Origin of the sequence: Rhodococcus sp. GXMU-t2271, from assembly GCF_041414735.1 — a bacterium.
In the GTDB taxonomy this organism is placed as follows: domain Bacteria; phylum Actinomycetota; class Actinomycetes; order Mycobacteriales; family Mycobacteriaceae; genus Rhodococcus; species Rhodococcus indonesiensis.
In genome coordinates this window covers 112,592-154,266 of sequence record NZ_JAUIZP010000043.1, presented here as the reverse complement: position 1 = coordinate 154,266, position 41,675 = coordinate 112,592, and the positions used below count along the sequence as shown (strand labels likewise).

Sequence of the window (41,675 nt, the reverse complement as noted above, 5' to 3'; positions counted from 1 at the left end):
CCCCACCCGCGACCGCCCCGGCGCGCCCCCACCCCGCTCGAAGGTGCACTACGCCTACGTGGCGCTCGAAGTCGTCAAGGTCGCCCTGCTGATCGCGCTGGCGATTGTTCTGGCGCGCACGTTCGTCTGACCGGACCCGGCGCACCGGGCTCGACCGTCTGCCCGATCAGCGCGTGTCCTCGGCGCGGTGCACCTCCGCCCTGTCGTCCGGTGCGGGACGGACATCCCCGTGCTCCGTCCGCCCTTCGTAGGGCGGGACGACCGCGTCCGCTTCCCCGACCGTCGTGGTGTGCCCGGGTCGGTGCGACTCCGCGTCGCCAGGTTCGGCAGAGATCATCTCGTCGTCCTCGAACGCGCCAGCGGAACCGGACGAACCGGCCCGACGGCCGAAAGCCTGTTCAGTTGTTCAGGTGGGCAGCTAGAATCGCGTGGACGCATCCTCACGTCTCGGAGGTTCTTCCGATGGACGTCGTAGCCATGCACATGAGCGACGGTCTACTCGACGCGCGGACCTCCCTGCTGTTCTTGGTCGTCGCCGCGCTCGGCCTCGCGGTGGCGCTCCGCAAGGCCCGGTCCGAGCTCGACGAGCGCACCGCTCCCCTGGCCGGCCTCGTCGCGGCGTTCGTCTTCGCCCTGCAGATGATCAACTTCCCGGTCCTGCCGGGAGTGAGCGGGCACGTACTCGGCGGCGCGCTCGCCGCCGTCCTGGTCGGTCCCGCGACCGCCGCCCTGTGCCTGACGGTCGTCCTGGTCGTGCAGTCACTGCTCTTCGCCGACGGCGGTCTCACCGCCCTCGGCGCCAACGTCACCAACATGGCCCTGCTCGGCGTCGTCGCCGGGTACGGCACGGCCGTGGCGCTGCGTCCACTGCTGCGCCGGTACCCGTCCGGACCGGCCCTCGGCGTGATCTCTTTCGGCGCAGCGCTGGTCGCGACTGTCGCAGCGGCAACCGGATTCCTGGTCGAGTACGCGGTCGGCGGCACCGCCGGGTCTGCCGGCACCGTCGCTGCGTTCCTGCTCGGCACCCACGTACTCATCGGCGCCGGTGAAGGACTCGTCACCGCCGTCACCGTCGTCGCGGTGGCCCGGGCGCGGCCCGACCTCGTCTATCTGTTCCGCCCGCTGCGACAGCCGACCCGGGCACCGGCATGACGCGCCGGCGTGTGTTGATCCTGTTCGCGGTGGCGGCGTTCCTGTGCGCGGGGGTGCTGTCGTACCTTGCCGATTCGAGCCCCGACGGACTCGAGGCCGCAACCGCGCGGGGATGTGCCGTGGCCGAGGTCGACGGTAGCACCGTCATGACCGGGGAGTGCCCGGCGAGTGAGGCCGCGGATCATCCGTGGGACACGGGACCGCTGGCCGGCTACACGGTAGCCGGTCACACCGGAGCCACCGGCGTAGCCGGGGTTCTCGGCGTCGCCGCGACGACGGTGGTTGCCACAATACTGTTCCGTCTCCTCGTCCGCCGACGGGGCGCATCCGGGAACCCTCCGGGACCGCAGCCGTGACCACCGCGCTGCCGATCGGGCCTGCACGCGCGACGACTGCTGTGCACCGTCTGCCCACCGAGGTGAAGATCGTCGCCGCAACGACATTCGTCTTCGCCGTTGTCGCCACTCCGCGCGAGGCGATGTGGGCATTCGCCCTCCATTTCGCGGTCGTCGCGGTGATCTGTGTACTCGCCGGGATCCGCTGCGCCTGGCTGGCGCCGCGCATGTCGATCGAGGCACCGTTCGTCGTGCTCGCCGTCCTGCTCCCGTTCGCCGAGGCGGGCGAGCGGGTCGGCGTCCTGGGGGTCTCGCTGTCGGTTCCAGGCCTGTATGCGGCGTGGGGCATTCTGGTCAAGGGCACCCTCGGGGTGCTCGTCTCCCTCGTCCTCGCGGCCACCACCCCGGCCCAGGACCTGCCCGCCGGTTTGGCCCGCCTCCGGGTACCACCACTGATCACGACGGTAGCGGTGCTCATGCTGCGTTACCTCGAACTGCTTGCCGCCGAGGCAAACCGAATGCACCGTGCCCGGATCTCCCGTGGTGACGACCCACGCACCCTCCACCGCATCGGAGCGACGGCCCGGGGAATCGGGGGGCTGTTCGTCCGCGCCTACGAGCGCGGTGAGCGGGTGCATCTGGCCATGATCTCCCGCGGATTCACCGGCGCCGTCCCGATCTTCGGCCCTCCCGCCGCCGCAGTGGACTGGGCCGTGGGTCTGCTGCCGGCCGTCGTCGCCGGTGCCGTGTGCGCCGCTGCCTGGGTGACGGCATGACCCCGGAGCCGGCCGTGCAGCTGACGGGGGTGCGGCACGTCCACCCCGACGGGCACTGCGCCCTCGACGGCATCGACCTCGCCGTCACCGCCGGTGAGCGGGTCGCGGTCCTCGGCCCGAACGGCGCCGGAAAGACCACCCTGATGCTGCACCTGAACGGCGTACTGACCCCGTCGTCGGGGACCGTCCGGATCGGCGGGCTCCCGGTCGGGCGTGCCACCCTGCGTGAGATCCGGCGTCGAGTCGGACTGGTGTTCCAAGATCCCGACGATCAGTTGTTCATGCCGACCGTCGCACAGGACGTTGCGTTCGGGCCCGCCAACTTCGGCGTTCCCGCGAAAGAACTCGACACCCGGGTTCGCGAGGCCCTCGAGGCGGTCGGCATGACAGAGCACGCCGACCGCAACACCGCGCACCTGTCCGCGGGGCAGCGTCGACGGGTCGCCCTCGCCACCGTGCTGGCGTGCCGGCCCGACGTTCTGGTCCTGGACGAGCCGTCCACAGACCTCGATCCCGTCGCCCGGCGGGAACTGGCCGAGGTCCTCCTCGGCATCGACGCCACCCTGCTGCTGGTCACCCACGACCTTCCGTACGCCGCGCAGGTGTGCAGCCGGGCAGTGATCGTGAGCGACGGACGACTCGTCGCGGACGGTCCGATCGCCACCCTGCTCGCCGACACGGACCTGCTCACCGCGAACCGGTTGGAACTACCGTGGGGTTTCACCCTGCCGCAGACCGACCCGCGCTGAGTGCCGTCACCCCGCGGCGAGCCGGCCGTTGGTGCGGTCGAGCTGCCGCACCGTCGCGGCCTCCAGCCGTCCCACCTCCTCCTCCCGGAGCCGGTCGCACAAGAAATCCCAGTGCAGCGCAACATGTTCTCCGAGCCGCAGTCCCGGCACGAACACCCCCGCACGGGTGCGGCGCCGGACCGTCTCGGCGCGTTCCGCGCCGAGACGCAGGCGGGCACCGTCGAACTCGAGCCGGCGGCTGCGCACCGTCGCCGTGTCGGGGCCGACGTCGACGACGGTGCCCCAGCGGATCCGGCAGGAATCGAGAACCTGCACCGGCTGGGGCATCCCGGTCGTCAGCAGTCGCGACCACGGGTACACCCCCAGCACGTGGAACGCGTGCGTCGGCGCAGCCTCGGCAATCAGTTCGGGTGTCAGGTGAGTCCAGTAGTGCCCCGCCTGCGTGCCCAACCGCTCGAGCAGCCGGGTCCCGAACTCCACCGGGTCGATCCGGTCCGTCAGGGCGTTGCCCGTCCAGTAGGCGCGCACCACCTCTGCGTCGAGGGGGTCGCTCCGGCCGGCCAGGGCCGCGATCAGCTCCTGATAGGGCCACGCTCCGGTGAACCGCCGGGCGGCGGCCACGACCGCCGCGCCGTCGCCGTGCCCACATGCGGCCGCCTCGAGGGCCGCCGTCCCTGCCGGGCCGCAATAACCGAGCGCGTTCGGCGCATGGGCGTAGCGGGCGAAGAGCACCTGCCCCTCCGTCACCACTGCCACCGCCACCGATCAGGCCGTTCCGCGTTGCCCCACCAGTGCCGCGGTGTCCCGGTGCAGCCGGCCGAAGTTGTAGTAGGCCGCACATGCCCCTTCCGGCGACACCATGCAGGTGCCGATGGGTGTCTCCGGCGTGCACGCCGTGCCGAAGACCTTGCATTCCCACGGTTTGATGACGCCCTTGAGCACTTCGCCGCACTGACACGCCTTCGGGTCGGCGACGCGCAGGCCGGGCATCGAGAACCGCTGCTCGGCGTCGAAGTTCGCATAGTCGGGATGGATGCCGAGCGCACTCTGCGAGATGAATCCGAGTCCCCGCCACTCGAAGTGCGGCCGCAGCGCGAACGTCTGCGCCAGCAGCCGCAGTGCCTGCACGTTGCCCTCGGGCCGCACCACCCGGCTGTACTGGTTCTCCACCTCGCATCGGCCGTCCCGGATCTGCCGCAGCAGCATGTGCACGGAGGCGAGTATGTCGAGCGGCTCGAATCCGGCCACCACGATCGGTTTTCCGTACACGGCGGGGACGAAGCGATAGGGACGCAGCCCCACCACGGTCGACACGTGACCCGGTCCGAGAAATCCCGAGAGCCGTAGATCCGGCGACTCGAGGATCGCCTTGATGGGCGGCACGATTGTCACGTGATTGCAGAACACCGTGAAGTTGCTCAGGCCGAGTTGTCTCGCCCGCACGAGCGTCACCGCCGTGGACGGAGCGGTGGTCTCGAATCCGACGGCGAAGAACACCACATGCCGGTCCGGGTGGTCCACCGCGATCTTCAGGGCGTCCAGTGGGGAATACACGAATCGGACGTCGGCGCCGCGGGCCTTGGCCTCGAGCAGGTTTCCGCGCGAGCCGGGCACCCGCATCATGTCCCCGAACGTCGTGAACACCACGTTCGGTTGCTCGGCCAACCACATGGCGTCGTCGATGCGGCCCATGGGGATCACGCACACAGGACAGCCGGGGCCGTGCACCAACTCCACCGACGCGGGCAGCAGGTGTTCGATGCCGTGCCGGTAGATGGTATGGGTGTGGCCGCCGCACACCTCCATGAACTTGAACTCGTCCCCGGCGGCGAGGTCGGTGATCGAGGCCACCAGGGCGCGTGCCGCGGCGGGGTCGCGGAACTCGTCGACGAATTTCATTATCCTGCTCCGCCTTTCATCCGGTGCTCAGGCGATCTCGGACGCACTGAAGGCTTCGATCTCGTTGACGTAGTCGGCGCCCATCTTGCGCACCTGCTCGAGGGTCAGCTTCGCCTCGTCCTCGTCGATCCGGGCCATCGCGAAGCCGACGTGCACCAGCACCCAGTCCCCGACCTGCAGGCCGGTGCCGGCGAGCAGCCGGACGCTGATTGCGCGCTGCACGCCGTTGACGTCCACCTTCGCCAGATCCTGGGCGGGGTCGACCATGTCGACCACCCGGCCGGGAATTCCCAGGCACATTACGTCTCTCCTCACCTCAGCAGATCCGGGGCAGCGGGTCGCCCACGAGCATGTCCACGATCCGGCTGCCCCCGAACGCGGTACGCAACGCGACGACGCCCTCCGGTTCGGCCAGGATCTCCCCGATCTCCGCGGCGTCGCCGCCGCCGGGGCACGCCCGCAGTGCGGCGAGGGCGGCGTCCGCCTCGTCCGGGGCGACGACCGCGACGAACTTGCCCTCGTTGGCGACGTACAGCGGGTCGATACCGAGCATGTCGCACGCCCCGGTGACCGTCGGCCGGATCGGCAGCGCGGCCTCGTCGAGCACCACCGCCAGCCCGGTGGCCTGCGCAAGCTCGTTGCAGACGGTGCCGACGCCACCGCGGGTGGGGTCGCGCATCCACCGGGTCGACGGCGCGGCCGCGAGCAGGGCCGCCACCAGCTCGTGCACCGGCGCCGTGTCGGAGGCGATATCCGCTTCGATCGCCAGGTCGCCGCGAGCCAGCAGCACCGCCATGCCGTGATCGCCGAGCGTTCCGGAGATCAGCACCCGGTCGCCGGGGCGCACCAGGTCGGGCCCGAGGCGGCGCCCGGCGGGTACCAGGCCGACCCCGGCGGTGCTGATGTAGAGCCCGTCGGCGGCGCCCCGACCCACCACCTTGGTGTCGCCGGTGACGATCTCGACCCCGGACCGGGTGGCGGCCGCAGCCATGTCGGCGACGATCTCGCGCAGCCGCGCGATCTCGAAGCCCTCCTCGATGACGAACGCCGCGGACAGCCACCGCGGCCGCGCGCCCGACACGGCGAGGTCGTTGACCGTGCCGTGCACGGCCAGGTGCCCGATCGAACCGCCCGGAAACGACAGCGGCTTGACGACGAACGAGTCGGTGGAGAACGACAGTCTCTCCGCTGCGTCGAGGCGCACGGTGGCGGCGTCGCCGAGCTGCTCGAGTTCGGTGTTGCGGAAGGCATCGACGAACACCGAATCCACCAGTGCTGCGGAGGCCTTGCCTCCAGCGCCGTGCGAGAGCGAGATCACCGTGTCGCGTAGGCGCGGCCGGCGCCGCCGGAACGCCTCGATCCGTTCGAGGACCCGGTCCTCGCGTTCGGCCGATGTGCTCACCGTCCGCCTCCTGTCGCCGATTCCGCGCGCGCCAGGTGTTCCTGCGCGGCCGACCACAGCCGATACCCGATCAGGGCATGGCTCTCCTGGATCCGGTGGATGCTCTGCGAGCGGATCGTGAAGCAGAAGTCCAGATCGTCGGTGGCGGCCATCCGGCCGCCGTCGTGCCCGGCGAATCCGATGGTGAGCAGTCCCCGCCGCCGCGCCTCCGCCAGCGCCGTCATCAGGTCGTCGGAGTTGCCGGAGGTGGACAGGGCGATCGCGACGTCGTCGCCGTGCGCGTGCGCGATGATCTGCCGCGAGAAGATCAGCTCGAACCCGACGTCGTTGCCGAGCGCCGTCACCACTGCCTGATCCGCGGCGAGCGACCAGGCCGGCACCGGCCGTCCCCGGGCCGGCCGGCTGAACAGCGTCGCCAGGGTCGCCGCGTCGGTGGAGCTGCCGCCGTTGCCGAAGGTGTAGAGCCGGCCGCCGCGGGCGAAGCGCTCGGCCATGCGCCGGCCCGCCGCGACGAGGTCCTCGCCCCATTCTTCGAGCGACGCCCGTTGCAGACGCGCGCTGTCGGCCGCCTTGCCGCGGGCCGACGCCGCAAGATCGCGCAACAGGGTGGTGGCGTCGTGCTCCTGCGCGTCGATGAACGGGTACAGGAAGTCGGTGTCGTCCGGTTCGGTGCTCACAGCCGTCCCCCCTCGTCGAGCTCCCCAGCATCGAGTTCCCGCGCGTCGAGTCTGGTGATGGCGACGCCGCCGTGCACCAGCACCAGATCACCGGGCTCGACGTCGCCGAGGAGGGAGACGTCGACCCGCTCCCGGCCGGCCGCGGTCCGCACCGGCGCGGCGCCGGTGTCGTCGGCCGGCCACACCACCTCACCGAGCCGGCCCTCGTCGCTGCAGGTCACGCACACCTCGTCGGTGCAGCCCGGATCGGTGAGCAGACCGGGATGCTCGAAGCACACGTGCGTCAGCTCCCACAGCAGGTGGTACAGCAGCACGAATCGCCCGGTGGCGGGCACCATCGGATCGTCCGAGTCCACCCACAGCACATGAGTGGCCGCACCGGGCGCGGGCCGCGGACCGGCCCCGATCCAGATGGTGTCGGTGCCCCACGCGGGTGCGCGCCGGGCGATCTCGCGCACGGCCGGCTGATCTGCGGAGGCGACCGCCAGGATCACGTCGCCGGGGCGGGCGGCGACCCGGCACTGGGCGACCGGGTCCGGCTCCACGAGCGACACCGACGGCAATGCCCGTTTCCCCATGATCACGGGGTGCACGAACTCGACCGCCACGTGATGGGCGTGTGGCTCCCACTGCGGGGACACCACCCACAGGGTCGCCCCGGCATGGAACCGGCGGGCCAGGCCCAGCGCCGTCGCGGCGAGGTCGGCAGCGAGTTCCGCGCCGATCGGCTCGGTGTCGTGTGTCGATGTCATCGCGCTCGTCCCGTCCCGGCAGGGTCCATGGCCCGGCTGTGTGCGAACGCGGCGGCGAGCGCCGCCTGCCCCAGCGACAGGCCACCGTCGTTCGGTGGCACCCGCCTGTGTGTCAGCACTTCGAACCCTCTGTCCTGCAGCATAGTTCGCATCATGTCCAGCAGGAGCCGATTCTGGAACACGCCGCCCGTCAAGCCGATGGTGCGTACCTCCGCCGCGTCAGCGATCCGGGCCGCCAGCCGCACTGTTGCCGATGCCAGCGCACGGTGGAAGCCTGCCGCGAGGTCCGCGGCCGGGATCCCGAGCCGGACGCCGGCGACGAGGCAGGCCAGCGTGCCGGCCCAATCCAGCTCGTTCCCGCTCAGCGACGAATGCATCGGCGCGGCATCCGTGGCGGTACGCGCCAGCACCTCGAGTTCGATCGCAGCCTGCGCCTCGTAGCTGATCCGGTGCCGCACCCCCAGCACGGAGGCCACCGCGTCGAACAGCCGGCCGGCGCTGGTGGTGCGCACGCAGCCGACGCCCGACGCCAGCTGCGAGTCCACCACGGCGCGTTCGGCGGCACCGAGCGCCCTCACGCACGGCAGGTCCTCGATCTCCTCGATGCCGGCCTCCCGCAGCACGGCCAGCGCGACCCGGGCCGGAGTGCGCACGGCGACGTCGCCGCCGGGCAGCGGGAACGAACGCAGGTGCCCGGCGCGCCGGGCGTCGCGGGGATCCGCTCCCACCAGCAGCAGTTCCCCGCCCCAGACGGTGCGGTCGCAGCCGTACCCGGTGCCGTCGAACGCGATCCCCAGCACGGGGGTACCGAGCCGGTGATGCTCGGCGAGCAGAGACGCGACGTGCGCGTGGTGGTGTTGCACTGTGCGCAGCTCGACGTCGTGATCCTCGCAGTAGCGTTCGGCCCACTCCCGGGTCGCGTAGCCGGGATGGGCGTCGGCCACCACCACCTCGGGGGTGACGCGGTGCAGCGCGATCAGCTGCGCGACCGACGCCTCGAAGGCGCGACGGCTCTCCACCGTGCCCATGTCCCCGAGATGCGCCGAACAGAAGGCATAGTCCTGCCGGGTCAGGCAGAAGGTGTTCTTCACCTCGCCGCCGACAGCGAGGACCACCGGCGCCGCACCACCGAGCAGCACCGGCATCGGCGCAAATCCCCGGGAGCGCCGCAGCGGCAGTTCGACGCCGTCGGCGACCGCGACCACCGAGTCCTCGCACGGCACCGCGATGTCCCGGTCGTGCATCAGGAACAGATCGGCCATGCCGCCGAGCCGGGCCACGGCATCGTCGTTGCGGAAGCAGAGGGGCTCGCCGGACAGGTTTCCCGACGTCGCCACCAGCAGCCGCGGCACGGGGTTCTCGTGCCCGGGTACCGGCGCGAACAGCAGATGGTGCAGCGGGGTGTACGGCAGCATCACCCCGAGCTCGTCGAGCCCGGGTGCCACCGCGTCGGCGACGGCCGCGCCGGGACGGGACCGCAGCAACACGATCGGCCGGGCCGGCGCGGTGAGCGCGGCCCGCTCGGCCGCGGACGTCCGGCACACCGCCGCGACGGCCGCCACGTCCGGAGCCATTACGGCGAACGGCTTGTCCGGACGGTGTTTCCGCTCCCGCAGTCGGTTCACCGCGGCGGGGTTCGTGGCATCGCACACGAGATGGAAGCCGCCGAGTCCCTTGACCGCCACGATGTCCCCGGCGGCGAGCGCCGCCTGCACCGTGGCCAGCACCTCCGCGTCTCCGTCGACTCGGCGGTCGCCGCGGACGGCGAAGATCCGCGGGCCGCAGTCCGGGCAGCAGATCGGCTGGGCATGATAGCGGCGGTCCGTCGGATCGGTGTATTCGTGGGCGCAGCTCGGGCACATGGGGAACCGGGCCATGGTCGTCGCCGGCCGGTCGTACGGCAGGTCGGTGATCACCGTGTAGCGGGGCCCGCAGTGGGTGCAGTTGACGAAGGGATGCCGGTAGCGCCGGTCGGCGGGATCGTTCAACTCACGCAGGCAGTCGGCGCAGGTCGCCACGTCCGGCGGAATCAGGGTGCGCGCCCCGTCGGCGTGGTGACTCTCGACGATCCGGAAGTCGTCCTCGCCGAGAGGCATTCGCGGCACGGCGGTCACATCGACGAGCACGGCGAGCGGCGGTGCGTCGCCGCGCAGGCGGCGGGTGAACTCGTCCAGATCCGCGGCGGCACCCTCGACCTCGAGGAACACCCCGGAGTCGTCGTTGCCGCAGTACCCGCCCAGGCGCAACTCGCGGGCCAACCCGGCGACGAACGGCCGGAATCCGACGCCCTGCACCACACCCCGCACCACCAGCCGCCGGCGCTCGGCCACGGGGTTCACGGCGCCGCTCCCGGTTCGTCCCGGGGCCGTCCCATCAGTTCGAGCCCCTGCATCGCGCGCCGCGCGCCGGCCTCGTCGACCCGCTCCATCGCGAAGCCCATGTGGATGACGATCCAGTCGCCGGGCGCGAGGTCGGGGTCGTCGAGCATGCCGACGTTCACCTTGCGCTCCTCGCCGGCCACGTCGACGAGGGCGAGCTGCCCGGCGTAACCGTCGAGCCGCCGGATCACCCGTCCCGGGATGCCGAGGCACACCGCTCAGCCCTCGTCCCCGGCGACCGCGGCTCCCGCCGGCTGCGCCTCCGCATGCAGGCGGCGCACGGTGCGGAGGACGGCATCGACGGCCGGGCCGACGGCGGCAGCCACCGCCGGGGACAGCCCGATGCCCTCCTCGACCGCCGCCACCTGGCAGCCCACCACCACGGTAAGGGGCGCCTGCCCGCCGAGCGCCGCGAGGCTCGCGAACACCGCGGCCGGGTCCATGCCGTGCGCGTCGAGGCCCACCGGTCCCCGCACGGCGGTGTCGGCTTCGAAGACCCGCACGGCACCCGGCTCGCCGGCGCCGGGCACGGCGTCGACGAGCACGAGCGCGTCCCACCCGTCGAGCAGGTCGTAGGCCAGGTGCATGCCGCGGATCCCGTAGTCCACCACCCTGGTTCCGGGTGTGTCGGCCGGGACCCGCCGCACCACCTCGGGGCCGAAGCCGTCGTCGCCGAGGAAGATGTTGCCGATGCCCGCCACCAGGATCCGCACCACGTCACATCCTGCGCATCCGCAGGTACCGCTGGATGTCCGGCAGCGACTGCACCGTCACGACCACACCGCCGATCACCGCGGCGGCCAGTGCCGCAGTGGTCAGCATTCCGATGAATCTCATAGCTCCTCTTTCCTCCCGAGCGGTTCGAGTTCGTCGGGCGCGAAGTACAGGTAGCGCCCGTACCAGTCGTGCAGGTCCGCGGCCGGATCGTCGACGAGGACGACCCCGACATGGGTCTCGCCGTCGACGTCGGCGTGCACGGTGGCCACGCGCGCCACCCGGTCCCGGAAGAACAGGTCCTGTGCGTCGGCCCGGCGCGACGGGTGCAGCCGCACCAGGCTGCCCTGCGCGACCCGGACCCCGCCGACCAGCACCCCGTCCGTTTCGGGCCGGACGCTGGTGTCCGCCTCGGGGGTCCACCAGTCGACGCCGTCGGGCAGTTCGGGAATCAGCCCGCCCTCGCGGTGCGGGTCGCGCAGGATCCCGTGCAGGGCCTGCATCTCGGCGGGGGTCATCGTCTCGCAGCGTTCGACGATCTGCGCGGCCCGAGGGTCGGTGGCCCGCGCCTCGGCCTTCTCCTCGTCGGTCAGGGTCAGGACCCGCAAGGTGAGGATCTCGTCGATCTCGGTGGCGTCGAACAGGTCCCCGCCGCTCTGCTCGGCGACCTGCGGATGGTCGTACAGGATGATCGGGGACACCAGCAGCGCGGCTGCCTCGCCGGGCACGGCGGGGTCGGCGTCGCCGACGAGGACCGGGAAACAGCGGGTGTGTGCGCACTCGTCAACGAGGCCGGCGACGTCGGCGGGCGGCTCGAGCAGCGAGACGAACCGCCCGCCGCGCGCGGCGAGGATCAGATGCGCGCCGATCAGCGACCGTCGCAGCGCGTCGGCGGGGTCCACGGGCGGGTCGCCGGTGTTCTCGACGGCGAGGTCCAGGCGCATCGGCGCATCGACTCCGGTGGACGCAGTTGCCTCCACGCGGACGACGGCGTGCACCGGCCGTCGCGTGCGTACCACCCGGCCGGTGACCGCGCCGTCCGCGGCGGTGAGCAGTTCGACGTCCGTGCCGCCGGGGACGGCGACCGGAACCGTGTGTGGGGCGGTGAGTTCGCGGACCGGCATCGGCCCGAGGGGAATCTCGCATTCTACGGCCTCGTCCCACCCGATCCACGAGCGGCCCGCGACGGTCAGTTCGGGCACGGTGACGTAGTCGTGGCCGTCGCGGCGCTGCACCGTCCGGGTCTGCAGTTGCAGGAACCGCACGACCACGTCGATCGTGGCGTCGGCGCGCAGCGGGCGCAGCACACACTGCGTGGCCAGCGCCGGCTCCTCACCGATCCCGGCGGCGGCGGCACCGGGCGGGCCGAGCACACCGAACTGCCAGCGGGAGTGGTTCTTACGGGAACTCGCCCGATACGGATACAGCAGGTAGCCCTCGTACAGCACAGCGTCGGCCACGGCCCGCACCCGATCGGCCTGCCCCTGCACGGTCACGACGCCGCCTCCCCCGCCCCGGTCGCCGCGGCCGGCCTCGCCTCGGCCGCGACGAGCAGTTCGGTGACCGCCGCGTCGAGATCGGTGTGCCCGTGCGCCACCTTGTACCGGGTCAGCGCGGCCAGCGTGTCGTGTCCCATGCGGGCGAACCCGGTGCCGGGGAAGTGGCTGCGGATCATCTCGTGCCACACCGTGACCGGCAGGTCGTAGCGGGCCTCGCGGTCCCACGGCACCGGCTCGACGGCCACCCCACCGTCGCCGCGGCCGAACACCGTTCCGCTGAACAGCAGCAGCAGCGGCACCGCGCCGTCGCCGAGGGCGTGCAGATACCGGGCGGCCGCGACCTCGAAGTCGTACGTGCAGGGTAGCGGTAGTGCCGTCTCGCACTCGCCGACGAAGCCCGGCACCATCGTGGAGGTCTGCAACCACGCGAACGAGGAGAGGGTGCTGCCCCACCGGTCGCGCGTGCCGAACAGGTCTCCCAACGCGGCCTCGGCGTCCGGACCGTAGCGTCGGCGTGCCGGTTCCAGGCGCACCTGGCAGCGCAGCGCCACGCTGTGCACCGGCGCACCCGTGGTTTCCCGGATCCGGAGGCGCGCGGTGAGGCTCGGGGTGGCGGCATACGGTTCGGGAGCGATGTCGACGACCGTGAAGTCCAGGGCGGTCACGCCTGCCCCCTCCCCGGGACGGGCCGGCTCCGCCGGGCGACCTCCGCGAAGAAGGCGTCGAGCTCGGCACGGGCCTCGGTGCCGCCGTCGAAGCCGCGCCAGACCTGTCGCAGCCGGCCGACCAGCGCGTAGCAGGCGTCGATGGGTACCAGATGACAGACGGCGGCGCCCCGTCGCGGAACCCGCACGATCAGCGCCTCCACGTCCGGCAGCGGGGGCACGAGCGACGGGTTGCCGCCGCACAGCGCCTCCCAGGCGTCGAGCGGCAGTTCCGATTCCGTCGCGCCGGCCGGGCCGGGATAGAACGCGACGGTCCGGTCCAGGGACGAATTCCGGAAGAAGAACGCCAGGTTCACCGGGATCTCGAGGCTTTCCCACGCGCCGGCGGTGAGCGCGAACTCCGGGAAGGACAGGTACCGCTCCGGCACCGCCCGGTAGCGCAGTTCCGCCCCGGGATCGGTGAACAGCAGACAGCAGGCCCGGCATACGCACATCAGCTGGCGTGCCTGCACATCGACGACGTGCCCGTGCCCGTCGTCGATGCCCACGGCGCACATCTCGCAGCGCTCCCCCTTCGGCCGGGGTGCGGCGATACGCTGCAGGACCTCGAAGGGGGACGGCATCACGCCACCCCGGCGGGCACGGCCACCGACAGCACCCCGTCCCGCACCAGCACCGGCACCGGTTCGAGGTGTTCGTCGCCCCCGTCGAGCCGGACCCCGGCAGCGCGCACGTCGAAGTGCGCCGCACAGGTCGGGCACCGCAGCACCGCCGCGTCCGTGCCGGCCCCGGCTCGCCGGTGCAGCGTCGCGCCGGCGAACGCACGGGTGCAGACCGGGCACCGGTCCCGGTAGGCGAGGAGCTCACCGGCGACGCGGCACACCAGGACCGGCAGTCCGGCGACGACGAAGCCGCCGACCTCCCCTTCCGGTATCTCGTCGAGTTCCGGCGCCGCACACCATGTTCCACGAACATCGGAATGCACGCGGGTGAACAGTGCCGCCGCCGGGATGAGTCCTTGCCCCGTGGAGTCGGCGGTCTCGACCTCGAGCTCGGTGATCTCCGGCGCCGCCGCCCGCAACGCCTCCTGCACGGCCAGCTCCAGGGTCACCGCCGACGACGGGCATCCGTGGCAGCTGCCGAGCAGACGCAACCGGACCACGTCGTCGCGGATCGCGACCAGCTCGACGTCCCCGCCGTGGGACCCGAGGTACGGGCGCACCCCGTCCAGTGCCGTGCGCACCCGGGTCTCCACGTCGTGCGGGTGCAGCCCGTGGACCAGCAGCAGGCTGGCGACCAGATCGTCGCGGGCCAGGTCGTCCATTGCGCCGGGATGCCGGGCGAGCGCGTCGCAGATTCCGGCCAGTCCCGCCCCGTAGAGTCCCATCACCTCCCGGACCAGGCCCTCGGCCCGTTCGCGCGCCGCCGGCCCGGCCGCAGAGCTCGCGTCCAGCAGTGCCTCGATCCGTTCACCCGACTCGCGCCATCGCTCCATCCGTCACTCCCCGGTGACCGACTGGGTCGGCGAGTGCAGTTTCTCGAGGGTCTTCCCGTCTCCGAGATACATGTGCACCCCGCAGGGCAGGCACGGGTCGAAACTGCGCACGGTGCGCATGATGTCGATGCCCTTGAAGTGCTCTCGGTCGTTCTCCTCGAAGATCGGCTGCCCCTGCACGGCGTCCTCGTACGGGCCGGGCGTGCCGTAGCTGTCCCGCGGGCTGGCGTTCCACGGCGTCGGCGGATACGGATGGTAGTTGGCTATCTTCCCGTCACGGATCACCAGATGATGCGAAAGGACGCCCCGCACCGCCTCGGTGAATCCGCAGCCGATGCCCTCGTCGGGCACCTCGAACGGTTCCCAGGTCTTGGTGCGGCCGGCCCGGATCTCCACCAGCGCCTTCTCGGCGAAGTGCAGGGCGCACGCCGCGGCGTAGGCCTGGAAGTAGGTGCGGGCCCGGTTGCGTTCGAGAGTGTTGCTGCCGTGCCGCGGGATCTTCCACTCCAGCGTCACCGGCCCCTTCAGCGCGGTCTTGGGGAGGTTGATCTGCACGCTCGACCCGGTGGACTTGACGTAACCGATGTCGACGAGCCCGGCCAGCGCCGTCGACCACAACCGGGCCAGCGGCCCGCCCCCGGTGTCGAGGGCCAGGTAGTCGGTGCCGTCGAACCAGCGGGGTGACATCACCCAGCTGTACTTGTCCTCGAGATCGCGCTTCTGTGGTCTCGGATTGGTGTGCTGGTTCCAGGGATGGCGCCGGTCCACCGGGTTGCCCAGCGGATCGGTCTTCACGAACATCTCCTGATCCGTCCAGTCCTCGTAGTACGAGGAGCCGAGCAGGATGCGCAGGCCCAGGTTGATGTCCACCAGCGAGGTCGTCACCAGCTTGCCGTCGACGACCACCCCCGGGGTGACGAACATCTTCCGGCCCCAGTCCTCCATGTCCCGGTAGGCGAAGTTGCACGTCTCCGGGTCCTGGAACGACCCCCAGCACCCGAGCAGGGTGCGCCGCAGTCCCACCTTCTCGTACCCCGGCAGCGCCTCGTAGAAGAAGTCGAACAGGTCGTCGTGCATGGGCACGACCTTCTTCATGAACTCGACGTAGCGCATGAGCCGGGTCAGGTAGTCGGTCATCAGCTGGATGGTGGCGACCGTGCCGACGCCGCCCGGGTACAGGGTGGACGGGTGTACGTGGCGACCCTCCATGAGACAGAACATCTCCCGGGTCGAGCGGCTCACGTGCAGTGCCTCGCGGTAGAACTCGCCGGTGAACGGATTGAGCGAGCGCATGATGTCCGCGATCGTGCGGTAGCCGTGCTGGTCCTCCCGGGGGGCACGGGTGTTCTCGGCCTTCGCCAGCACCCCCGGGTTGGTCTCGGAGACCATCTTCTCGCAGTAGTCGACCCCTACCAGGTTCTCCTGGAAGATGTTGTGGTCGAACATGTATTCCGCGGCCTCGCCGAGGTTGACGATCCACTCGCCCAGGTGCGGGGGCTTGGCGCCGTACGCCATGTTCTGTGCGTAGCAGGAACAGGTCGCGTGGTTGTCCCCGCAGATGCCGCAGATGCGGCTGGTGATGAAGTGCGCGTCGCGCGGGTCCTTGCCCTTCATGAACAGCGAGTAGCCGCGGAAGATCGACGAGGTGCTGTGACATTCGGCCACTTCACGGTTCGCGAAGTCGATCTTCGTGTAGATACCCAGACTGCCCACGATTCTGGTGATCGGATCCCACGCCATCTCCACCAGATTGCTGCCGGCGGCGGGATCGGGGACGGTGGCTGTCATCGGGCTGCCTCTCTCGGGGCGGGACTACCAGGTACGGGTCGCGCCGGTGGTGAGTTCCGTGCCGGGCGTACGCCAGGACGGCTCCTTGTCCAATGTGCTCTTCGTCAGGCTCCGCAGCTGCCGCACCGCCGAGCCGTACACGCCCACGGCCCTCGTCGAGAGCTTCCCCCCGGGCGGCTCGTCCATGAACGGCATGAACTTGTCCGGGAAGCCGGGCATCGTGCAGCCGATGCAGATCCCCCCGACGTTGGGGCATCCACCGATTCCGTTCATCCAACCCCGTTTGGGGACATTGCATTTGACGACCGGTCCCCAGCAGCCGATCTTCACGATGCACTTCGGGGAGCCGTACTCGGTGGCGAAGTCGCCCTGCTCGTAGTACCCGGCGCGATCGCAGCCCTCGTGCACGGTGATGCCGAACAGCCACTGCGGCCGCAGCGCCTCGTCCAGCGGGATCATCGGCGCTTGATTCGTCGCCTGGTACAGCAGGTAGGTCAGCGTCTCGGACAGGTTGTCCGGCTGGATGGGGCATCCCGGCACGCACACAATCGGGATACCCGCCTTCGACTTCCATTCCCAGCCCAGATAGTCGGGCACACCCATCGCGCCGGTCGGGTTACCGGCCATGGCGTGAATGCCGCCGTACGTGGCGCAGGTGCCCGCCGCGACGATCGCCGTGGCCTTCGGCGCCAACCGGTCCAGCCACTCGCTGGTGGTGATCGGCTGTCCGGTCTCTTCGTTGTTGCCGAAGCCGGACCAGTACCCCTCGTCGTGCAGCTTCTCGTTGGGGATCGAGCCCTCGACCACCAGGACGAACGGCTCGAGCTCGCCGCGGTCCGCCTTGCGGAACCATTCGAGGAAGTCGTCCGCACCACCCTCGGGGCCGCATTCGAAATCGATCAGCGGCCAATGCACCGCGACCTTCGGCAGCCCCGGCAGCGCGCCGAGTGCAATCTCTTCCACACTGGGTTGCGTGGCGGCGGTGAGAGCCACGGAATCGCCGTCACAACTGAGCCCGGCGTTGATCCACAGCACGTGGATCAACGCCTCTTCGGCCGCCTGAGCTTCGGGTGTGGGCATGCCGACCACTTTCCGGAGCGCCCCACGCTCCTGCGCCGCAGGAGTCGACCTTCGGCCCACTTGCGCGGCGCTTTCTCTATTAACGCCCCGTTCCGGAGGGATGTCAACGAATCATGATCGTCCCGACCGGCGGTCGGCGATCCAGCGGTACCACGCCTCCATGCCCTCACCCGTGGAGGCCGACACCGCGAGCACCTCCACGCCGGGATTGACCGATCCGGCGTGGAGGCCACAGGTTTCGAGCTCGAAGTCGACGTACGGCAGCAGGTCGACCTTGTTGACGACGACGAGATCGGCGACCGCGAAGATGTGCGGATACTTGAGCGGTTTGTCCGTTCCCTCCGGCGTCGAGATGATCACCACCTTGGCCTGCTCCCCCAGGTCGAAGAGGGCCGGGCACACCAGATTGCCCACGTTCTCGACGAACACCAGCGTTCCCGGAGCCGGATCCAGGGCGATGAGCGCGTCATGCATCATCTGTGCGTCGAGATGGCATCCGGCGCCGGTATTGACCTGCACCGCGACACATCCCGCCGAGCGGATGCGCTCGGCATCGAGCAGGGTCTCCTGGTCGCCCTCGATCACCGCGATCGGCGCAGAGCCGGACAACTCCCGGATCGTTCGTTCGAGCAGGGTGGTCTTGCCGGCCCCCGGTGAACTCATCACGTTGATCGCCGTCACGCCGCGACCCGCGAGCCACCCCCGCGTACGCTCGGCGAGCAGGTCGTTCTTCGCGAGCACCTGCTGTTCGAGCGTGACGGTCTCGGTCTGCACCGGCGCACCGTCGTGCCCGTGCTCGTGCTCGTGCCCGTCACCGTGGCCGTGGCCGTGGCCGTGGCCGTGGCCGTGGCCGTGGCCGTGGCCGTGGCCGTGGCCGTGAGGAAGGTCGTGCTCGTGCGGCACCGTGATCCGCGGCCCCGCCTCGTCGTCACAGCCACAGGTGGCACACATCGCTTCAGCTCACCTCCATCGACACGATTCGAAGCTCGCGGCCCGACCGCACTTCGACATCGGCACTTCCACAGGAGCACAACAGGATCGGATCCAACAGAGCGAATTCTGCACCGCAGTCGCGGCACTGCCCGACACCGGCGGGCGTCTCGATGTCCAATCGCGCACCTTCCGCGACGGTGCCCACCGTGACCAGCTCGAAGCAGAACAGCATCGAGTCGGGGATCACGGCACACAGCGCTCCCACCGCGACGCGCACACTGTGCACGCGACGGTCGCCGGCGTGCTCGCACACCGCGTCCACGACGCTCTGCGCGATCGACAATTCGTGCATCGCGGCCCCACTCCGCCCACCTCACGGGCTCGTCTCCACGATAGGCCGTGGGCCCGCCTCGGGGACGCGGAATCAGATGCTTCCGCTCTCCGGGCCGGCGTGGTCACGGTCCGGGTGTGTGTGCCCGGCGTGCTGGTGGGTCGCGCCGATCGAATGCAGCAACTCGTGGACCGTCTCGTCCACGAGGCGGTACCGCACCATTCGACCCTCACGTTCCGCCGCCACCCAGCCCTGGTTGCGCAGCAGGCGCAGCGCGTGGGACACCGCGGTGCCGGTCATCTCCAGGGCTGCGGCAAGGTCGGTGACACAGATGCCCGGCGCGTGGTGCAGGCACAGCAGCAAGCGCAGCCGGTTCACGTCCGACAACAGTTCGAAGCGGTGGGCCCACCGGTCGATGTCCGGCGTGTGCAGTGCCGCAACGGCGCGCTGCACGTCGGCGGGGTCGAACATTGCGCCGGACGTCATGGGATGGAGTCTACGAACCCGGGGGCCGTCGTTGTGCCCACACCCGTACCGCGTGTGCGGACCGGATGGCCCCTCGCCCCACGAGCCGGCCCTACAGTAGGAGGGGTAGACCGTGGCCGCGCCGCACGCGCGGCGTCCGCCGCGTCACAGGGGGTGCTCCGACAATGGAGGAAACTTCGGTCCGCGACCTGCCTCGCGCGCTGGGGAACGAAGACCTGACCCGCCGGCTGGCGGCGTGCCGGCCGGCGGTGTTCCTCGACTACGACGGAGTGCTCACTCCGATCGTGTCGCGGCCCGAGGACGCCGTGATCTCGGACGGCATGCGTACCGTCGTCCGCGACCTCGCATCACGGTGTCCGGTGTGCGTCGTGACCGGCCGGGACCGGGCAGTGGTGCAGCAGCTGATGGGCGTCGACGACCTGGTGGTGGCCGGCAGCCACGGCTTCGACATCTGGACTCCGCAGCGCGGCTCCGTCTCCGACGACCGCGTGGCCCGGTTCGCGGACCTCGTCGCCGCGGTGACCGAGCGGCTCCGCACCGAGACCGGGACGATCCCGGGTGCGTTGGTGGAGCCGAAGCGCGCGTCGGTCGCGGTGCACTACCGGCTCGTCGACCCCGCGGACCGAAACCGGATCGAGGCGATCGTGCAGACGCTGCTCACCGACCATCACGGCGAACTGAAGGTCACCCCGGGGAAGATGGTGTACGAACTCGCACCCGCCATCAACTGGGACAAGGGCCGGGCGGTGCTGTACCTCGTCGACGTTCTCGGCCTCGACTCCGCCGACACGGTCCCGGTGTACCTGGGCGACGACATCACCGACGAGGACGCCTTCCGGGCGTTGCGCGGCCGGGGGATCGGCATCCTCGTGGGCCGGCCGGACGATCCGGAGATGGCGGGCCGGAACACGGCCGCCGAGTTCGCACTCGCCTCCGTCGACGAGGTGGAGCGCTTCTTGACCACACTGGCGCGGTGATCGGGGGACCACGCCCAGGGACATCCAGGGGGACGTCGTGCAGGACCCGAAGTTCGGACTCGACTACGACCGGTTCGACAGCGCGTCGGAGGGACTGCGGGAGGCGCTGACCTCCACCGGGAACGGTTACTTCTGCACGCGCGGCACCGCCGAGTGGGAGGACATGAGTCCCATCCACTACCCCGGCACCTACGTGCACGGGATCTACAACCGCGAGACCACCATCATGGGCGGACGCCCGGTGCTGAACGAGGACCTGGTCAACGTCTCGAACTGGCTGGTCCTCAAGCTTCGCATCGAAGGCGGGGACGCCGTCCGGCTCGACGACGTCGACGTGCTGTCCTATCGGCACACCTACGACATCCGGCTCGCCACGGTGAAGCGCGAGCTGCGATTCCGGGACCGGTTCGGGCGGGAGACCACCCTGCGGAGCCGTCGCTTCGTGAGCATGGCGCAGAGCCATCAGGCCGGGATCGAGTGGACGCTCGTCCCGGAGAACTGGTCCGGTGCGGTGGAGGTGGTCTCGGCACTGGACGGCCGCGTCACGAACCAGATCGTCGCCCGCTACCGGCAGCTCGAGGGCCGCCACCTGGATCCGGTGTCCCCGCGCACCTTCGGCAACGAGACCATCGCGCTGCGCGTGCAGACCCGGCAGTCCGACATCTACATCGCCGAGGCCGCACGCACCCGGGTCTTCCGCGGAGAGGGCTACGACGACGGCCCCCTGGAGGTCGACCGCTCGCTGTACCAGATGGAGGACTACATCCAGCAGGTGCTCTCCTTCGACGTCGAGCAGGGCCGGCCGACGCGCGTGGAGAAGATGGTGTCGCTGTTCACCTCCCGGGACAATGCGATCACCGAGGCGCTGGCCGCGTCCGGCCGGCACGTGCTGCGGTACCCGGATTTCGCCCCCGCGTATGCCGAGCACGAAGCGGCGTGGGACGAGCTGTGGGACATCTGCGACGTCCGGCTGCCCAGCGAACCCCGGGCCGACCTCCTGCTGCGGCTGCACGTCGCGCACGTGCTGCAGGTCTGTTCCCGGCACACGGCGCGGCACGACGTCGGCGTGCCGGCGCGCGGCCTCAACGGAGAGGCGTACCGGGGGCACGTGTTCTGGGACGAGATGTACATCCAGCCGTTCCTGAACCTGCGGATGCCGGAGGTGACCCGGAGCCTGCTGCTCTACCGGTACCGCCGGCTGTCCGAGGCCCAGGCCGCGGCCGAGGAAGCCGGGTACCGGGGCGCGATGTTCCCCTGGCAGAGCGGCAGCGACGGCACCGAGGAGACTCAGGCCGTCCATCTCAATCCCCTTTCCGGGCAGTGGGATCCAGACCTCAGCCGGAATCAGCGGCACGTCAACGCGGCGATCTTCTACAACGTGTGGCGCTTCCTGCAGGCGACCGACGACACGGAGTTCCTGGCCGACTACGGCGCCGAGCTGATGCTCGAGATCGCCCGGTTCTGGGCGTCGGCGACCCACTACAACCCCGAGCGCGAACGGTACGAGATCCACGGCGTGATGGGGCCGGACGAGTTCCACGAACGCCACCCCGGCGCGGCCGAGGCGGGCCTGCGCAACAACGCCTACACCAACGTCATGGTGGCCTGGATCATGGCGACGGTCCCGGCGGTGCTCGACTCGCTCTCGGCCAGCCGACGGCGCGCCCTGCTCGCCCAGCTCGCGGTCACCGACGAGGAGCTGCGCACGTGGGACGACATGAGCCGGCGGATGTTCGTGCCCTTCCACGAGGGTGTGGTCAGCCAGTTCGAGGGCTACGACGAGCTCGAGGAACTCGACTGGGAGCACTACCGCGCCGCATACCCCAACATCCAGCGGCTCGATCGCATCCTCCGGGCGGAGGGCGAGGATCCGAACCGGTTCAAGATGGCCAAGCAGGCCGACACGGTCATGTTGTTCTTCCTGCTCGACGACGACGAACTGCATGCGACGTTCGAGCGGCTGGGCTACCCGTACGACCAGGAGCTGGCCCGTCGCACCATCGAGTACTACGACCAGCGGACCTCGCACGGGTCGACGCTCAGCCACGTCACCTTCGCCGGAGTACTTGCCGACATCCATCCGCCCAGCTCGTGGGAGCGCTTCATGCTGGCGCTCGAGAGCGACGTCAGCGACATCCAAGGTGGAACCACCAAGGAAGGCATCCACATGGGCGTCATGTCCGGCACGCTGGACCTGCTGCAGAGCAGCTTCGTCGGCGCCCGGGTCTACAACGGCGTGCTGCTGTTCCGGCCCCGGCTCGTGGACCGGCTCGACGGCGTGTCCTTCTCGATCCGGTTCCGCGGCACCCCGCTACGGGTGCGCATCGTGGGCGGCGAACTGACGGTGCTGGCCCAGTCCGAGGGGTTCCACGGACCTGTCCGGGTGGGTCTCGACGGCCAGATCTGCGAACTCGGCGCCGGCGAAAGTTGTGTGTTCACCCTCCCCTCGCAGGAACCGTCGATGCCCTGAGCACCGCACAACCGTTTCGGCCGAATGTCACATGCAGTCGATCCAACCGACCGCATGTGACATTCGGTCACCGGCGTGGGCGTCCTAGGGCAACGTGCGGCGCATCAGTTCGGCGACGCTCCGGTCGAACGCGACGAGCGTGACGATCTCGACGGCGGTCCGGGCGGAGGTCAGGGCCGTGACCGCCTGCCGGATCGCGTCCTCCTTCGACCAGCCGTAGGCACCGGCGGAGATGAGCGGGAACGCGACGGTGCGGGCGCCGACGGTGTCGGCGACGGCGAGACTGCGTGTGTAGGCCGACCGCAGCAGGTGCGAGCGGTCCTCGTGGGGCGAGTAGACCGGTCCGACGGTGTGGATCACCCAGCGCGCCGGGAGCTTTCCGGCGGTGGTGGCCACCGCCGCACCCACGTCCAGGCCGTTGGGCAGGGTCGTCGCGCGCAGGGCCTTGCAGGCGGCGAGGATCTCCGGACCGCCGGCGTGGTGGATGGCGCCGTCGACGCCGCCGCCTCCGAGGAGTGAGGACTTGGCGGCGTTGACGATCGCGTCGACGTGCTGGGCGGTGATGTCGCCGTGGACGACGTCGATGAGGGTCACGACTGCTCCTGGAACGTAGTGGGACGAGCGGGGACGGCGGCGGGACGACCGTATCCCTTCCGGGCGGCCGCCGTGGCCAGCCGGGTCAGGTCGTGCGCGGTGTGCCCGGGCCAGCCGTGCAGGATGCGCCGCCAACGATCCGGGACCGCCGAGGCGCCCCAGCGAGCGCCGAGCAGTCCGCCCGCGATGGCCGCGGTGGTGTCGGTGTCACCACCGGCGCGGACCGCGGCCTCGAGTGCGCGCTGCAGGTGCCCGTGGTCGGAATCGTCGGTCGTGCTGATCGCCCACCACGCGGTCTGCAGGGCGTGGACGGTCCATCCGTTGTTCGCGAAGTCGTCGGGCGAGCCGCGCTCGGCCCGGTCGAGCAACGGACCCCAGTAGCCGGCGACGTCGGCGGGGCAGACCTGCAGGTACCCGCGGACACCGTCGAAGGTGCCGTGCAGGACGGCATGGCGGATCGCGTACGTCCACAGCCGGCAGGCCTGGACCGCCTGCGGGTCGTCATGGGTCAGCAAAGCCACCTGCCCCGCGGCGGCGAGCGCAGCGTCCGCACCGCCCGCGCCGAGACAGGACAGGGCGACGGGGGCGGTGCGCATGAGAGCGCCGTTGCCGCCCTTGCGGCTGGGGACGGCGCGGGCACGGGCCTGCATCGCGGCGCCCCCCGCGGGGCGGTGCGAAAGCACCGCGCGGGTCTGGTTGCCGATGTCCTTCGGGTGCGAGTCGAACCACCGCACGAACTGCGCCGCCACCGCGTCGAGGCCGGCGGCGCCGGCGAGGTCGACGCCCGTGGCCGCGACCTCGGCGACGGCGACGGCCATCGCGGTGTCGTCGGTCCACTCCCCCGGTTCCCACCCGAACACGCCGCCGCCGACCATGTCGATCTCCGCGTCCGCAGCGGGGTGCGTGAACTCGTAGCCGGCGCCGAGGGCGTCCCCGGCCGCCGTCGCCAGCAGCACCCCCACCGCCCGATCGCATTGTCGTGTCGTCAATGTCATCGCCCGCTCCACCCTTCGATCAAATCTGCGCTATCAATTTAGATCATATCGGCGCTAAGGTGCAACCGTGAACGAGTGGACGGACGAGACCGGCCGGACGCTGGCCGACTATCCGCACCCGTCGGCCGCGGTGGACGTCGCTGTGCTGACCTGTTCCGACGGCGAACTCCGGGTGCTGGCCGTCGAGCACGGCCACGGCCTCCTCGCCCTGCCCGGAACATTTCTCCGCGAACGCGAACGGCTCGCCGACGCCGCCCGGCGCGTACTGCGCGACAAGACGAACCTCACCGGCATCCGATTCCACCAGATCGGTGCGTTCGACGCCCCCGACCGGGACCCGCGCGGATGGGTGATCTCCATCGCCCATGCCGCGGCGGTGCCCCGCGAGGACCTCCCGCCCCGCGCCCTCCTCGTGGGCGTGCGCGACGGAAAGGCCGGGCAGCCGCTGGCTTTCGATCATTCCGAGATGGTGGCCGCGGCCGTCGCGGATCTGCGGGCACGCTACGCGCAGCGGGTCGATCCCGACGGGCTGCTCGGCGACGAGTTCACCGTCCTCGAATTGCGGCGGCTGTACGAGGTGGTATTCGGCCTTCCGCTGCAGAAGGACTCGTTCCGCCGCCACGTCGTCGACGCCCTCGACAGCACCGGGCGCATGTCGAGTCCGGGTGCCGGCCGGCCGGCGGAACTGTTCCGCCGCAAGGACGGCGCCCGGTTGCCGGCTCAGGCGGCGGTGTTGTTCACCGCCTGAGGCGCCCGCGGGTTCAGAGGATCGGGTAGACGAAGTGCCCCGGTCCACCGCCCGGCAGGCTCGAACCGGTGACGTTCGGCAGGTTGGCCGGCAACCGGATGAGCTTGTGCGGCTGCCCGTTTCCGTCCGCTTGCCAGCAGTCGGTGGTCACGCCGTGGAACCCGACGCAGACGATCCGGGTGCCGGTGCCGAACGGTGACGTGAGCCGATTCCGGTTCACCAGCGGATTCCAGTAGTCGAGGTCCGCAGGGGTCAGGAAGTCCTTGGTCTCGTAGGGCACCATCGGTGTCGGATAGGACGGAATCTCGGGCCACTCGTCCTGGGCCGTCGCCGGGCCGGATGCGCCGAAGACTGCGGCGGCCGTCAGCAGTAGCGTCGCTCCCGCTCGCCGGGTACGGCGGCCGATACGGTTGCTCGTCATCTCGCCTCCTCGCGGTACTCGTCCGACCATGGAAGCACGTCGCCGTCGCCCGCGGCGGGCGCCACGCGGAGACGGGCCGGTCAGCCGAGCCGCTTGTGGTAGACGACGACGTCGCACGGAACGGCGAGCAGCGGAACCAGTTCTGGGTACATGACCTCGGGGCCCTCCGTCCGCACCGGCACGTATCCCATTCGCGGATACCACTGCGACAGGAACACCTTCGACGGGTGCTCGAAGTCTCTGGGCTGGATGATCTCGAGCTGCATGATCTCGTTCCCGAGCCGCGCCGCGTGGGACTCGGCGAACCGCACGAGGGCACTGCCGACGCCGGCGCCCCGCACCTCCGGGTCGGCGGCGAGCATCCCGAACTCGGCGACGCGGGCATCGAGTTGCACCACCTTCACGCAGCCCACGATCCGGTCGCCGAGCGATGCGACGAAGAGCTGACCGGCACCGGAAAATTGGGCGATCTCGGTCGCCGAGGTCCGGGTGGCCCCCTTCGGCCACATGCCGTCCTCGGCGACGGCATAGACGGCATTGACGAGGTCGGCGACCACCTTGGCGGTGTCGTCACTACCGTCGGCCGAGCGCACCAGCGGCGCGATGCTCAGTTCCCCAGAGTCCGTCAACGTCTTTCACCCGAATTTCTCGACGACCGCCGCCCGCTTCAACCGAGAACGGGCGGTCCGGCTTGCCGGAACAAGCCTAGCCGACCGCGGCGACGCGACCGTCCCGGCTGCCGCACGGCCGGGACGCTCAGCCGGGCAGCGCGCCGACGGCGGGCCTCGACGCCCCGAACTTGGAGGCGAGTTCACGCCGGGCGGCCCGGTCGCCGGCCCGTTCGAGGAACCGCCTGCCGGTGCGCGTGCGGGCGACCACCGTGGAGGCGACGACGTTCTTGACCAGTACCGGAGGAACGGCCCAGGCGGAGGTGACGGGCAGATCCAGCTCCCGCAGGCTCTGCGTCCCGAGGAAGTACCGGAGCATGCTCAGCAGGCGCTGCCGCTCGTACCGGCCGCGCACGTCGCCGAACCTGCCGTAGTCGAGGGTGCGCTGGCCCTCCACGAGGGCTCCGGACAACGCGGCACCCGCGGGCGTGACGTCGTCCTGCACCAGCAGCACGTGGTAGTTGAACACGTGCTGCTCGCGTTCGGTGTCGAACAGCCAGTCCTCGTCGATGCCCATGAGCCATCCGACGTACTTCCACAGGTGCATCACCGCCCGGGACTCCTCACGGGTGACGTAGTACCCGAGTGCCCGCATGCCGAGCAGCAGCGTGCCGTTGAACAGCCCGAGAGTTGCCGCCTGGTCGGTCTGGTTGATCGGCAGACCCCAGCGTTCGACGTCCCATCGGCCGTTGGTCTCGAACTGGTGGTTGATCAGCGCATGCATCGCGCGCACGTGCACCGTGAGCTTGAATCCCTCACCGTTCCTGCGCATCCCGCCCGGCTCGCCGACCGCGGTTCCCCACTTCTGCGTTTCGCCGAGGCGCCGCATCGCGGTCGAGCCGGTCAGGCCCCCGGTCTCGACGAGCAGATCCGGCGGTCCGCCGAACCGGTAGCCGCCGATGAGCGACAACTGGAGCAGCACGTCGATGCGGCTGCGGCCCATCCTGCGGAACGCCCGGGCACCCTTCTCCAGCAGGTCGAAGTCCACCCACTCCGGGACGTCGTCGACCACGGAGAAGAATTGCCGCAGAGCCTCCGGCGCATCCGGCACCGCGTCGATGCCGTGCTCGAGCGCCCGATGGAACTGCGCCATGCTCACCCGTTCGGCGTCCGTCCGGGGGCGGCGCATCGCGTGCACCAGATCGGCGCCCACCTCGTCGCGGGCGAACATCCGCCGGCCGATCCGGTCGAGCAGTTCCTCGTCGACGGCGCCGATCCGCGCGTAGGCGCGCAGGGGACGTCCGATGCGCTGGTTCCTGGGCCGGATGCCGGCGTACCGGCGCGGGTAGCGGGCCGCCTGCGGGTCCTGCCGAATCTCGTGTGCCACCATGAGCCGATGCTGACACGAGCAAATACTCGCGTTCAATTCGCGTTCGGGCGGCGCCGGTGAGGCCGGCGGAGCAGAATCGGCTGCGCCGGGTGCCGCAACAACGCCGCTCCCAGGCGATGGTCGAGCGCATCGTGACCGCCGGCCGGGAAGTCCTGCTCACCCACGGCTACGAGGGCGCCTCCACCAACCGGATCGCCGCCGCGGCCGGCATCAGCCCCGGCTCGCTGTACCAGTACTTCCCCGGCAAGGACGCCATCGTGGCCGAAGTCGTCGACCGGTGGACCGAGGAGGTGCAGACTCGCATTTCGCACGTGTTCACCGATGCGCTCGACGCCCCCACCTGGACCGAATCGGTGCGGACCAACATGCGGGTGCTGCTCGAGGCGCTCGGCGAGAACCCCCGGCTGCTGCGCGTGCTCGTCGAGCAACTCCCCCGCACGCCGGACAGCCGGCTGGTCGCGTTCGAACACCGCATCGACGCGCTGCTGGCGATGTGGCTGCGCTTCAACCCCGGCCGGCGCCGGATCGAGCATCCCGATGCCATCGCGTGGATGCTCGTCCGCACCGTCGAGAACGTCGCGGTCGGTTATGTGCTCGATCAGCCGCCGATCGAGCCGGACGTGGTCGCGGACCAGCTGACAGCCATGATCACCGCCTACCTCAGGGAGATCCTGGTCTGACTCCCTGCCTCCATCGTTCCGCGACGACCCACTCCGCACGCCTCAGCAGCTGCTCCGGCAGCGTCGCAGCTGGCCGGCCAGGTATCGCCTGGCGCGGCGATGTCCACCCACGCTGTCGAGTTCGAGGTCCAGCGCGTTCAGGAGCGTCGCGAGCAGGCTCGCCTGCGGGGCCCAGCCGTGCCGGTTCCGGCACTCGGCGAGCCACTCGACCGGACCCCGGTGACCGCGGTCGGCGTTGCATCGCCGACACGCGGCGGCCTCGTTGGCCGCGATGCTGGGACCACCCTTGACTCGTGGCACGAGATGTTCGGTGGTCGGCGGAATCAACGGTCCGAACCGCCGGCCACACCACAGGCAGCAGCCGTCCTGTCGTTCGACGGCGAGCGTGAGTCTGGCGGCGCGGTCCACCTGTCGATCCTGACCGAGTCGCTCCCCGAGCGCCAGTGCCCTGCGGACTGCGGTGCAGGGCCGAGCGTTGTCGTCCCGTTCGCTCAGAGATGACAGGCACTTGCAGCAGTGGCCCCGAGGCCACTTAGACGTAGCTCGGCCGTCGGAATCTCCCGTGGCGGAGATCACGTTCATCCGGTAGGCATTCGCGTTCCCTGCGCCGTACCATCTTGCGCGGGTGGGGTTCCGGGGGGGATACGACATTCGAGGCGTCCGAACGACAATTCGGGATCTGGACGGCTCCGCGCGCAATTCCCCTCCTTGCATCACTCCGTCATGCAATTTCGGTTCCATCGAGGGGGGTCATGCATTCTCGCCACACCGTCGTCACGTCCGGACATGCACTGCTGGACGGGCTGGTCACTTCATGCGTCGAGCACCCCGATCGGATAGCGGTGACCGATCTGCGTTCGTCGTCGCAGCACTCGTTTTCCGACATCCAGCACGCGGCCGAATCCGCAGGGACGCACCTGCACCAGTTGGGTGTACGGGCAGGCGACAACGTGGTGGTGACGCTGCCGCTGGGGGTCGAGCTGATCGCATACTGCTACGGCGCATTCCTGGTGGGAGCAGTCCCCGCGTTCCTCGACCCCAACCAGCCCCCGGACACGCTGGCCGCGTGCCTGACCGACCTCGAAGCTCCTGTGTGGGTCTCCGAGCTGCCGTGTCCCGGAGTGGATCTCTACGACGGCATCATCTGTGCCCCGACGAGCGCCGCCTTCGACAGCGATCGCCTCGGTACTGTTCTGCCCGACCTGAGTCGGACCGAAAGGCAGTGGGACATCGCCGATACCGTGCTGCTGCTCTACACCAGCGGAACCACGGGCATCCCCAAGGGCGTGCCGTGGACCTCGCGCGAGCTCGCCTCGCAGATGCGCTACTACCGCAGCGACGAGATCTCCTCCGAGTTCTGCCTGTTTCCGCACCTGGCGCTGGTGGCCGTGGCCATGGGCCGACGCGTGGTGTTGCCGGACCTGGACACCGTTCAACCCGCCCACTTCGACGTCGCTGCGCTCTACCGGCAGCTGGCCGGCTCCGGCAGCGACTACCTGTTCGCTTCGCCACTGGTGTGGCATCGCCTGATCACCCATACGGATCAGCATCACCTACCCGCCCCGGCATTGCGGCGGGTGGCCACCGCGGGTTCGGCCATCGGTGCCCGGCTGGTCGAACGCATGCAGGACAGGCTCGCCCCGGCCGAGGTCGTGGTGCCGTATGCAAGCACCGAAGCGTTGATGCCGATCACCCTGATCGGCGCCGACGAGCACGTATACCGTTCGAAGCTCGGAACCTGGACCGGCAAGGGCACCCCGCTCGGGCGGCCGGCCGTGGACATGGACGTCGCTGTCGTCGAACCGCAGTTCGAGGGGCCGTACTTCGACGTAGCGCTCGATGGCCTTCCTGCCGACCGGACCGGCGAGATCGTCGTTTCCGGCGCTCGGGTGAGCACTACCTACTTCCACCGCGACGACGCCGTGCGCGCCGCCAAACTACGCGACACGAGAACCGGTGAGATTTGGCATCGTACCGGGGATTTCGGCTACATCGATCCATCGGGCCTGGTGTGGTACCTGTGCCGCCGAAAGGACGTCGTCGACTCCCGACACGGCCCGATCCATCCCGATGCGCTCGAACAGATGTGGAACATGGTCACCGGGTTCCTGCTCAGCGCAGTAGTGTATCTCGAGGATCTCGACCGCCTGTTCTACGTCTTCCCCCACGACGAGGATCCCCGCGCCGTCGACCTCGGCACCATGGCCGTCCTCGCCCAGCGACTGCACTTGCCCGGGCCCACCCCGGTGCACCTGTCCACCGCCCTACCGACCGACCCGCGGCACAACAGCAAGATCGACCGCGGGCAACTGCGCCGCCTCGTCGAGCACCTCGTCGCGACGGAGGGCCTGTGACCACTACTTCCATCGTCGAACATCCTGCCGAGATCATCGACATCTACCTGCGCGTGTGTGCCGACGAGGACCGTTTCGTGGCTCAGTCCGTCGCTGCGTTCGACACCGTCGGCCTGAACGGTCCGGTTCTCGACTGTGCCGTCGGCACCGGTTTCGGCACCCTCCGACTGCTCGAGGCCGGCTATCCGCTGGTGTGTTCCGATGGCAGCGTGGACATGCTCCGCCGATTTCGGCTCAACTGCGCCGAGGCCGGTCTGTCCCACGACGCCGTCCACGCCCGCTGGGAAGACCTCGGTCGGGTGTTTCCTGCCGTGTTCGACATGGTCATGTGCCGCGGCAACTCCCTCGCCTACGCCGACACCTGGGACAACGATGTCCCACTCGAACACGACCTCGATCGTCTGGCCACCCACGTCGCCGGGATGGCCGGAGCCCTACGCCCCGGCGGGGCACTGCTGGTCGATCTGCCCGCCACCCGTCCCGGCGCCGCCAGCACTCGACTCCTCGAACACCGCGGATCCACGACCGTCGGCGAACCTGTCACCGTGGTCGAACAAATCCACACCGACCCGACCACCCGGCTCCGCCGCTGGAACGTGACCATGACCGTGGGGACCCACACCTGCCAGTTCTCCCGCTCCTCCTACCTGATCGATCTCGACACCCTGCGAACAGTCCTGCGGCTGTGCGGCTTCGCCGCCATTTGCACACTGCCCGACCTGTCTCCGCGCGATCACTACAGCACCGTGGTCGCGATCAAGGAACGAACGCGGCCCAACCACCCGCGTCACCGCACCCCGGTCCTCACCTCGGCCAGCTCACTGACCACCGACCGATGACCGCACCTCGCCGGCCGGCCGTGGATTTCGAGAGTTCGGCCGGCCGGCGACAGCTGACCGTCGCTACTGCCGCCCCCCTGCCGCGCGGGTCGTGAACGACAGCACCAGGCAGGGAGGGGTGGGCGGCGTCGCGGTAGATCTTTGGGTGACGGGACGGCCCCCCTGCAGGTGGAAGGCGTCCGGTGCGGCGTACTGCGCACCCATCGGCTCGGGCTCGGTCGACAGCTTGCCGCGCGGGCGCAGGTACAGGTACAGGCACCGGTATCCGATGTCCTTCGGGGGCTACTGACTTCCGGTCACCTGCTCGCGGGATCTCTCGACGACCACGGTCCCTGCGGGTTCGTCCACGATCGCCACCGCACCTCTCCCGGGCGGCGCGCAGCGACGAGCGCGTGGTCACCGGACGGCGTTCACCGACTCAGGAAATACTATGCTGCCCAGCACCTTTCGCATTTCGTCGAGCAGCGCCGGGTCGGCTCCGGCGAAATGCCGCGCCGACACCTCCTCGCTGAGCCGGCGCGCTTCGTCGCAGAGCGTACGGCCCTCGTCGGTGGCGACGACGAGCTTGTTGCGCCGGTCTCCCGGATCGGCGGTGCGGGCAACCAGGTTCCGGGTTTCGAGTTCGTCGACGATCGCGACGATCTGACTGGGGTCGAGCCCCATGTCCGCGGCGATGCGGCGCTGCGCCACACCGGCAGGTTCGTCGCATGCGAGGGAGAGCACCGTGTAGGGGCGCACCCGCAGCCCGAGCGGGGCGAGGGCCTCGTTCACCGATCGCACCACCATCGCACTGGCACGGGTGAGCAGAAATCCCAGGTCGTCCTCGAGGACGCGTCGACGTTCCATTCCGGCAGCCTTTCGTCGCGACCCTCAGGGTATCAGTTCCTCAATCGTTGACATTTTCAATAGTAGATGTTCCCATGTGATTGGGAGTACATCGGTTCGAGCAACGGAGGATCTCGTGGACCTCAGCAACAAAGTCGCCGTCGTCACCGGTAGCGGACAGGGCCTCGGCCTTGCCTACGCCACCGAGCTGGCCCGTCACGGCGCCGCGGTCGTGATCAACGACGTCGACCAGGGCACCGCCGATGCCGCCGTCGCGACGATCACCGCCGCGGGTGGACGCGCCGTCGCCGTCGTCGCCCCGGTCGGACCGACCGAGACGGCGAAGCAGCTCGTCGCCGCCGCGGTCGAGCACTTCGGCCGCCTCGACGTGATGGTGACCAACGCCGGCATCCTGCGCGACAAGGTGCTGTGGAAGATGACCGACGACGACTTCGACGCCGTGGTCGACGTGCACCTGCGCGGCACGTTCACGTGCGTGCGCGAGGCCGTGCTGCGCTTCCGCGAGCAGGGCGACGGCGGCCGCATCATCGCCATCGGTTCCCCGGCCGGGCAGCGCGGCAACTTCGGGCAGACCAACTACTCCGGCGCCAAGGCCGCCGTGGTCGGGATGGTCCGCACCTGGGCGATGGAACTGCAGCGCGCCGGGATCACCGCCAACGCCGTGTGCCCCGTCGCCGTCACCGCGATGACCGAGACCGTGCCGATCTTCGCGCCCTACATAGAGCAGATGAAGCAGACCGGTGAGCTGCCCGCGGTGATCCGCCGCGAGGTCGGCATGGGCACCCCGGAAGACGTCGCCGGCCTGATCGCCTTCCTCGCCTCCGACGACGCCGCCGACATCACCGGGCAGGCGTTCTCCGTCGGCGGCGACCGCCTGGCGCTGTGGTCGCATCCGCAGCTGACCGCCACCGCCTTCCACGACGGCGGCTTCTCCGCCGACGACGTGGCCGCGCAGTGGCCCATCGTGTTCGCCGACCGCGTCGAGTCCGTCGGCGAGGAATTCCCCGAGGAGGTGCTCGCCAAGTGAGCCGCTACGAATACGGGATCGACTTCGAGGCGATCGAGGCGATCGACATCCACACCCACGTCGAGATCGACGGCTGCGGACACCGCTCCATGGACGACGAGCTGATGGCGGCCTCGGAGAAGTACTTCAAGTCCGGCGAGGAACGCACCCCCACCATCGACTCCATCGCCGAGCACTACCGGCAACGCAACATGGCCGCCGTCGTGTTCACCGTCGATGCCCAGTCCGCCACAGGCCACGCCCCCAACTCGGTCGAGGAGATCGCCGAGCTCGCCGCCACCCACAACGACGTGCTCATCCCCTTCGGCTCCGTCGACCCGCTGCAGGGCAAGGCCGCTGTGAAACGGGCGCGCCGCCTGATCGACGAGTACGGCGTCAAAGGCTTCAAGTTCCACCCCAGCATGCAGGGCTTCGAGCCGAACGACCGGCAGTTCTACCCCCTCTACGAGGCTCTCGTCGAGGCCGGCGTGCCCGCCCTGTTCCACACCGGCCAGACCGGCATCGGCGCCGGGCTGCCCGGCGGGCACGGCATCAAGCTGCGCTACTCCGACCCCATGCTGCTCGACGACGTCGCCGCCGACTTCCCCGACCTGACCATCGTCATGGCCCACCCCGCGGTACCGTGGGTCGACGCGCAGATCTCCATCGCCACCCACAAGGCCAACGTCTACATCGACCTCTCCGGCTGGTCCCCGAAGTACTTCCCGCCGCAACTGGTCAAGGCCGCCAACACGATGCTGCGCCACAAGGTGCTGTTCGGCTCCGACTTCCCCGTCATCCAAGTGGATCGATGGCGCAACGATTTCGCCACTCTCGACATCAAACCCGAGATCGCCCCGATGATCTTCAAGCAGAACGCACTGCGCGTTCTCGGCATCAAGCGCTGAGCACAGGAGGCCCCATGACCATCCCCGCCACCTCCACCACCCACGTCGCCACCCTGGCCGACCTCGAGGCATTCGTCGGGCAACCGCTCGGCGTCAGCTCGTGGATGGCGATCGAGCAGGACCGGATCCAGACCTTCGCCGACGCCACCGACGACCATCAGTGGATCCACCTCGACGTCGAGCGGGCGAAGAAGGAGAGCCCCTTCGGTGGGCCCATCGCCCACGGCTACCTGACGCTCTCCCTGATCATCCCGATGTGGAGCGAGGTCCTGAAGGTCGACAGTGTCACCATGGCCGTCAACTACGGCCTGAACAAGGTCCGCTTCACCAATCCCGTGCCCGCCGGTGGCAAGGTCCGCCTCTACGCGACACTGAAGTCGCTCGAGAAGCTGCCGAAGGGCGGCGTCCAGATCACCATCGACGGCCTGATCGAACTCGAGGGCAGCGAGCGGCCCGCCGTCGTCGTCGAGGCGGTCTACCGCATGTTCGAGTAGCAGCCGCCGCCTGCAGTCGCAGCGAATGTGCCCTTCTGTCGGCTGAAGGGCACATTCGCTCGTTTCAGGCCGCCTCACGGCCGGACGAACGCGGGCAGCAGCGTCTGTGCGACGCGTTCGTTCCAGCCGGCGTCGATGTCACCGCTCCGGGCCCGTTCCGCGAAGTAGGCACCGACGATGCAGTCGAGGAAGGTCTCGACGTCGAGGTCGGTCCGCACGGTCCCCCGGGCGATGTGGCGCCGCACGACCTCGGTCAAGGTGCTGCGGTGGCGCACGAGTACCGAGCGGATGAGATCGGTGAACGCGGGGTCCGCATCGGTCACCAGCGCGGCGAGACCCCCGAAGCCGACACCCCCGTCGACCGAACGCAGGGACTGCTCGGCCAGCCACGTCAGCACCTGCTGCGCGGTGGCATCCGGCGCGGGAGGCGACGGTTGCGCGATCGGCTCCATCACCGCGGTGAGCATCTCGTCCCGGTCGCGGTAGCGACGGTAGATGGTGGTGCGGGCCATGCCGGTGTGCGTGGCCACGGCTTCGATCGTCACGGCTCTGGGCCCTTTGCGGCGGAGCAGTTCGAGCACGGCATCGGCGATGCGTTCTTCCGGCGTGGCAGTGCCCTCACCGACCGCAGTGCCCTCACCGACCGCATGGCCCTCACCCGACCGCATGCGCCCCTCCGTCCGCCGTCCCGACTTCGACGATCATCCTACAACAGCGCTACACTCTCTGTAGCTACGCAACATGTAGCGATTCGAAGAGAGGTGCGCACATGAAGATCTCGAACTCGTTCGCCGGAGCGATTGCCCTGATCCTGGGCATCGTCACCATGACCGCGTCGGTGTGGTTCGACACCACCGCCGTCGGCTCCGGCGTCACTCTCGGACTGGGTGCCATCGCCGCGATCTACGCCCTGTGGTCGCTGATCGCCCGTGATCCCACCAAGGATCACTGGTCCCTGTCCGTCGTCGGCCTGATCCTGTTCATCTCGCCCTGGGTCGGACAGTTCGCCGGCGACGGAGCAGCCTGGACCGCGTGGATCGCGGGCGCGCTCATCATGCTCGTCGGCAGCAGCGCGTACCTCGCCGACGAGTCCGCCGACGTCACGGCCTCGACCCGGGAGCAGGAACGCCGCGCCTACACATCGACGGCCCTCTGAGAAGACTCACCGAGAACGCCCACCGAGAACGTCGAAGGGGAGGTTGCCGGCGACGTGTCGCGGCAACCTCCCCTTCGAGGGTCCGAAGAACCTACACCAGCAGTTCGGCGATCTGAATGGTGTTGAGGGCAGCGCCCTTCCGCAGGTTGTCTCCCGAGACGAACAGCGCGAGTCCGCGGCCGTCCGGCACGCCCGGGTCCTGCCGGACCCGGCCCACCAGCGACGGATCCTGGCCGGCGGCCTGCAGCGGCGTCGGAACGTCCACGAGGCGCACGCCGGGGGCGTTCGCGAGCAGTTCCTTCGCGCGCTCCACCGACAGCGGGCGTTCGAACTCGGCATTGATCGACAGCGAGTGACCGGTGATCACCGGCACACGCACGCAGGTACCCGAGACCAGCAGATCCGGCAGCCCGAGGATCTTGCGGGACTCGTTGCGCAGCTTCTGGTCCTCGTCGGTCTCGCCGCTGCCGTCGTCGACGAGCGAACCCGCGAGCGGCAGGACGTTGAACGCGATCGGCGCGACGTACTTGTCCGGGGCCGGGAAGTCGACGGCGCTGCCGTCGTGCACGAGCTTCTCGGCGTCGCCGATGACGGCGCGGGCCTGACCGAGCAGTTCCTCGACGCCGGCGATGCCGCTGCCGGAGACCGCCTGGTAGCTCGAGACGATCAGCCGCTGCAGGCCGGCCTCGTCGTGCAGCACTTTCAGGACCGGCATCGCGGCCATGGTGGTGCAGTTCGGATTGGCGATGATGCCCTTCGGCGGATTCTTCGCCTCCTGCGGGTTGACCTCGCTCACGACGAGGGGCACCTCGGGGTCCTTGCGCCAGGCCGAGGAGTTGTCGACCACGACCGCCCCGGCGGCGGCGAACCGCGGCGCCTGGGCACGCGAGAGCGTCGCACCGGCGGAGAACAGGGCGATGTCGATACCCTTCAGGTCCTCCTCGGAGGTCGCCGCGGCGTCCTCCACGACGATCTCCTCACCGCGGAACGGCAGCTTCTTGCCGGCCGAGCGGGCCGAGGCGAAGAACCGCACCTTGTCGGCGGGAAAGTTGCGCTCCTCGAGCAGGGTGCGCATGACGATGCCGACCTGGCCGGTGGCACCTACGACTGCGATGGTGGTCATGATCTACCGTCCCGTTCCGGCGTGGACGACGGCTTCCTCGTCACCACCGAGTTCGAAAGCGGCGTGCAGGGCGCGCACCGCGTCGTCGAGTTCGGTGTCGTCGACGAGCACCGAGATACGGATCTCCGAGGTCGAGATGAGGTCGATGTTGATGCCCGCGTCCGCGAGAGCCTCGCAGAACTTCGCCGTGACGCCCGGATGGCTCTTCATGCCGGCACCGACGAGCGAGACCTTGCCGATGTGGTCGTCGAACAGCACCTGGGTGAAGCCGATCTCCTCCTGCTGCTTGCTCAGCAGCTCGACGGCACGCGGGCCGTCGCTCTTGGGCAGGGTGAAGGTGATGTCGGTCTTGCCAGTCTCCACCTTGGAGATGTTCTGCAACACCATGTCGATGTTGATCTCGGCCTCGGCGACGGCGCGGAACACCTTCGCGGCGTAGCCGGGCGTGTCGGGCAGGCCGACGACGGTGACCTTGGCCTCGCCGCGATCGTGCGCGACGCCGGTGATCAGAGCCTCTTCCACGGGGATGTCCTCCATCGATCCGGACACGATGGTGCCGGGCTTGGTGGTGTACGACGAACGAACGTGCACGGGCACGTTGTAGCGGCGGGCGTACTCGACGCAGCGCAGCATGAGCACCTTCGCGCCGCAGGCCGCGAGCTCGAGCATCTCCTCGAACGAGACCTTCTCGAGCCGCTGAGCGTCCTTGACGATGCGCGGGTCGGCGGTGAAGACGCCGTCGACGTCGGTGTAGATCTCGCAGACATCGGCGTCCAGTGCCGCGGCCAGGGCGACGGCGGTGGTGTCGGACCCGCCGCGGCCGAGGGTGGTGATGTCCTTGCTGTCCTGGCTCACGCCCTGGAAACCGGCGACGAGGACGATGCTGCCCTCGTCGAGCGCGGTCCGGACGCGGCCGGGGGTGACGTCGATGATCTTCGCGTTGCCGTGGCTGCCCGTCGTGATCACGCCGGCCTGGGAGCCGGTGAACGAGCGTGCCTCGGCGCCGAGCGAGTGGATCGCCATTGCGACCAGGGCGTTGGAGATGCGCTCACCGGAGGTGAGGAGCATGTCCATCTCACGCGCCGGCGGGGCGGGGCACACCTGCTGAGCGAGGTCGAGCAGCTCGTCGGTCGTGTCGCCCATCGCCGACACGACCACGACGACGTCGTTGCCCGCCTTCTTGGTCTCGACTATCCGTTCAGCGACGCGCCGGATCCGCTCGGCCGTCGCGACCGAGGATCCTCCGTACTTCTGGACGACGAGTGCCACGCTGGCGAACCTCCGGGGTCTTGGGTGCAAGTCCAGGGGACCAGCTTACCGATGCGGCCCGGAGGGATGCGGCCCGACCTGCCCCGACCCGCCGCGAACGTCCGGCGGCGACCTCCGCGGCAGACCGTAATCACCGGGCTCGACCGCGATCTCGGGCGGTGGCGGCAGCTGCGGGCGGAAGTGCCGGCGGACGCCTGCAGGTCCGCGCGGCGGGATGTGGCCGGAGAACGGCCACATCCCGGGTCGGACGGTTCAGCCCGTGACGGTCGTGCGCAACAGCATCACGTTGTAGTCGCTCCAGCGGGACGCGACGAAGTAGAGGTCGTTGCCGCTGGACCACGGGTGGATGTACGGCGCGTACAGGCCGCTGATCCGATCGCTGGTGACGAGCACGCGCGGCGCGCTCCACGGGCCCTCCGGCCGCGCGCTCGTGCGCATCTCGATCCGGCCGCCTTCCTCGTTGCCGTAGAGGAGGACGAACGTGCTGCCGGTCCAGTGCACCGACATCTCGCCGACCGGGCCGTCGACGACGGGCACCGCCGCATCGATTCCGCCGAGCACCCAGCCGGTGCCGGTCCAGAACTCGTAAGCGCCGAGGTCACGGATCTGCGCCTCGGGCACGCGGGAGACGTAGGCCGGTCCGAAGCGGCCGTTGGGCGTGCCGAAGTCGTAGACGTATCCCTCGTGCTTCACATACGCGTGCTGCTGGAACCCAGCATTGCCGACGGCCAGCTGCTGGACGCCGGGCACCTCCACGGGTGTGTTGATCCGCGCGGTGGCCGGGTCGACGGTCCACGTTTCACCGTTGTCGGTCGAGTACGCGAGGGCGGAGGCGTTGGTCCACCATTCTCCCGGGTCGCCCCAGGCGCGTACCGACATGAAGTTGATGTACTGGGTGCCGCCGACGGCAACGGCGGCGGTGGGCACGACGGTGGTCTCGACGCCGTCGATGCCGATGCTGCCGAGGATCTCCCGGGCGAAGTTCGGGTCGGAGGCGAGCACCGGCGCACCGGAATAACGCTCGCCGGGATGGGGGTCGGGTACGGCGATGCCGTCCGACAGATCGGTGTCCGCGCTGCGCATGAGGATGTTGCGGCGCCATTCGTCGCCCTCGACCGAGCAGTCGCCGAAGGTGTCGCCGAAGGCCATGAGCACCTGGCGGCCGGGGCCGGTTTCACCGTTGTCCCACATGATTCCCAGATCGGTACCCGAGACGGAGAACCGGGTGCCGGTCCGGTTCGGGCTGCTCGGCCCGGTGACCCAGGCGACGGTGCGGGTGGGACCGGAGGTGAGCGTCGGAAGGGGTCCCTGTGGTGTCCCGGCACCGGGGTTGCTGCTGCCGAAACCGCTGCTTCCGGGTCCGGAATTCCCGCAGGGTTCGGCGTGAGCGGTGGCGGCGAACGGCACCGCGCAGCCGAGCGCCAGCAGCAGCGCGGAGGAGAACGTCGTCGCCGACCGGACCGCGCTCATGGACTCTCCTCCCGTCCGGATGACCGGATCGCGTCTTCCGCAGGACTTCTGTGACAGGTGATGCTCATGTGACGAATGAGGTCAACGTATTGGATCGGCACGGACCGCGACGGGGCCCTCCGTATCGATCCCGTCACGTTCGCGCGAGCCGGGCTGCCGGGGACCGGTCGTGGAACCTCCCACCTCCGGGTGGGCTCCGGCGGGGCCGGCGAGTACACTGCCTGGCATGCAGCGCGCGCTTCTCCTCGGCCGCCGCGGCGGGATCTGACCAGACCGGCTTCCCGTCGCGGGGTGTTGTCGCGCCGGTCGTATCCTCATCCGGACTCACCGGTCCCCATTTTTTGGAGCTACGTCATGTCACCCGCCGACGCATTCACCTCCGGCTCGCGCACGATCACGCCGCCAAGCAAGCCCGCTCCCGCCGATCAGCCGGGGTGGAACAAGCAGAAGAACTCTTCGATGCCGACCTACCGGTACCGGCCGTTCGCCGAGGAGGTCGAGCCGGTCACGCTGCCCGACCGCACCTGGCCGGACAAGATCATCGACCGGGCACCCGCCTGGTGCGCCGTGGACCTGCGTGACGGCAATCAGGCGCTCATCGACCCCATGAGCCCCGCCCGCAAGCGGCGCATGTTCGACCTGCTGGTACGCATGGGCTACAAGGAGATCGAGGTCGGCTTCCCGTCGGCGAGCCAGACCGACTTCGACTTCGTCCGGGAGATCATCGAGGACAACGCGATTCCCGACGACGTCACCATTCAGGTGCTGACGCAGGCCCGTCCCGAACTGATCAAGCGCACCTTCGAGGCGTGCGCAGGGGCTCACACGGCCATCGTCCACTTCTACAACTCGACGTCGATCCTGCAGCGCCGCGTGGTGTTCCGGGCGGACAAGGACACGGTCAAGAAGATCGCCACCGACGCGGCCGAGCTGGTGCTCGAAGAGGCGAAGAACCACCCCGACACGAACTGGCGGTGGGAGTACTCCCCCGAGTCGTACACCGGCACGGAACTGTCGTATGCCAAGGAGGTGTGCGACGCGGTCGTCGACACCCTGGGCGCGACGCCCGAGAACCCGGTGATCATCAACCTGCCGGCCACGGTCGAGATGGCCACGCCGAACGTGTACGCCGACTCGATCGAGTGGATGCACCGCAACCTGGCCAAGCGCGACTCGATCATCCTGTCGCTGCACCCGCACAACGACCGCGGCACCGGCGTCGCGGCCGCCGAACTGGGCTACCAGGCCGGCGCCGACCGCATCGAGGGCTGCCTGTTCGGCAACGGCGAGCGCACCGGCAACGTGTGCCTGGTGACCCTGGGCCTGAACATGTTCAGCCGGGGCGTGGATCCGCAGATCGACTTCTCCGACATCGACGAGATCCGCCGCACCGTCGAGTACTGCAACCAGCTGCCCGTGCCCGAGCGGCACCCCTACGGCGGCGACCTGGTCTACACCGCCTTCTCCGGCAGCCACCAGGACGCCATCAACAAGGGCATGGACATGATGAAGGCCGACGCCGACGCCGCGGGCACCGACGTCGACGACCTGACCTGGGCGGTGCCGTACCTGCCCATCGACCCGAAGGACGTGGGCCGCAGCTACGAGGCCGTGATCCGGGTCAACTCGCAGTCCGGCAAGGGCGGCGTGGCGTACATCATGAAGCACGACCACGGCCTGAACCTGCCGCGGCGGCTGCAGATCGAGTTCTCGCAGGCGGTGCAGCGGGTCACCGACGGTGAGGGCGGCGAGGTCAGCCCCAAGGAGATGTGGGACATCTTCCACGAGGAGTACCTGGCTCCGACCACTCCGCTCGAGCGGATGCGGCAGAAGGTCACGGCGGCCGAGACCGACGATGGCACCGACACCGTCACCGCGGTCGTGAAGTATCACGGCAAGGAGCAGGAGATCACCGGGTCCGGCAACGGGCCGCTCGCGGCCTTTGTCGACGCCCTGGAATCCCTGGGCTACCAGGTGGCCGTCCGCGGCTACGCCGAGCACGCCATGTCGGCCGGCGACGACGCGCTCGCCGCCGCGTACGTCGAGGCGGACGTGACCCGGCCCGACGGCGTCACAGCTCTGGTCTGGGGCGCCGGAATCGCACCGTCCATCACGACGGCCTCGCTGCGCGCGGTGGTGTCGGCGGTGAACCGGGCGCACTGAGCCTTTCGAGTCCCACGAACGCCTGTCGATTCGGCAGGAATCCGGACGAATGC

The 41,675-nt window shown here is 69.7% G+C and carries 45 protein-coding genes; 15 read left to right on the top strand and 30 right to left on the bottom strand.

Translation table 11 applies throughout. From position 1 onward, the window contains the following. Positions 1-462 precede the first annotated feature (462 nt). The 4 genes from QYS60_RS16970 to QYS60_RS16955 are packed head-to-tail and all read left to right on the top strand — an operon-like array spanning position 463 to position 3,012. Entirely contained in the window at positions 463-1,152 is a 690-nt protein-coding gene (locus QYS60_RS16970; protein WP_289377575.1) for an energy-coupling factor ABC transporter permease, read from the top strand. Next, entirely contained in the window at positions 1,149-1,508 is a 360-nt protein-coding gene (locus QYS60_RS16965; protein WP_040781517.1) for a PDGLE domain-containing protein, read from the top strand. The genes QYS60_RS16970 and QYS60_RS16965 overlap by 4 nt, the downstream gene beginning before the upstream one ends. Beyond that, complete coding sequence (gene cbiQ, locus QYS60_RS16960) at positions 1,505-2,263, top strand: cobalt ECF transporter T component CbiQ (RefSeq protein ID WP_371383718.1); 759 nt, start codon at positions 1,505-1,507, stop codon at positions 2,261-2,263. The genes QYS60_RS16965 and cbiQ overlap by 4 nt, the downstream gene beginning before the upstream one ends. Beyond that, positions 2,260-3,012 (top strand): energy-coupling factor ABC transporter ATP-binding protein, encoded by a 753-nt coding sequence (locus QYS60_RS16955; protein WP_371383717.1) that lies wholly within the window; start codon positions 2,260-2,262, stop codon positions 3,010-3,012. The genes cbiQ and QYS60_RS16955 overlap by 4 nt, the downstream gene beginning before the upstream one ends. A gap of 6 nt (positions 3,013-3,018) precedes the next feature. Here the strand turns inward: QYS60_RS16955 and QYS60_RS16950 are convergent, their stop codons facing one another. The 19 genes from QYS60_RS16950 to QYS60_RS16860 form a co-directional block, all read right to left on the bottom strand. Further along, positions 3,019-3,759, bottom strand: coding sequence for a DUF6390 family protein (locus QYS60_RS16950; RefSeq protein WP_371383716.1), 741 nt, complete (start codon positions 3,757-3,759; stop codon positions 3,019-3,021). Between the two features lie 18 nt (positions 3,760-3,777). Then, positions 3,778-4,911, bottom strand: coding sequence for a hydrogenase formation protein HypD (hypD, locus tag QYS60_RS16945; RefSeq protein WP_054373156.1), 1,134 nt, complete (start codon positions 4,909-4,911; stop codon positions 3,778-3,780). Positions 4,912-4,938: 27 nt separating this feature from the next. Beyond that, positions 4,939-5,211 carry a HypC/HybG/HupF family hydrogenase formation chaperone gene (locus tag QYS60_RS16940; RefSeq protein ID WP_003935313.1) on the bottom strand — a complete coding sequence of 91 codons (273 nt, stop codon included), beginning with the start codon at positions 5,209-5,211 and terminating at the stop codon, positions 4,939-4,941. 16 nt (positions 5,212-5,227) lie between these two features. Continuing rightward, on the bottom strand, positions 5,228-6,313 hold the full coding sequence (hypE, locus tag QYS60_RS16935) for a hydrogenase expression/formation protein HypE (RefSeq protein WP_003935314.1): 1,086 nt from the start codon (positions 6,311-6,313) through the stop codon (positions 5,228-5,230). After that, the gene (locus tag QYS60_RS16930) at positions 6,310-6,990 is read right to left on the bottom strand and encodes an SIS domain-containing protein (protein WP_054373157.1); all 681 of its coding nucleotides are present in this window, start codon (positions 6,988-6,990) and stop codon (positions 6,310-6,312) included. The genes hypE and QYS60_RS16930 overlap by 4 nt, the downstream gene beginning before the upstream one ends. Beyond that, the gene (locus QYS60_RS16925; protein ID WP_289377581.1) at positions 6,987-7,742 is read right to left on the bottom strand and encodes a HypC/HybG/HupF family hydrogenase formation chaperone; all 756 of its coding nucleotides are present in this window, start codon (positions 7,740-7,742) and stop codon (positions 6,987-6,989) included. The genes QYS60_RS16930 and QYS60_RS16925 overlap by 4 nt, the downstream gene beginning before the upstream one ends. Then, positions 7,739-10,081, bottom strand: coding sequence for a carbamoyltransferase HypF (hypF, locus tag QYS60_RS16920; protein WP_289377582.1), 2,343 nt, complete (start codon positions 10,079-10,081; stop codon positions 7,739-7,741). The genes QYS60_RS16925 and hypF overlap by 4 nt, the downstream gene beginning before the upstream one ends. Further along, positions 10,078-10,335, bottom strand: coding sequence for a HypC/HybG/HupF family hydrogenase formation chaperone (locus QYS60_RS16915; protein ID WP_003935319.1), 258 nt, complete (start codon positions 10,333-10,335; stop codon positions 10,078-10,080). Before QYS60_RS16915 ends, hypF begins: the two co-directional genes overlap by 4 nt. Positions 10,336-10,338: 3 nt before the next feature. Beyond that, the gene (locus tag QYS60_RS16910) at positions 10,339-10,836 is read right to left on the bottom strand and encodes a hydrogenase maturation protease (protein WP_289377583.1); all 498 of its coding nucleotides are present in this window, start codon (positions 10,834-10,836) and stop codon (positions 10,339-10,341) included. A gap of 1 nt (position 10,837) precedes the next feature. Further along, on the bottom strand, positions 10,838-10,957 hold the full coding sequence (locus QYS60_RS16905; RefSeq protein WP_003935321.1) for a hypothetical protein: 120 nt from the start codon (positions 10,955-10,957) through the stop codon (positions 10,838-10,840). Beyond that, a complete protein-coding gene (locus tag QYS60_RS16900; RefSeq protein WP_371383715.1) occupies positions 10,954-12,330 on the bottom strand; it encodes a hypothetical protein in 1,377 nt (458 codons plus the stop codon). Before QYS60_RS16900 ends, QYS60_RS16905 begins: the two co-directional genes overlap by 4 nt. Further along, positions 12,327-12,998, bottom strand: coding sequence for a DUF6084 family protein (locus QYS60_RS16895; protein ID WP_371383714.1), 672 nt, complete (start codon positions 12,996-12,998; stop codon positions 12,327-12,329). Before QYS60_RS16895 ends, QYS60_RS16900 begins: the two co-directional genes overlap by 4 nt. Continuing rightward, entirely contained in the window at positions 12,995-13,621 is a 627-nt protein-coding gene (locus QYS60_RS16890; protein ID WP_371383713.1) for a DUF5947 family protein, read from the bottom strand. The genes QYS60_RS16895 and QYS60_RS16890 overlap by 4 nt, the downstream gene beginning before the upstream one ends. Next, on the bottom strand, positions 13,621-14,493 hold the full coding sequence (locus tag QYS60_RS16885; protein WP_371383712.1) for a NifU family protein: 873 nt from the start codon (positions 14,491-14,493) through the stop codon (positions 13,621-13,623). The genes QYS60_RS16890 and QYS60_RS16885 overlap by 1 nt, the downstream gene beginning before the upstream one ends. A gap of 3 nt (positions 14,494-14,496) precedes the next feature. Continuing rightward, positions 14,497-16,281 carry a nickel-dependent hydrogenase large subunit gene (locus tag QYS60_RS16880; protein WP_371383711.1) on the bottom strand — a complete coding sequence of 595 codons (1,785 nt, stop codon included), beginning with the start codon at positions 16,279-16,281 and terminating at the stop codon, positions 14,497-14,499. A gap of 24 nt (positions 16,282-16,305) precedes the next feature. Continuing rightward, on the bottom strand, positions 16,306-17,361 hold the full coding sequence (locus QYS60_RS16875; protein ID WP_003935327.1) for a NiFe hydrogenase small subunit: 1,056 nt from the start codon (positions 17,359-17,361) through the stop codon (positions 16,306-16,308). A gap of 111 nt (positions 17,362-17,472) precedes the next feature. Next, complete coding sequence (hypB, locus tag QYS60_RS16870) at positions 17,473-18,312, bottom strand: hydrogenase nickel incorporation protein HypB (RefSeq protein ID WP_371383710.1); 840 nt, start codon at positions 18,310-18,312, stop codon at positions 17,473-17,475. A gap of 4 nt (positions 18,313-18,316) precedes the next feature. Continuing rightward, entirely contained in the window at positions 18,317-18,646 is a 330-nt protein-coding gene (locus tag QYS60_RS16865) for a hydrogenase maturation nickel metallochaperone HypA (RefSeq protein ID WP_054373288.1), read from the bottom strand. Between the two features lie 72 nt (positions 18,647-18,718). Further along, the gene (locus tag QYS60_RS16860; protein ID WP_054373289.1) at positions 18,719-19,111 is read right to left on the bottom strand and encodes a metalloregulator ArsR/SmtB family transcription factor; all 393 of its coding nucleotides are present in this window, start codon (positions 19,109-19,111) and stop codon (positions 18,719-18,721) included. Positions 19,112-19,275: 164 nt separating this feature from the next. Here QYS60_RS16860 and otsB point away from each other — a divergent pair, with 164 nt between their 5' ends. Both otsB and QYS60_RS16850 read left to right on the top strand, forming a co-directional pair. Beyond that, entirely contained in the window at positions 19,276-20,088 is an 813-nt protein-coding gene (otsB, locus tag QYS60_RS16855; RefSeq protein WP_289377590.1) for a trehalose-phosphatase, read from the top strand. A gap of 37 nt (positions 20,089-20,125) precedes the next feature. Then, the gene (locus QYS60_RS16850; protein WP_003935332.1) at positions 20,126-22,558 is read left to right on the top strand and encodes a glycoside hydrolase family 65 protein; all 2,433 of its coding nucleotides are present in this window, start codon (positions 20,126-20,128) and stop codon (positions 22,556-22,558) included. 84 nt (positions 22,559-22,642) lie between these two features. Here QYS60_RS16850 and QYS60_RS16845 read toward each other — a convergent pair whose 3' ends face one another. Together QYS60_RS16845 and QYS60_RS16840 are read right to left on the bottom strand one after the other, a co-directional pair. Continuing rightward, on the bottom strand, positions 22,643-23,152 hold the full coding sequence (locus QYS60_RS16845; RefSeq protein WP_371383709.1) for an O-acetyl-ADP-ribose deacetylase: 510 nt from the start codon (positions 23,150-23,152) through the stop codon (positions 22,643-22,645). Then, positions 23,149-24,147, bottom strand: coding sequence for an ADP-ribosylglycohydrolase family protein (locus tag QYS60_RS16840; protein ID WP_371383708.1), 999 nt, complete (start codon positions 24,145-24,147; stop codon positions 23,149-23,151). The genes QYS60_RS16845 and QYS60_RS16840 overlap by 4 nt, the downstream gene beginning before the upstream one ends. A 67-nt stretch (positions 24,148-24,214) precedes the next feature. Here QYS60_RS16840 and QYS60_RS16835 point away from each other — a divergent pair, with 67 nt between their 5' ends. Then, entirely contained in the window at positions 24,215-24,895 is a 681-nt protein-coding gene (locus tag QYS60_RS16835) for an NUDIX domain-containing protein (RefSeq protein ID WP_371383707.1), read from the top strand. Between the two features lie 13 nt (positions 24,896-24,908). Here QYS60_RS16835 and QYS60_RS16830 read toward each other — a convergent pair whose 3' ends face one another. The 3 genes from QYS60_RS16830 to QYS60_RS16820 all read right to left on the bottom strand — a co-directional run bounded on the left by QYS60_RS16830 (position 24,909) and on the right by QYS60_RS16820 (position 27,314). Then, positions 24,909-25,316 (bottom strand): hypothetical protein, encoded by a 408-nt coding sequence (locus QYS60_RS16830; protein ID WP_289377593.1) that lies wholly within the window; start codon positions 25,314-25,316, stop codon positions 24,909-24,911. Between the two features lie 80 nt (positions 25,317-25,396). Then, positions 25,397-25,909: a GNAT family N-acetyltransferase gene (locus QYS60_RS16825; protein ID WP_371383721.1), complete on the bottom strand. Its 513-nt coding sequence runs from the start codon at positions 25,907-25,909 to the stop codon at positions 25,397-25,399. Positions 25,910-26,072: 163 nt separating this feature from the next. After that, positions 26,073-27,314 (bottom strand): oxygenase MpaB family protein, encoded by a 1,242-nt coding sequence (locus QYS60_RS16820; RefSeq protein WP_371383706.1) that lies wholly within the window; start codon positions 27,312-27,314, stop codon positions 26,073-26,075. Positions 27,315-27,370: 56 nt separating this feature from the next. Here QYS60_RS16820 and QYS60_RS16815 point away from each other — a divergent pair, with 56 nt between their 5' ends. Continuing rightward, positions 27,371-27,994 (top strand): TetR/AcrR family transcriptional regulator, encoded by a 624-nt coding sequence (locus tag QYS60_RS16815; protein WP_289377596.1) that lies wholly within the window; start codon positions 27,371-27,373, stop codon positions 27,992-27,994. 42 nt (positions 27,995-28,036) lie between these two features. On the opposite strand, the gene QYS60_RS16810 is transcribed toward QYS60_RS16815, so the two are convergent. Beyond that, the gene (locus tag QYS60_RS16810) at positions 28,037-28,402 is read right to left on the bottom strand and encodes an HNH endonuclease (protein WP_289377597.1); all 366 of its coding nucleotides are present in this window, start codon (positions 28,400-28,402) and stop codon (positions 28,037-28,039) included. Between the two features lie 344 nt (positions 28,403-28,746). On the opposite strand from QYS60_RS16810, the gene QYS60_RS16805 reads away from it, so the two are divergent. Both QYS60_RS16805 and QYS60_RS16800 read left to right on the top strand, forming a co-directional pair. Continuing rightward, entirely contained in the window at positions 28,747-30,348 is a 1,602-nt protein-coding gene (locus tag QYS60_RS16805; protein WP_003935341.1) for an AMP-binding protein, read from the top strand. Then, the gene (locus QYS60_RS16800; RefSeq protein WP_371383705.1) at positions 30,345-31,187 is read left to right on the top strand and encodes a class I SAM-dependent methyltransferase; all 843 of its coding nucleotides are present in this window, start codon (positions 30,345-30,347) and stop codon (positions 31,185-31,187) included. The genes QYS60_RS16805 and QYS60_RS16800 overlap by 4 nt, the downstream gene beginning before the upstream one ends. 396 nt (positions 31,188-31,583) lie before the next feature. On the opposite strand, the gene QYS60_RS16795 is transcribed toward QYS60_RS16800, so the two are convergent. Continuing rightward, positions 31,584-32,033, bottom strand: a complete 450-nt coding sequence (locus tag QYS60_RS16795; RefSeq protein ID WP_371383704.1) for a MarR family winged helix-turn-helix transcriptional regulator — start codon at positions 32,031-32,033, stop codon at positions 31,584-31,586. Between the two features lie 115 nt (positions 32,034-32,148). Between QYS60_RS16795 and couN the strand changes: the two genes are divergently transcribed. The 3 genes from couN to couM are packed head-to-tail and all read left to right on the top strand — an operon-like array spanning position 32,149 to position 34,441. Continuing rightward, positions 32,149-33,060 carry a 4-hydroxyphenyl-beta-hydroxyacyl-CoA dehydrogenase gene (gene couN, locus QYS60_RS16790; RefSeq protein WP_371383703.1) on the top strand — a complete coding sequence of 304 codons (912 nt, stop codon included), beginning with the start codon at positions 32,149-32,151 and terminating at the stop codon, positions 33,058-33,060. After that, complete coding sequence (couO, locus tag QYS60_RS16785; RefSeq protein WP_003935345.1) at positions 33,057-33,947, top strand: 4-hydroxyphenyl-beta-ketoacyl-CoA hydrolase; 891 nt, start codon at positions 33,057-33,059, stop codon at positions 33,945-33,947. The genes couN and couO overlap by 4 nt, the downstream gene beginning before the upstream one ends. Positions 33,948-33,961: 14 nt before the next feature. After that, the gene (gene couM, locus QYS60_RS16780; protein WP_371383702.1) at positions 33,962-34,441 is read left to right on the top strand and encodes a p-hydroxycinnamoyl-CoA hydratase; all 480 of its coding nucleotides are present in this window, start codon (positions 33,962-33,964) and stop codon (positions 34,439-34,441) included. A gap of 74 nt (positions 34,442-34,515) precedes the next feature. On the opposite strand, the gene QYS60_RS16775 is transcribed toward couM, so the two are convergent. Beyond that, the gene (locus QYS60_RS16775; protein ID WP_371383701.1) at positions 34,516-35,109 is read right to left on the bottom strand and encodes a TetR/AcrR family transcriptional regulator; all 594 of its coding nucleotides are present in this window, start codon (positions 35,107-35,109) and stop codon (positions 34,516-34,518) included. 101 nt (positions 35,110-35,210) lie between these two features. Between QYS60_RS16775 and QYS60_RS16770 the strand changes: the two genes are divergently transcribed. After that, positions 35,211-35,597: an SPW repeat protein gene (locus tag QYS60_RS16770; RefSeq protein WP_371383700.1), complete on the top strand. Its 387-nt coding sequence runs from the start codon at positions 35,211-35,213 to the stop codon at positions 35,595-35,597. A gap of 91 nt (positions 35,598-35,688) precedes the next feature. Here the strand turns inward: QYS60_RS16770 and QYS60_RS16765 are convergent, their stop codons facing one another. From QYS60_RS16765 to QYS60_RS16755, 3 genes are all read right to left on the bottom strand, one after another. Then, positions 35,689-36,720 (bottom strand): aspartate-semialdehyde dehydrogenase, encoded by a 1,032-nt coding sequence (locus QYS60_RS16765; protein WP_289377606.1) that lies wholly within the window; start codon positions 36,718-36,720, stop codon positions 35,689-35,691. 3 nt (positions 36,721-36,723) lie between these two features. Next, positions 36,724-37,989 carry an aspartate kinase gene (locus tag QYS60_RS16760; RefSeq protein WP_003935350.1) on the bottom strand — a complete coding sequence of 422 codons (1,266 nt, stop codon included), beginning with the start codon at positions 37,987-37,989 and terminating at the stop codon, positions 36,724-36,726. A 252-nt stretch (positions 37,990-38,241) separates the two neighbouring features. Further along, positions 38,242-39,459 carry a DUF4185 domain-containing protein gene (locus QYS60_RS16755; RefSeq protein ID WP_371383699.1) on the bottom strand — a complete coding sequence of 406 codons (1,218 nt, stop codon included), beginning with the start codon at positions 39,457-39,459 and terminating at the stop codon, positions 38,242-38,244. 354 nt (positions 39,460-39,813) lie between these two features. Here QYS60_RS16755 and leuA point away from each other — a divergent pair, with 354 nt between their 5' ends. Continuing rightward, positions 39,814-41,622 (top strand): 2-isopropylmalate synthase, encoded by a 1,809-nt coding sequence (gene leuA, locus QYS60_RS16750; protein ID WP_003935353.1) that lies wholly within the window; start codon positions 39,814-39,816, stop codon positions 41,620-41,622. The last annotated feature ends 53 nt before the right edge of the window (positions 41,623-41,675 follow it).

Bases quoted from the DNA above. Each gene is read 5' to 3' on its own strand.
- QYS60_RS16820 (WP_371383706.1), bottom strand. From the start codon at position 27,314: ATGGTGGCACACGAGATTCGGCAGGACCCGCAGGCGGCCCGCTACCCG.
- QYS60_RS16875 (WP_003935327.1), bottom strand. From the start codon at position 17,361: ATGCCCACACCCGAAGCTCAGGCGGCCGAAGAGGCGTTGATCCACGTG.
- QYS60_RS16970 (WP_289377575.1), top strand. From the start codon at position 463: ATGGACGTCGTAGCCATGCACATGAGCGACGGTCTACTCGACGCGCGG.
- QYS60_RS16775 (WP_371383701.1), bottom strand. From the start codon at position 35,109: ATGCGGTCGGGTGAGGGCCATGCGGTCGGTGAGGGCACTGCGGTCGGT.
- QYS60_RS16805 (WP_003935341.1), top strand. From the start codon at position 28,747: ATGCATTCTCGCCACACCGTCGTCACGTCCGGACATGCACTGCTGGAC.
- QYS60_RS16795 (WP_371383704.1), bottom strand. From the start codon at position 32,033: ATGGAACGTCGACGCGTCCTCGAGGACGACCTGGGATTTCTGCTCACC.
- QYS60_RS16965 (WP_040781517.1), top strand. From the start codon at position 1,149: ATGACGCGCCGGCGTGTGTTGATCCTGTTCGCGGTGGCGGCGTTCCTG.
- QYS60_RS16830 (WP_289377593.1), bottom strand. From the start codon at position 25,316: ATGACGAGCAACCGTATCGGCCGCCGTACCCGGCGAGCGGGAGCGACG.
- otsB (WP_289377590.1), top strand. From the start codon at position 19,276: ATGGAGGAAACTTCGGTCCGCGACCTGCCTCGCGCGCTGGGGAACGAA.
- QYS60_RS16880 (WP_371383711.1), bottom strand. From the start codon at position 16,281: ATGACAGCCACCGTCCCCGATCCCGCCGCCGGCAGCAATCTGGTGGAG.
- QYS60_RS16925 (WP_289377581.1), bottom strand. From the start codon at position 7,742: ATGACATCGACACACGACACCGAGCCGATCGGCGCGGAACTCGCTGCC.
- leuA (WP_003935353.1), top strand. From the start codon at position 39,814: ATGTCACCCGCCGACGCATTCACCTCCGGCTCGCGCACGATCACGCCG.
- QYS60_RS16840 (WP_371383708.1), bottom strand. From the start codon at position 24,147: ATGACATTGACGACACGACAATGCGATCGGGCGGTGGGGGTGCTGCTG.
- QYS60_RS16890 (WP_371383713.1), bottom strand. From the start codon at position 13,621: ATGCCGTCCCCCTTCGAGGTCCTGCAGCGTATCGCCGCACCCCGGCCG.
- hypD (WP_054373156.1), bottom strand. From the start codon at position 4,911: ATGAAATTCGTCGACGAGTTCCGCGACCCCGCCGCGGCACGCGCCCTG.
- couM (WP_371383702.1), top strand. From the start codon at position 33,962: ATGACCATCCCCGCCACCTCCACCACCCACGTCGCCACCCTGGCCGAC.
- hypB (WP_371383710.1), bottom strand. From the start codon at position 18,312: ATGTGTGCCACCTGTGGCTGTGACGACGAGGCGGGGCCGCGGATCACG.
- QYS60_RS16955 (WP_371383717.1), top strand. From the start codon at position 2,260: ATGACCCCGGAGCCGGCCGTGCAGCTGACGGGGGTGCGGCACGTCCAC.
- QYS60_RS16940 (WP_003935313.1), bottom strand. From the start codon at position 5,211: ATGTGCCTGGGAATTCCCGGCCGGGTGGTCGACATGGTCGACCCCGCC.
- QYS60_RS16770 (WP_371383700.1), top strand. From the start codon at position 35,211: ATGAAGATCTCGAACTCGTTCGCCGGAGCGATTGCCCTGATCCTGGGC.
- QYS60_RS16885 (WP_371383712.1), bottom strand. From the start codon at position 14,493: ATGGAGCGATGGCGCGAGTCGGGTGAACGGATCGAGGCACTGCTGGAC.
- QYS60_RS16865 (WP_054373288.1), bottom strand. From the start codon at position 18,646: ATGCACGAATTGTCGATCGCGCAGAGCGTCGTGGACGCGGTGTGCGAG.
- QYS60_RS16755 (WP_371383699.1), bottom strand. From the start codon at position 39,459: ATGAGCGCGGTCCGGTCGGCGACGACGTTCTCCTCCGCGCTGCTGCTG.
- QYS60_RS16765 (WP_289377606.1), bottom strand. From the start codon at position 36,720: ATGACCACCATCGCAGTCGTAGGTGCCACCGGCCAGGTCGGCATCGTC.
- QYS60_RS16905 (WP_003935321.1), bottom strand. From the start codon at position 10,957: ATGAGATTCATCGGAATGCTGACCACTGCGGCACTGGCCGCCGCGGTG.
- QYS60_RS16860 (WP_054373289.1), bottom strand. From the start codon at position 19,111: ATGACGTCCGGCGCAATGTTCGACCCCGCCGACGTGCAGCGCGCCGTT.